The organism is Lujinxingia vulgaris (genome assembly GCF_007997005.1).
Classification (GTDB): Bacteria; Myxococcota_A; Bradymonadia; order Bradymonadales; family Bradymonadaceae; genus Lujinxingia.
Genome location: NZ_VOSL01000148.1, coordinates 57,672 through 114,436 on the forward strand (window position 1 = coordinate 57,672; position 56,765 = coordinate 114,436).

Annotated in this window: 52 protein-coding genes (2 of these 52 cut by a window edge); 20 read left to right on the top strand and 32 right to left on the bottom strand. The window is 64.8% G+C overall.

Features of this window, described 5'->3' with window-relative positions; genetic code table 11:
- Positions 1–821: the end of a hypothetical protein gene (locus FRC96_RS21300; RefSeq protein WP_146977572.1), read on the top strand. 1,765 nt of this gene lie to the left of the window's left edge; only the last 821 of its 2,586 coding nucleotides appear in the window; the start codon falls outside the window, past its left edge; the stop codon is at positions 819–821.
- 102 nt (positions 822–923) lie between these two features.
- Here FRC96_RS21300 and FRC96_RS21305 read toward each other — a convergent pair whose 3' ends face one another.
- Entirely contained in the window at positions 924–2,627 is a 1,704-nt protein-coding gene (locus tag FRC96_RS21305; RefSeq protein ID WP_146977573.1) for a nuclease-related domain-containing DEAD/DEAH box helicase, read from the bottom strand.
- Between the two features lie 346 nt (positions 2,628–2,973).
- Between FRC96_RS21305 and FRC96_RS21310 the strand changes: the two genes are divergently transcribed.
- From FRC96_RS21310 to FRC96_RS21330, 5 genes are all read left to right on the top strand, one after another.
- Positions 2,974–3,327, top strand: coding sequence for a rhodanese-like domain-containing protein (locus FRC96_RS21310; protein WP_146977574.1), 354 nt, complete (start codon positions 2,974–2,976; stop codon positions 3,325–3,327).
- Between the two features lie 156 nt (positions 3,328–3,483).
- Positions 3,484–4,158: an ArsR/SmtB family transcription factor gene (locus FRC96_RS21315; protein WP_146977575.1), complete on the top strand. Its 675-nt coding sequence runs from the start codon at positions 3,484–3,486 to the stop codon at positions 4,156–4,158.
- 177 nt (positions 4,159–4,335) lie between these two features.
- Positions 4,336–4,782 (top strand): DoxX family protein, encoded by a 447-nt coding sequence (locus FRC96_RS21320; RefSeq protein ID WP_230470552.1) that lies wholly within the window; start codon positions 4,336–4,338, stop codon positions 4,780–4,782.
- A 63-nt stretch (positions 4,783–4,845) separates the two neighbouring features.
- Positions 4,846–5,319 (top strand): DsrE family protein, encoded by a 474-nt coding sequence (locus tag FRC96_RS21325; protein WP_146977576.1) that lies wholly within the window; start codon positions 4,846–4,848, stop codon positions 5,317–5,319.
- 56 nt (positions 5,320–5,375) lie between these two features.
- Positions 5,376–7,007, top strand: a complete 1,632-nt coding sequence (locus tag FRC96_RS21330) for a bifunctional metallophosphatase/5'-nucleotidase (RefSeq protein ID WP_146977577.1) — start codon at positions 5,376–5,378, stop codon at positions 7,005–7,007.
- 16 nt (positions 7,008–7,023) lie between these two features.
- Here the strand turns inward: FRC96_RS21330 and FRC96_RS21335 are convergent, their stop codons facing one another.
- From FRC96_RS21335 to FRC96_RS21350, 4 genes are all read right to left on the bottom strand, one after another.
- Positions 7,024–7,656 carry a GNAT family N-acetyltransferase gene (locus FRC96_RS21335; protein ID WP_146977578.1) on the bottom strand — a complete coding sequence of 211 codons (633 nt, stop codon included), beginning with the start codon at positions 7,654–7,656 and terminating at the stop codon, positions 7,024–7,026.
- 126 nt (positions 7,657–7,782) lie between these two features.
- Positions 7,783–8,775: an NAD(P)H-dependent flavin oxidoreductase gene (locus FRC96_RS21340; RefSeq protein ID WP_146977579.1), complete on the bottom strand. Its 993-nt coding sequence runs from the start codon at positions 8,773–8,775 to the stop codon at positions 7,783–7,785.
- A gap of 138 nt (positions 8,776–8,913) precedes the next feature.
- Positions 8,914–10,524, bottom strand: coding sequence for a hypothetical protein (locus FRC96_RS22540; protein WP_230470553.1), 1,611 nt, complete (start codon positions 10,522–10,524; stop codon positions 8,914–8,916).
- Positions 10,525–10,534: 10 nt separating this feature from the next.
- The gene (locus tag FRC96_RS21350) at positions 10,535–11,125 is read right to left on the bottom strand and encodes a hypothetical protein (protein WP_146977580.1); all 591 of its coding nucleotides are present in this window, start codon (positions 11,123–11,125) and stop codon (positions 10,535–10,537) included.
- 304 nt (positions 11,126–11,429) lie between these two features.
- Here FRC96_RS21350 and tesB point away from each other — a divergent pair, with 304 nt between their 5' ends.
- Positions 11,430–12,299, top strand: coding sequence for an acyl-CoA thioesterase II (gene tesB / locus FRC96_RS21355; RefSeq protein ID WP_146977581.1), 870 nt, complete (start codon positions 11,430–11,432; stop codon positions 12,297–12,299).
- 28 nt (positions 12,300–12,327) lie between these two features.
- Here tesB and abc-f read toward each other — a convergent pair whose 3' ends face one another.
- The 4 genes from abc-f to FRC96_RS21375 all read right to left on the bottom strand — a co-directional run bounded on the left by abc-f (position 12,328) and on the right by FRC96_RS21375 (position 17,672).
- Positions 12,328–13,971: a ribosomal protection-like ABC-F family protein gene (abc-f, locus tag FRC96_RS21360; protein WP_230470554.1), complete on the bottom strand. Its 1,644-nt coding sequence runs from the start codon at positions 13,969–13,971 to the stop codon at positions 12,328–12,330.
- Between the two features lie 276 nt (positions 13,972–14,247).
- Positions 14,248–14,937 (bottom strand): zinc metallopeptidase, encoded by a 690-nt coding sequence (locus tag FRC96_RS21365; RefSeq protein ID WP_146977583.1) that lies wholly within the window; start codon positions 14,935–14,937, stop codon positions 14,248–14,250.
- 114 nt (positions 14,938–15,051) lie between these two features.
- Positions 15,052–16,137 carry a hypothetical protein gene (locus FRC96_RS21370; protein WP_146977584.1) on the bottom strand — a complete coding sequence of 362 codons (1,086 nt, stop codon included), beginning with the start codon at positions 16,135–16,137 and terminating at the stop codon, positions 15,052–15,054.
- A complete protein-coding gene (locus FRC96_RS21375) occupies positions 16,134–17,672 on the bottom strand; it encodes a PEGA domain-containing protein (protein ID WP_230470562.1) in 1,539 nt (512 codons plus the stop codon). Before FRC96_RS21375 ends, FRC96_RS21370 begins: the two co-directional genes overlap by 4 nt.
- Before the next feature lie 157 nt (positions 17,673–17,829).
- Here FRC96_RS21375 and FRC96_RS21380 point away from each other — a divergent pair, with 157 nt between their 5' ends.
- A complete protein-coding gene (locus tag FRC96_RS21380) occupies positions 17,830–18,420 on the top strand; it encodes a hypothetical protein (protein ID WP_146977586.1) in 591 nt (196 codons plus the stop codon).
- Positions 18,421–18,483: 63 nt separating this feature from the next.
- Here the strand turns inward: FRC96_RS21380 and rpoZ are convergent, their stop codons facing one another.
- A complete protein-coding gene (gene rpoZ / locus FRC96_RS21385) occupies positions 18,484–18,738 on the bottom strand; it encodes a DNA-directed RNA polymerase subunit omega (RefSeq protein WP_115605144.1) in 255 nt (84 codons plus the stop codon).
- 259 nt (positions 18,739–18,997) lie between these two features.
- Between rpoZ and prmC the strand changes: the two genes are divergently transcribed.
- From prmC to FRC96_RS21400, 3 genes are all read left to right on the top strand, one after another.
- On the top strand, positions 18,998–19,894 hold the full coding sequence (prmC, locus tag FRC96_RS21390; protein WP_146977587.1) for a peptide chain release factor N(5)-glutamine methyltransferase: 897 nt from the start codon (positions 18,998–19,000) through the stop codon (positions 19,892–19,894).
- Between the two features lie 20 nt (positions 19,895–19,914).
- Positions 19,915–20,241, top strand: a complete 327-nt coding sequence (locus FRC96_RS21395; protein WP_146977588.1) for a (2Fe-2S) ferredoxin domain-containing protein — start codon at positions 19,915–19,917, stop codon at positions 20,239–20,241.
- Positions 20,242–20,446: 205 nt separating this feature from the next.
- Positions 20,447–21,787, top strand: a complete 1,341-nt coding sequence (locus FRC96_RS21400) for a methyltransferase domain-containing protein (RefSeq protein ID WP_146977589.1) — start codon at positions 20,447–20,449, stop codon at positions 21,785–21,787.
- A gap of 98 nt (positions 21,788–21,885) precedes the next feature.
- Here the strand turns inward: FRC96_RS21400 and FRC96_RS21405 are convergent, their stop codons facing one another.
- The 5 genes from FRC96_RS21405 to pssA form a co-directional block, all read right to left on the bottom strand.
- Positions 21,886–22,443, bottom strand: coding sequence for a helix-turn-helix domain-containing protein (locus tag FRC96_RS21405; RefSeq protein WP_146977590.1), 558 nt, complete (start codon positions 22,441–22,443; stop codon positions 21,886–21,888).
- A gap of 389 nt (positions 22,444–22,832) precedes the next feature.
- Positions 22,833–23,786, bottom strand: a complete 954-nt coding sequence (locus FRC96_RS21410; protein WP_146977591.1) for an SDR family oxidoreductase — start codon at positions 23,784–23,786, stop codon at positions 22,833–22,835.
- Positions 23,783–24,646, bottom strand: a complete 864-nt coding sequence (locus FRC96_RS21415; protein ID WP_146977592.1) for a lysophospholipid acyltransferase family protein — start codon at positions 24,644–24,646, stop codon at positions 23,783–23,785. Before FRC96_RS21415 ends, FRC96_RS21410 begins: the two co-directional genes overlap by 4 nt.
- Positions 24,647–24,704: 58 nt before the next feature.
- Complete coding sequence (locus tag FRC96_RS21420; protein ID WP_146977593.1) at positions 24,705–27,398, bottom strand: CehA/McbA family metallohydrolase; 2,694 nt, start codon at positions 27,396–27,398, stop codon at positions 24,705–24,707.
- A gap of 178 nt (positions 27,399–27,576) precedes the next feature.
- Positions 27,577–28,374 (bottom strand): CDP-diacylglycerol--serine O-phosphatidyltransferase, encoded by a 798-nt coding sequence (gene pssA, locus FRC96_RS22545; protein WP_230470555.1) that lies wholly within the window; start codon positions 28,372–28,374, stop codon positions 27,577–27,579.
- 114 nt (positions 28,375–28,488) lie between these two features.
- Here pssA and FRC96_RS21430 point away from each other — a divergent pair, with 114 nt between their 5' ends.
- Positions 28,489–29,469, top strand: a complete 981-nt coding sequence (locus FRC96_RS21430) for a GNAT family N-acetyltransferase (protein WP_146977594.1) — start codon at positions 28,489–28,491, stop codon at positions 29,467–29,469.
- Between the two features lie 47 nt (positions 29,470–29,516).
- Here FRC96_RS21430 and FRC96_RS21435 read toward each other — a convergent pair whose 3' ends face one another.
- The 4 genes from FRC96_RS21435 to FRC96_RS21450 form a co-directional block, all read right to left on the bottom strand.
- Positions 29,517–29,813 (bottom strand): hypothetical protein, encoded by a 297-nt coding sequence (locus FRC96_RS21435; RefSeq protein WP_146977595.1) that lies wholly within the window; start codon positions 29,811–29,813, stop codon positions 29,517–29,519.
- Positions 29,813–31,093 carry a tetratricopeptide repeat protein gene (locus FRC96_RS21440; protein WP_146977596.1) on the bottom strand — a complete coding sequence of 427 codons (1,281 nt, stop codon included), beginning with the start codon at positions 31,091–31,093 and terminating at the stop codon, positions 29,813–29,815. The genes FRC96_RS21435 and FRC96_RS21440 overlap by 1 nt, the downstream gene beginning before the upstream one ends.
- Before the next feature lie 68 nt (positions 31,094–31,161).
- Positions 31,162–32,670, bottom strand: a complete 1,509-nt coding sequence (locus FRC96_RS21445) for an acyl-CoA carboxylase subunit beta (RefSeq protein ID WP_434006985.1) — start codon at positions 32,668–32,670, stop codon at positions 31,162–31,164.
- A gap of 141 nt (positions 32,671–32,811) precedes the next feature.
- A complete protein-coding gene (locus FRC96_RS21450) occupies positions 32,812–33,609 on the bottom strand; it encodes an enoyl-CoA hydratase-related protein (RefSeq protein ID WP_146977598.1) in 798 nt (265 codons plus the stop codon).
- A gap of 100 nt (positions 33,610–33,709) precedes the next feature.
- Here FRC96_RS21450 and FRC96_RS21455 point away from each other — a divergent pair, with 100 nt between their 5' ends.
- Complete coding sequence (locus FRC96_RS21455; RefSeq protein WP_146977599.1) at positions 33,710–33,907, top strand: hypothetical protein; 198 nt, start codon at positions 33,710–33,712, stop codon at positions 33,905–33,907.
- 122 nt (positions 33,908–34,029) lie between these two features.
- Here the strand turns inward: FRC96_RS21455 and FRC96_RS21460 are convergent, their stop codons facing one another.
- Positions 34,030–34,533: a hypothetical protein gene (locus tag FRC96_RS21460; RefSeq protein WP_146977600.1), complete on the bottom strand. Its 504-nt coding sequence runs from the start codon at positions 34,531–34,533 to the stop codon at positions 34,030–34,032.
- A 99-nt stretch (positions 34,534–34,632) separates the two neighbouring features.
- Positions 34,633–35,331: a hypothetical protein gene (locus FRC96_RS21465; protein WP_146977601.1), complete on the bottom strand. Its 699-nt coding sequence runs from the start codon at positions 35,329–35,331 to the stop codon at positions 34,633–34,635.
- Between the two features lie 304 nt (positions 35,332–35,635).
- Between FRC96_RS21465 and FRC96_RS21470 the strand changes: the two genes are divergently transcribed.
- The 4 genes from FRC96_RS21470 (at position 35,636) to FRC96_RS21485 (ending at position 41,187) form a co-directional block, all read left to right on the top strand.
- Complete coding sequence (locus FRC96_RS21470; protein ID WP_146977602.1) at positions 35,636–36,379, top strand: Fic family protein; 744 nt, start codon at positions 35,636–35,638, stop codon at positions 36,377–36,379.
- 459 nt (positions 36,380–36,838) lie between these two features.
- Entirely contained in the window at positions 36,839–37,495 is a 657-nt protein-coding gene (gene ribA / locus FRC96_RS21475) for a GTP cyclohydrolase II (protein WP_146977603.1), read from the top strand.
- Positions 37,496–37,640: 145 nt separating this feature from the next.
- Positions 37,641–39,800 (top strand): 3-hydroxyacyl-CoA dehydrogenase NAD-binding domain-containing protein, encoded by a 2,160-nt coding sequence (locus FRC96_RS21480; protein WP_146977604.1) that lies wholly within the window; start codon positions 37,641–37,643, stop codon positions 39,798–39,800.
- A gap of 70 nt (positions 39,801–39,870) precedes the next feature.
- Positions 39,871–41,187, top strand: coding sequence for an acetyl-CoA C-acyltransferase (locus FRC96_RS21485; RefSeq protein ID WP_146977605.1), 1,317 nt, complete (start codon positions 39,871–39,873; stop codon positions 41,185–41,187).
- A 35-nt stretch (positions 41,188–41,222) separates the two neighbouring features.
- Here FRC96_RS21485 and FRC96_RS21490 read toward each other — a convergent pair whose 3' ends face one another.
- From FRC96_RS21490 to tkt, 11 genes are all read right to left on the bottom strand, one after another.
- The gene (locus tag FRC96_RS21490) at positions 41,223–42,587 is read right to left on the bottom strand and encodes an FAD-dependent oxidoreductase (protein WP_146977606.1); all 1,365 of its coding nucleotides are present in this window, start codon (positions 42,585–42,587) and stop codon (positions 41,223–41,225) included.
- A complete protein-coding gene (kynU, locus tag FRC96_RS21495; RefSeq protein WP_146977607.1) occupies positions 42,588–43,850 on the bottom strand; it encodes a kynureninase in 1,263 nt (420 codons plus the stop codon). It lies immediately after the preceding gene.
- A gap of 36 nt (positions 43,851–43,886) precedes the next feature.
- Entirely contained in the window at positions 43,887–44,717 is an 831-nt protein-coding gene (locus FRC96_RS21500; RefSeq protein WP_146977608.1) for a cyclase family protein, read from the bottom strand.
- A gap of 3 nt (positions 44,718–44,720) precedes the next feature.
- Positions 44,721–45,734 carry an amidohydrolase family protein gene (locus tag FRC96_RS21505; RefSeq protein WP_146977609.1) on the bottom strand — a complete coding sequence of 338 codons (1,014 nt, stop codon included), beginning with the start codon at positions 45,732–45,734 and terminating at the stop codon, positions 44,721–44,723.
- Between the two features lie 62 nt (positions 45,735–45,796).
- Complete coding sequence (locus FRC96_RS21510) at positions 45,797–46,309, bottom strand: 3-hydroxyanthranilate 3,4-dioxygenase (RefSeq protein WP_146977610.1); 513 nt, start codon at positions 46,307–46,309, stop codon at positions 45,797–45,799.
- A gap of 181 nt (positions 46,310–46,490) precedes the next feature.
- Complete coding sequence (locus FRC96_RS21515; protein WP_146977611.1) at positions 46,491–47,072, bottom strand: 1-acyl-sn-glycerol-3-phosphate acyltransferase; 582 nt, start codon at positions 47,070–47,072, stop codon at positions 46,491–46,493.
- Positions 47,065–48,306: an FAD-dependent oxidoreductase gene (locus FRC96_RS21520; protein WP_146977612.1), complete on the bottom strand. Its 1,242-nt coding sequence runs from the start codon at positions 48,304–48,306 to the stop codon at positions 47,065–47,067. Before FRC96_RS21520 ends, FRC96_RS21515 begins: the two co-directional genes overlap by 8 nt.
- 90 nt (positions 48,307–48,396) lie before the next feature.
- Complete coding sequence (locus tag FRC96_RS21525) at positions 48,397–48,813, bottom strand: hypothetical protein (RefSeq protein ID WP_146977613.1); 417 nt, start codon at positions 48,811–48,813, stop codon at positions 48,397–48,399.
- The gene (locus FRC96_RS21530; RefSeq protein ID WP_146977614.1) at positions 48,810–49,856 is read right to left on the bottom strand and encodes a hypothetical protein; all 1,047 of its coding nucleotides are present in this window, start codon (positions 49,854–49,856) and stop codon (positions 48,810–48,812) included. Before FRC96_RS21530 ends, FRC96_RS21525 begins: the two co-directional genes overlap by 4 nt.
- On the bottom strand, positions 49,853–50,977 hold the full coding sequence (locus tag FRC96_RS21535) for a class I SAM-dependent methyltransferase (RefSeq protein WP_230470556.1): 1,125 nt from the start codon (positions 50,975–50,977) through the stop codon (positions 49,853–49,855). The genes FRC96_RS21530 and FRC96_RS21535 overlap by 4 nt, the downstream gene beginning before the upstream one ends.
- 86 nt (positions 50,978–51,063) lie before the next feature.
- Positions 51,064–53,058 carry a transketolase gene (gene tkt / locus FRC96_RS21540; protein ID WP_146977616.1) on the bottom strand — a complete coding sequence of 665 codons (1,995 nt, stop codon included), beginning with the start codon at positions 53,056–53,058 and terminating at the stop codon, positions 51,064–51,066.
- A gap of 344 nt (positions 53,059–53,402) precedes the next feature.
- Between tkt and FRC96_RS21545 the strand changes: the two genes are divergently transcribed.
- From FRC96_RS21545 to metK, 3 genes are all read left to right on the top strand, one after another.
- Positions 53,403–54,728 carry a vanadium-dependent haloperoxidase gene (locus tag FRC96_RS21545; RefSeq protein WP_146977617.1) on the top strand — a complete coding sequence of 442 codons (1,326 nt, stop codon included), beginning with the start codon at positions 53,403–53,405 and terminating at the stop codon, positions 54,726–54,728.
- A gap of 253 nt (positions 54,729–54,981) precedes the next feature.
- Positions 54,982–56,391, top strand: coding sequence for a tRNA (N6-isopentenyl adenosine(37)-C2)-methylthiotransferase MiaB (gene miaB, locus FRC96_RS21550; RefSeq protein WP_230470557.1), 1,410 nt, complete (start codon positions 54,982–54,984; stop codon positions 56,389–56,391).
- A gap of 142 nt (positions 56,392–56,533) precedes the next feature.
- Positions 56,534–56,765, top strand: the start of a protein-coding gene (gene metK, locus FRC96_RS21555) for a methionine adenosyltransferase (RefSeq protein ID WP_146977618.1). Its footprint extends 923 nt past the window's final position; the window shows 232 of its 1,155 coding nt (coding positions 1–232); its start codon is at positions 56,534–56,536; its stop codon lies beyond the right edge, outside the window.

Sequence of the window (56,765 nt, forward strand, 5' to 3'; positions counted from 1 at the left end):
TCAACGTCTACGACCGTTTCCTCACCCCCACCGAAGACGTCTTCATCGGGGACGCCTACGGCTCCAACGTCTCACTCACCGGCCTTGAGGGCGACTACATCTTCAGCTTCACGCTGGGCAACCAGTCCTCCTTCGGAAACCTGGCCTCCCTTCAAATCCTGCTGGTCGAAGCCCTGGCGCTCGCCCCTGGCGAGACGCTGGAGACCTCCTACGAAGCCCAGGCCAACGAGCTTGTGAACGTCACCTCCCAGAGCAGCATCGGCAGCTCCGCGCTCAACCTGACGGTCACCAACCCCGGCGGCGTCGAGATCTACAATGGCCCGATGAACTCCTCCTTGCGTCTTCTGCTCGAAGAAGCGGGCACCTACACCTTCTCCTATGCGCTGAGCGGTGAAGAGCGGGGCTGGTTCCTCTCCGAGCCCACAGTCCTCAGCCTGGGCACGGTGCCGATGGTCACGCTCAACGACATCGACCTCCCGGAGACCGTCGCACTGGAGCGCAGCGCCAACCTGTGGGCGGGACCCAACGCCGCCTTCGTCGCCGTGCGCGTTGATGAGGCGCTTCCGGCGTCCTCCTACCCGCTCATCTTTACCAGCGCGACCAGCGGCGACCCGGCACAGCCCGTCTTCAACGGTCTCAACGTCAACCGCGCCAACTCGGTCGATGATCCTTACGTCGGTTATATCAGCTTCTACGGCAGCGTACTGACAGGAAGCGTGTTGGCGCAGCCGGGTCTCTACATCGTCGAGGCCAACTTCAACGGTGCGTTCCCCGACACGACCAGTGGCGACCTCACGATCTCGCTGGGCACCAACCTCTGAGCCTCATGGAGGTGACGTGAAAAAAGCCGCGCCCCTCTCGGGCGCGGCTTTTTTCGTTTCGCCATCTCCCATGTTCAGGCGCCCGCGTGACGCGCCCGCCGCTCAGTTCGGCCAGCTCGACTTCGCAAACACATAAAGGCGCAGCATCGCCCGCGAGGCCGCCACATAACGAAGCTCCTGCGAATACCAGTCGTCGTCGACGTCGACATCGACCAGGATCACCACCTCGGCCTCCAGACCTTTAAAGGACTGAATCGTGGTGAAGAGCACACCCTGCCCGCGCTCGGCGATCTCATATACGAGCCTCACTCCGCCCAGCTCCTCCGGCGCCCCGGGGGTGGAACGCTCCGGGCTGTGCGGGCTCAAGATCACCACCTGATCGAGCGCGACGCCGTCCCGATCGGTCAGCTGCTCCAGGAGCTCCGCCAACTTCTTCTGCATCTTCGACGGACCCCACATCGGGTAAACCGTGGTGGGTTCGCCAGCCGGCGCCAGCGCGTGGGGGTGCATCGGGGTGTCGATGAGCTGGTTGAGATCTTCGCAAATCTCATGAGTGGTGCGGAAGTTCTCGCTCAGCATAAAAAGCATCCCATCATCGGGCACGCAGGAGGGCCGCCCGAAGATGGTCTGGCGCTCGTCGTAAAAGATCCAGCGATGCCCCTGCTGCGGATCGGCCAGCGACTCGTCGAGCACCGCCCACCAGTCCTCGCCAAAGTCCTGCCCCTCATCGACGATGATGGCATCCCAGCCCCGCACCTCTGGATGCCCCTCCACGATGGCGTCGAGCAGGATCGCGGCGCTCCTGTTCATCCAGAAGTCCGCGCTCTCCTCGCGCGCTGCCCCCCGCGGCGGCCCGAAGGGTCGGCCCAGCAGCGTCGCCGCCCGCTCACACAACCCGTGAAAATGCGTGACTTCAATGCTGCCCTTAAAACCCTCGCCGCGCTTCTCAATGCACTCGGCCAGATGCTCGGCGAGCCCGATGTTGAAACAGGTCAACAAGACCCGCTTGCCGCGTCGCGCCATCTCCCGCGCGGCGTGCAGCGCCAGCAAGGTCTTCCCCGTTCCCGCCCCACCCTGCACCCGCACCCGGGGGTTGGCCATCAACCCGCGCACCACCGACTGCTGATGTTCGGAGAGCTTAATGAGCGACTCGCGCTCCCGATCCAGGCTGGCCGCCCGCGTCTCAAAAGGCACCTCCACATCGGGGCTGATCACCGCACACGCCGCCTCGAAATCCGGCGGACTCAAGGGCGCAATCCGCACCGGGAGTTTCGCGCCATGAAAGGCCATGATGCGCGCGATGGCGTCCTCCAGGTCGCCGGTTAACTCCCGGGAGCACAGAAGCACCTCCGGCGGAAAATCCAGCGTCTCTTTGCTCGGCCCCGGCCCGAAGGGAAACGCCACCGCCCAGCCGTACAGCAAGGGAAACTGGCGGGTGCGCGTGGTGCCGATCGCCCGACGCATCGGATCGCCCAGACCTTTGACGATATGCTCGATCTGGCCGCGGGCCTGCTCCGCCGGGCTCTTCGTCAGGCGCTCGCGACGCCCGTCGTGTTTCTTGCGGTACCACTGACCACCGTCACGCTCGATGCCCGATCCCTTGCACTCCACCACCAGCATCCCCAGCTCGCGATGCACCACCAGAAAGTCCACCTCCCCCTGCCCCCCGTTTTGCCGGAGGTAGGGCAGGCTGTGGTACACCCGAAAATCATCGCTGAGCTTGTCGCGAAAACGCTCCCAGAGCTCGCGCTCGGCGCGCCGTTTGAGCTCAACCTTCGGCGGGTGCGCGGGAATCATGATGGCCATCTCGTCCTCCAATCCGAATCATCCACACCACGAGGAAAAGCGCATCAACGCGCCCCCCGCTCGGCTCATTCGATCGTTCACAGACGCCCGATCGGGCGCATCGTCGTAACATAACGTATCGATGCGTTTTCGACACCCCCCAGTGCCTCCTCGCACGTCTCACCCGCGGCGTTGCACCAACTAAACAATTTAGAAACAGTTGAAACGAATTTGAATCAAGACCGCTCCATTTTGAGACATCGCAGGCCTTCGACCACGTAGCTTCGCCGAATTTTCAGGTTGGCACGCCTCTCGCAAAGCTCATCTTCCGAGAAACGAACCATCCCCCAAACCATGGACGACGACGATGACATTCAACCTGACAACCCTGGCGCTGATCGCGCTGGTCATCCTCATCGCCCTGTCGATCGTGAGGAAGAAGATGAACTTTATCGATCCCCAGACCGCTCGCCAGCTCGTCGACGAAGGCGCCCTTCTGGTCGATGTGCGCACCCCTCAAGAGTACAACGAGCGCCATATCCCCGGCGCCCTGAACCTGCCGCTGCAGGAGCTGGAGGCTCGCACCGCCGAGCTGCCAAAAGACCGCACGCTGGTGCTCTACTGCCGCTCGGGAAACCGAAGCTCGATGGCCCGCCGCTTCCTGCTCTCCAAGGGTTATGAGGAGGTCCACGACCTGGGCGCCATCACCAGCTGGCGCTGATCTGAAGCCCCGCTGGCAAGGCACAGCGCTTGCCAGCGGGGCCATTCCGACCAGACGTCTGGAAATAGAATCCACCTCCTCACCGCTTAGCCCTTCGACGAGATTTAAACGATCATCGAATCGTTCGTTTGAAAGCCCCGCAGCATCGGAGTCGCCATGACCATCGAAGACTTACCCAACTCGCTCTACGAGGCCTTCGCCCGGGTCGGTCAGGCCCTGGCCAGCCCCCACCGGCTGCGCATCCTCAACATCCTGGCGCAGTCGGAGCGCTCGGTCGAAGAGCTGGCCAGTCGCCTCGACCAGAGCATGGCCAACACCAGCACCCACCTCAAGGTCCTCAAGCAGGCCCGCCTTGTGGTCGGGCGGCGAGAGGGCAAGCATGTCTTTTACGGGCTGGCCAATGAGGCCACCCGAAGGGTGTGGCTGGCGCTTCGCGATATGGGGCTCTCGGAGCTTCCCGAAGTCCGCGACCTGATGCACACCTACGCCGAAGATCCCCACAACCTCTCTCTGCTCAACACCCCGGAGCTGCTGGAGCGGGCGGAGCGCGGAGAGGTGATCGTGCTGGATCTGCGCGGCAAGCGCGAGTTTGAAGCCGGACACGTCCCCGGCGCCCGCTCCATCCCCGCCGACGAGCTCGACCAACGCCTCAAAGAGCTCCCCACCGACCGCACCATCGTGGCCTACTGCCGCGGCCCCTACTGCGTGGCGGCCATCCAGGGGGTCGAGAAGATGCGTGCCGCCGGCCTCGACGCCCACCGCGCCACCGACGGCATCCTGGAGTGGCGCGCCGCCGGCCTCCCCGTCGAGGAGTCTGACCACGCCGCGTAAGCTCCCACCCGCGGCCTGCCCCACATCCGCATCCCCCTCTCAACCTCGTCTGACCTGAACTCCGACTCGGATCCTCCCACGATCGTCGCGCGTGCCAGCGTGTCGAGGAGGTGTGTGGCGCGTACTTGCACACCACACACTTAAACAATCATCGAAATATTTAACCTAAGGACGTTTATGATCGCTTCGTTGCAACACCGCGCCCGACGACTGGAACCCCTCTCCCGGGCGCTCTTTCGCATGATGCTCAGTGGCATCTTCATCGTCGCCGGCCTCAACCACCTGATCGATCCCTCGCGCACCGCCGCGCGCCTGGAGAGCTCCCCGATGGGCTTTCTGGCCACCGCCATCGCCCCGGCCCAACCTCTGGTGGTGCTCAGCGGCGTCGCGCTTCTGATCGGCGGCCTCGCCCTCCTTCTGGGCCTCTATACCCGCGCGGCCGCCCTGGGCCTTCTGACACTCCTCATCCCCATCACCGTCACGGTGCAGGTCGGCAGCATGGCCTCGATGGGACCGCTCTTCAAAAACATCGGCCTGGCCGGCGGGCTGCTCTTTTTCATCGCCCACGGCGCCGACGTCTTCGCGCTCGACACCCTCAAAAAACGCGCCTTAGCCACACGCTGAGCGATCTTCGCCCGGATCGGCCTACTCGCCGACCTTTCTACTCCCCCTTGTTCTGGAGCCTGTATGCGACACCCCCGACACCTCACCCTCGCGCTGCTCACCGGCACTCTGCTCATGGTTGCCGGCTGCGCCACCACCGCCTCCTCGACCGCCGGCGCCAGCCCCACCTCGGCCTCGCCAGCTGAAGCGGCCCCCTCCCGCACCGTGCTCAGCGTGCGCACCGAGCGTCACCTTCAAGTCGCCCTGCTCACCGCCCACACGCTGCTCGAGGGTGACAACCCGCCCACCTCCCGCGCCGACGTCGTGGCCTGCGGCCCCGCCGTCGAAGCACTCGTCGAAGCGGACATAACACCCGAGCTCGCCACGCAGATCGAGCGCCTCACCGAGCGCGGCAGCCGCGTGGTCGCCTGCGGACTTTCGCTCGAGCAATTTGACGTGGATGTCGAGGCACTCCACCCCGAGGTCACCGTCGTCGATAACGCCTTCGTCGAGATCTTCAGACTTCAACGCGAGGGCTTCTTGAGCATCGAGCTCTGAGACCAACTTCTGGCCATTTACGGGCTTCACACTGTCATCGCCAAGGCTCAACACCCATGCGTAAACACCTGAACTTACTGACCATTTCCACCGCAGCAATCACCGCAGGCGCGCTCATCGCCGCCTGCGCCAACGCCCCTGCCACCCCGGACTCCGCCACGCGGCAGGCCGACTCGCCAGCCACCGAACACCCCGGCGAAGCGCTCACCGTGCTCTTTGTCGCCGACCTGCACGCCCAGCTCTACGAGCACCCCGAGCTCTTCTGGCACGAGGGCGAAGACGACCGCCTGGAGATGGCCGGGGGCTTCGCGCGCGTGGCCGCAGCGATCGACGCCATCAAAGCCGAGCGCCCCGGCCGTGTGCTTGTGCTCGACGGGGGGGACACCCTCCAGGGGGCCGGCGAAGCCGCACTCACCGAGGGTGCCGCCATCGTCCCGGCGCTCAACGCGCTGGGGATTGACGCGGCCATCCCCGGCAACTGGGAGGTGGCCTACGGCCCCGAGGTACTCAAGCAGCGCGCCACCGAGCTCAACTTCCCCCTCTTCGCCGCCAACCTGCGCGATGAGGCCACCGGTGAGCGCCTCTTTCCGCCCTACATCGTCCGAGAGTTCGGCGAGCTGAAGGTGGGCGTGCTGGGCTACACCGACCCGGACGTGCCCGAGCGCCAGCCCCCCGCCTACAGCCAGGGCCTGAGCTACCAGGGCCCCGAAGAGCTGCCCGCCCTCATCGACGATCTGCGCACCGAGCAGGGCGCCGATGTGGTGCTGCTCCTCTCCCACATCGGCCTGGCCAAAGCCGTGCAACTCACCGATGAGCTTGAGGGCGTCGACGTGCACCTCTCCAGCGACACCCACGAGCGCACCTACGCGCCCATCGTGCAAAACGGCACCTGGGTGGTCGAGCCCGGCGCCTTCGGATCCTTCATCGGTCGCCTCGACCTCACACTTGAAGATGGCAATCTCATCGACAAACGCTGGGAGCTTATTGAGCTCACGGCAAACGACTTCCCCGAAGACCCGGAGATGCTCGCCATCATCGACGAAGCCACCGCCGCCACCCGCGACGAGCTCTCAAAAGTGGTCGGCCATACCTCCGGGGGCCTCGCCAGGCACAACGTCATTGAGACCACGCTCGACAACCTCCTCTCCGACGCGCTGCGCGAGGCCACCGGCACCGAGATCGCCCTCTCCAACGGCTTTCGATTCGGAAACCCCGTCCTCCCCGGCCCCATCGTCGAGGGTGACCTCTGGAAGTTCTACCCGGTGGTCACCGAGCTCAAAACCGGGGAAGTCACCGGCGCGCAGATCCGCGCCTTCTGGGAGCGTGAGCTTGAGAACGTCTTCGCCCACAACCCCGCCGACCGCTTCGGGGGCTGGATCCCTCGGCCTTCCAACATGAGCGTGCGCTTTAAAGCCGACGCCCCCGCCGGAGCGCGCGTGGTGGAGATCCGCGTGGGCGGCGAACTTCTCGACGAGACGCGGGTCTACACGCTGACCGCCTGCGAGCGCGAGGGCGACCACCCCGACACGCTCTGCCGCATCCCCAACGCCAGAAATACGCGCACCCACACCCTGGATGCCCACGACGCGGTGCGCCGCTACCTGCAAAAGCACCCCGACGCCACACGCCACCTCGAAGGTCGGGTGGTGGCCGAAGATCGCCCGCAGATCCTCCGCAGTCAGCACTGAAGATGATGCGCTGCCCCTAGAGCAACTTCCTGCCCACCACATCAAAGGCGCACACCGCGGCCTGACGCGCAGGGCTCTGGGGGTAGCGCTCTTTAAAGAGCGTCCAGATCATCTCATCACACGTGTTGCCGGCCGCGTCGCGTTTGCGGCCGCGCAAGGTGGCCTCATGCTCAAAGCCCAGGCGCTCGGGGATGCGCGCGCTTGGTGTGTTGCGCGGATCACAGTGAATCTCCACCCGCGAGACGCCCTCGACCTCAAAGGCCACCTTCACCAGCGCCGCGGCCACCTCGGTGGCCAACCCCTGGCGGCAGTGATCGCGATGTACCCAGTAGGCGATCTCACGCGCGCCGGGGCCCGGCCGCGTCTGCAGCCCGCTGGCCCCCAGCATTCGGGTCTGGTCTGGCGTGAACAACCCGAACACAAAATCTCGCCCCGCATCAAAAGCGCTGCGCAGCTGACGCAACCGCTCGATCTTCTCGTTGAGGTCGCGCGGCTCATGCCGTGTCCAGGAGAGCCAGGGGCGAAGATGCTCCAGGTTATCGTCGACCGTCTCCTGAAAGAGACGCGCATCCGCCGGGTTGAGGCAGCGCACGATCAATCGTTCGGTATGAATCCGATAGGCCGGCCCGCGGTAGGTCTGAGAGCTCATAGGCACACCACACTGCAAGGTGAGTCGCGCTGCGAATGCCTCTGAATCTAAGAGTATTTTAAACTTCACAAAGCGGACGTCCTCCCCCCTCTCGTTTCAACGCACCTCATCAACTCTGAAGCAGCCTTAGCCCGCAGCCTTGCGATAGCCCTCAAACGCGGCCTCAAACTCCGCTACCACCTCGGCCGCCGGGCGCACGCCCTCAATGACGTCGACGCTCTTTCCGGCCTGCCAGTAATCGTTGTAGCCCCCATCACGCGTGGCGCCCCGGCCAAGCGACCACACCGAACGCGCCGCATAATAACTGCGCACCCAGTGCTTAAAGCGCGGGCTCTGCAGAAGTCGCCGCGCGATCGGCCCCACCTCCGTGCCCACCCGCTCCACAAAGGGGGTGCGAATCACCGAGACGGGCACCCCGGAGATGCGACGAGTCAGTACGATGTCTTCTTTGCCCGCGTTGACGATGGCCTGCTTGTAGTCGACGTGCGCGCTGCATTCCTCGGTCGCAATAAAGCGCGTGCCCAGCTGCACCGCCTCATAGCCCTGCTCCAGCGCCTGCACAAAACCCTCGGGCCCGCCCACCCCGCCGGCCATCACCAGCGGCACGCCCAGATCGCTGAGCTCCTCATAGAGCTCGCCGGCGTCCTTACTGCCGGCGTGCCCGCCGGCCCGACCGTTGACGCAGATCAACCCGTCGACACCGGCCTCCAGCGCCTTAAGCGCCCACTTGCGCTCAGTCACATCGTGGTAGACCACCCCGCCGACCGCGTGCACCTTCTCGACCACCCAGTCCGGGTTGCCCAGCGCCGTCACAAAGAAACGCACGCCTTCTTCCAGCGCGATGTCGATCCACTTGCGCATGCGCTCCTCGTAGATCTTCGAGGACTTCTCCACCAGCGCGTTAAACCCCACCGCCCCGCCCTGGTTCTTCGCCTGAATCTCCCGCAAGGACTGGCGGAGATCGAGCCGGTGCGCAAACGCAATCGAGAGGGGCTGCACCACCGCCACCGCCCCGGCGGCCACCACCGCCCCCACAAGCTCCGGGTTGGAGCAGGGGTACATCGCCCCGCAGATCACCGGGACACGCGCCCCGGTATGCGCCAGAAACCGCTCACTCATCGCTCTCTCCTCATCCCACAGCGTTGCCGCTCTATCAGGCCACCTCATCAAAAAAACCGCGCCCGCTTCAGCGGGCGCGGCTTTGCAACTTAAGCCAGCTGGGCGTTTTCGACCAGCGCCCGGCCATTCTCGTCAAACTCAGGGCAGCGTCGGCACGCCCATCTGCACCGAGTCGACCGGCGCCACACCAAAGGAGGGGCCGTAGTCAAAGGGTCGCCAGAAGTTGTTGTTCACCAGCGAACGGCTCTGCGAGTGCGCCTCAACGCCGCGCTGATAGAGTGTCACGGTCGCCGTCGAGTTCCCGTAGGCCTGATCATTGTAATAATGCACGCCCACCCGATACGAGAAGCCCGGCAGCGCGGTCTCCTGGCTGATCATCTCTCCGGTCTCTCCGTAGAGATCATCGATGACCAGCGCAACGCGGCCGTCATGCCAGACCTGCTCCAGCTCTCTCCAGAACACACACCAGGGGGCGGCGCTCCCGACCCCGTCGAGCTGCCCGTCCTCATGGCAGAGGTAGATGTCCATATCGGTGCCCACACCATTGCCAGGCACAGGCACGTTAGGGTTCTCCCAGGTCAGCGTGATCACCGCGTCGTTCGCCCCGAAGGGGCTCTCAATGACGTCCACCGGCAACATCTCAGGAGCACAGGCCAGGTCGAGCTGCTCATCATGAAGTTTCAGCCCGATGACGTAGCTTCCCAGCTCCGCGAGCTGCACCCGGGTCGGCGCCTCATCGCTGCGGTCATAAAACACCGGGGTTGTCGCCCCGCTCGGTGTCTCCACCACGAACCACTGCACGCTGAAACGCGCCTCGGCGTAGGGTCCGTCCACATTCAAATCGAAGAGCCCACCGGTGGCCTCGGTCGGGTTTGCGGACTCCACGGCCGTAAAGCTCGGCGCCCCCACAGGCGTCACCACCGGGCAATCCGGCGAGAGCGCTTGAAGCGCACCGCTGAGCCCGAAACGGAACTCACCGGGAGCGTCGATCACACCGACCACGAGCTCGCCACTTAAGTCCGCTTCATACGGGTCAAAGGTCACCGAGAAGCTCAGCGTACGCCCCTCTTCGATGCGTGCCGGCCAGCCGCTGACGCTGCCGATCGTCAGAGTGTAGGCGTCGCCTTCCACCTCCAGCGAATCCACGCGCGTGGGCTCGGCTCCGTCACACAGGCGAACTTCAAAGTCCACCGTCGTCGCACTCGCCAGCTCTCCAAAGTCGATATCGCCGCCTGCCGGCGCGCCATCCGTCCAGATCTCGACGCAGGTCTCGGGCTCATCCGCATCGGGTTCATCGGCGTCGGGCTCATCCGCGTCAGGCTCATCCGCGTCAGGTTCATCCGCATCAGGTTCATCCGCGTCAGGCTCATCCGCGTCAGGCTCATCCGCGTCAGGCTCATCCGCGTCGGGCTCATCGGCGTCGGGCTCATCAGCATCGGGCTCATCGGCGTCAGGCTCATCCGCGTCAGGCTCATCCGCATCGGGCTCATCGGCGTCAGGCTCATCGGAGTCAGGCTCATCGGCGTCAGGCTCATCCGCATCGGGCTCATCGGCGTCAGGCTCATCGGCGTCAGGCTCATCCGCGTCGAGGTCATCACCCGCGTCGCCCGTATCGCCAGTATCATCTTCCACCGACACATCGTCATTGAGATCCCAGGCGTCCGGGCTGCGACGATTCTCAGAATCATCGCTACAGGCCGCTGCCATCAGCGAGACCATCATCACCATCACAAATCGTTTGCTCATCATGGTCTCCTCCTCAGAGCTGCAGGCAGATGCCGCCAAAGCAGAAACTTCCATTGGGGCACCGCGGATCTACGCCGTCGGTGCATCCCTCGCACAGCCCCAATGAGCCGCAGGTTAGCTCGGGGTGACAGGCGGTCTCGGTACAGAGGGAGCCGGCAACCTCACAGGTCAGCGTGTCCGGATTGCACACCTCGCCAGGCTCGCAGGTCGCGGCATCATTCGGATCGCAGGTCTCCGGCTCAGGCTCGCCAGCGTAAAGTACGCCGTCGGTGTCATTGCCCTCACGGCAGGCCCCGGCCTCACAGACCTCGCCATCGCCGCAATCTGCCGGAGATTCACACTCCAGCGTCGCCACGCACTGACCGGCCGCGTCGCAGGTCGCGCTTCCCGGGCAATGTGCGTTGGTCTCACAGGGCGCGCATGCGCAGAGATCTTGATTAAAATAAGGCGTCGGTGCCTGGCAGCTCTCCACCACGCAGGCGCTGGACGCCTGCGTGACTTGCCCGGCGGCGTCTTCCTCAGCCGCCTCGGAGCAGCCGCTGAGCGCAACCAGCGCCAGCGCTGCAGCCAGTACACCCTGGCCCATCCACATTCGCATCGACATGGTATCTTCTCCATAAAACAGGCGCGCGGGCCGGCCCTGCCGGCCTCGCTCGCGCTGCGGTCCTTACCGCTCATTGACGTGTCTTCTAACCTATCGCCCCCACCTTACACCCGCCCCCCGCGCCGCAGCGAGGATGCCTTGCTCATCGCTTCATCGCACCGCACTTGAACCACCTGTGGGGGCGTGGAAGGATGCCAGCGCTTCGGCACACACCTGGTGTGCACGCGAGACGTACGCGGGCGCTTAGTATTCACGATATGCCTGTCTTTTTTCAAACTCGCCCCCCCATCCTCCCGAGAAACGTATGACCGAAGTCCTTCAACAACTCGTCGATCTGCTCGCCTTAGAGCGCATCGAAGTCAACCTCTTCCGCGGCCACTCCCAGGATCTGGGCTGGGGCCAGGTTTTTGGCGGGCAGGTGCTGGGCCAGGCCCTGTCTGCGGCCACGCAGACCGTGCCCGAAGATCGCTACGTGCACTCGCTGCACGGCTACTTTCTGCTGCTGGGCGACGTCAACACCCCCATCGTCTACGACGTCGATCGCATCCGCGATGGCGGAAGTTTCACCACCCGGCGCGTCGTCGCGATTCAGCACGGTCGCCCCATCTTCAGCATGTCCGCATCCTTTCAGAAAGCGCAGCCGGGCTACGACCACCAGGATGAGATGCCCGACGTCAAGGGCCCCGAAGGGCTCCTCTCCCAGGTCGAGCTCAGCCGCCGCATCGCCGATGAGATCCCCTCACCGCTGCGCGAGCGCTTTACCGCCGACTCCCCCATTGAGATTCGGCCGGTGCGCCCGATGAACTACCTCAAGCCCACCATCCGCGAGCCCCAGAGCGCGGCCTGGTACAAATCCGCAGGCACCCTCCCCGACACCCCGGGCATCCACCAGTCGATGGCCGCCTACGCCTCCGACTTCAACTTCCTGGCCACCGCGATGTACCCCCACGGCGTCTCCTGGCTGATGCCCTCGATGCAGGTCGCAAGCCTCGACCACGCGATGTGGTTCCACCGCCCCTTCCGCTTCGACGACTGGCTTTTGCACCACGTGGAGAGCCCTTCCGCCAGCGGGGGCCGGGGGCTTGTGCGCGGACGCATGTTCAACCAGAAAGGCGAACTCGTCGCCTCCACCGCGCAGGAAGGCCTGATGCGCCCGCGACGCAAGAAGAAGTGACCTCCCCCCGGGTGTCGCGGCAGCGCACTCAGCGCCCGGCGCCGGCCACTTCGCTCCGATCGAGGTGGTCGGCGCCCTCTCGCCACCTTAAAAACTCCGCGTAGCCCCCCTGGAAGTCATTGACCCCCTCCGGCGTGATCTCGATCACGCGCGTGGCCAGCCGCTGCACAAACCAGCGATCGTGGGACACAAAAAGAACCGTGTTCGGGTAGGCCTCCAGCCCCCTGGCCAGCGAGTCGATGCCCTCAAGATCGAGATGGTTGGTCGGCTCATCGAGCACCAGCACCGTGGGCTCGGCAACCCCCAGACGCGCAAAGGCCAGGCGCGCTTTCTCTCCGCCGGAGAGCGCGCCGACGCGCTTCTCAATATCGTCTTTGCCAAAGAGAACTTCAGCGAGTTTGCCGCGAATAAAGCCGTTGGGCTTGTCGGGGAAGTGGCTCCAAAGCCAGTCGTGAAGCGTGCTCTCCGCGGAGCCTTTGAGCTCGGCCAGGTCCTGCGAAAAATACCCCGGCTCCACCGCATGCCCCCATTCGATCTCGCCACAGTCGGGCTTAAGCTCGCCCATCGCCAGCTTTAAGAGCGTGGACTTACCGATGCCGTTCGGCCCCACAATCGCCACCCGATCGCCGCGGTTGATGCTGAAACTCACATCGTTGAGCACCCGGCGCTCCTCAAAAGAGCGCGTCACGCCCTCCACCCTCAACACCTCTTTGCCGGTGTCGCGCGCGGCCTTGAAGTTAAACGTGGGGTACATGCGCGAGCTCTGCGGAAGCTCCTCGACCTCCATCTTTTCCTTTTCAACCTGCTTGACGCGGCTCTGAGCCTGACGCGCCTTGGAAGCCTTGGCCTTAAAGCGCTTAATAAACGCCTCCTGCTCGGCGATGAAGGCCTGCTGCTTGGCAATCTTGGCCTCCTGGCGATCCCGGTCTTCGACCTTGGCCTTCTCAAAGCGCTCGTAATTGCCCTTGTAGACCAGCACCCGCTCGTAATCGACGTCGATGATGTGGGTGCAGATCGTGTTGAGGAACTGATGGTCGTGCGAGACCACCACCACACACCCGGTATAGTCGCTTAAAAAGCGCTCCAGCCAGGCGATCGAGACGATGTCGAGGTGGTTGGTCGGCTCGTCGAGCAGCAGAATGTCGGGGTTGCCCGCCAGCGTCTGCGCCAGCAGCACCCGCAGCTTGTAGCCCCCGCTCAACGACGAGAGCGGCTCACGATGCTTCTCGGTGGGGATGTTAAGCCCCTCCAGAATATCGGAGGCCTTCGACTCCATGGCATAGCCATCAAAGGCCATCACCACGTCTTCCAGATCGCCAAAGCGCTCCACATCGAAGGCTTCGGGATCTTCGGCGGCTTTTGCGAGCATCGCCTCCTTCTCCACCATCGCCGCCCAGAGCTCGGGCACACCCATCATCACCACATCGAGGATGGGCACGTCGTCGAACTCAAAGTGATTCTGGCGCAAGACGCCCACGCGTTTGTCTTTGGGGATGGCGACATCGCCCGAGGTCGGCTCCTCCTGGCCGGAGATCACCCGCAGAAGCGTGGATTTTCCGGCCCCGTTGGCGCCGACGATGCCGTAGCGCGAGCCCCCATCAAAGGCCACCGTCGCACCTTTAAAGAGGGTGCGGGCGCCGTACATCACCCCGAGATCATGAATCGAAAACACGTGTTGCTCCTGCGCAAAAGACCGATGGCTTCGCTCTCCTAACACCAACCCCCGGCAAAGACCACCATCGCCGCGCTCCGGTTGTTCCCACCGACTCTTCTTATCGCCCCCGGACCTCGCACAAAAAATCCGAAGCTCGGGAGCATCTCCTGAACTTCGGATCATGGGTTTCGACAGGCTGATCGCCAATCTTCTCCGAGAAGACGCATGACAGAGCGCCTTAAAAAACGTTCGCCGCATCCGCCTTCCCCGAGCCTTTTCTAAGGTTCATATGCCTCAGCGCCGCCCGCCGAGAAGTCCGGCCCGCCAGGCCCAGTAGAGCAGCTGCAGCACCGCCGCCACAGCCGCGGCCACATAGGTCGCCGCCGCGGCATTAAGCACCTTGGCCACCCCGCGCGCCTCCTCCCCGGTGACAAAGCCCTGCTCATTGAGCACCCGCTTTGCGCGCGCCGACGCATCAAACTCCACCGGCAGGGTCACCAGCGTAAACGCCACCGCCCCGCCAAAGAGCACAATACCCACGGTCGCCAGGCCGCTGATGCCGATGACGATCCCGGCGATGGTGATCCACAGCCCCAGGTTGGTGCCGATGTTGGCCACCGGCACCATCTTCTGGCGCAACTTCATCATCGCGTAGCCCTCCTGATGCTGGATGGCGTGGCCCACCTCATGGGCGGCGATGCCAGCCGCCGCCACCGAGCGCCCGTTGTAGATATCCGGGCTCAAGCGAAGCATCTTCGCGCTCGGGTCGTAATGGTCGGACAACATCCCCTGCACCGGCTCAATGCCCACATCGCGAATGCCCCGCGCATCGAGGATCGCCTGGGCGATCTGCTGGCCGGTCAGCCCCCGGCTGGTGGGCACTTGGCTCCACGTGCTGAACGCCGACTTCACCCAGGCCTGCGCCCCCATGCTCAGCACAAAACCCACACCGAGAATCACGAGATAAACAGGATCGAAAAACATGGTCTGACCTCCTACACAAGGGGCCGGCACGAAAGCGCCGGCCCTTTCTGGGTCCATTTCGTCGGGCTGAACGTATACACAGCCCCCGGGGGGTCAATCCGATTTTCACCGGCCTCAACGCAGCGCCGCCTCCAGCTCGCGGGCGGCCTCCTCATAGCGCCCCAGCGCCTGCAAAAGCTGAGCGCGAAGCACGCCGGCGCGCGCGTCGGTGGCCTCATCCCAGCCGGCCTGCGCGCGAAAGCGATCCAGCGCGGTGAGCGCCTCGGCAGGCTGAGCGCCGGCGGCCAGCGCTGCCACCCGATACCAGCCCACAAATCGCAGGTCGGGGTTGGCCTCGGCGGCCTCACCCGCACGCCTTGCTGCCCGCTCATAGCGCCCGTCCACCAGCGCTTCGGCCGCCTCCACCACCATCAGCCGCCGCTCCACCATATCGGCCACGAGCGCATCGCCCGTCAGCTCCGAGGCCAGCTGCAGCCGCTCTCGCTGCACCGCCCAGTCCGTCTGGGTCAGCGTAGGAACAAGCCCGGAGGCCTCTCCCAGAAGTCGCGCGTCATGCTCATCGAGCAGACGCTGCGCCAGGCGAGCCTGCACGCTGCCAAGCTCCGGGGCCGCATACCCCATGCGTAACACCGTGCGGTAGAGCCCGTAGGCCCCGCCCCCCGACGCCGTCAACGCCTGCCCGCGATTGAGCTCCCGCTCCAGCGCCTCCAACGCCTGACGCTGCGAACCGGGCACCACATAGCCCTCGCCGCCGGCCTGGGTCGCGGCCATGCGGCGCTCCGAGCGCACCTGCTCGGCGTCGGCGGCCTGCGGCGCCAGCCTCAGATAGTGATCATAGTGATGGGTCGCCTCGGCGTAGCGCTCCATCCAGAAGTTCGCGCGCGCCAGATTGCGATAGGCCTGCGCCCGCTCCGGGAGCACCTGCGCCGCCTCGATAAAGCGCTGGCGAGCCGTCTCATAGTCGCCCCCATTATAGGCATCGGTCCCCTGAGCAAGGATCGCGTCATAGGCCGCCGAGCGCTCACCACCCTCGACAGATTCCCCTTTAAGATCAGGAACTTGCGCATCATCAACCACCTCGGAGACGCGCCCCTCCTCCGCCTCACTCCCCGGCTCCTGAGCCAGCGCCGGGCTCGTCGCCACAAGGCACACGCCCACCCACGACGCGCTCGCCAGTGACATCCATCGTCTGATGCTCATAGCTGCTCCGGGGGTTGGGGGCTCAGGCCCGGGATCTGCGGAATGCCCACCCCGACCATCACGCCAAAGAGGTGCTGCGCGCCCTGCTCACGTCCCAGGTAGATCTCGGTGCGGTAGCTGACACCGACCGACCAGCGCGGGTCGAAGTGGTAACGAACCCCGGCTCCCAGCGACCAGAACGCGCGCGCCTGAGAGAGGATCACAGACGCCTCGCTGCCGGCTGGCCACGCCCGCAGCCGCTCCCAGTTCACGCCCAGGCCCGCCTCCACGTGCGGGACGAGGTTTTGCCAGATGAAGCGGAAGCGAAGCTGCAGAGGTCGAAGCGAGATAAGCTCCCGTCGCTCCACCTGGGCCACCACGCTCCCACCGCCCGGCCGCGTCCACAGCTCAGCCTCCTCGTTCACGCCCCCACCGGCATAACTCAGCGAGAGCAGCGTCAACCCCAGCTGCTCCCCCTCCCAGATCGCGTCGAGGCGAAGCCCTCCCGCCCCCAGCGTGCGCCGAGATCGCGCCTCCAGCTGACCCTCCTCACGCCACCCTTCAAAACTGTACTCCAACCCCTCAAGATCCCCGCGGGTCTGCCGCGGCGCGCTGCGATGAAAACCCAGCTCCACCCCGGCGCTGACCTGCAGGCGGTTGGCCACCAGCGCCGCCACATCGATCTCGCGCAGCAGGCTGCTCGGGTTGGTCATCGTCACCGTCGTCTCGGTCAGCCGCGCCGGCGCCACATCGACCACCTGGGTCAGCGGCTCATACCCCTCGGCGCGTACCTCCACGGCGTAGCGCCCGGCAGGCAGCTCTAACAGCTCGGCGGCGCGCCCCATCGGGGCGTCCTGAATCCAGATCTCCGCGTTATCCGGCGCCCCCAGTACCCGCAACCTCCCGGGGAGCTCCTCCAGCGACTCGCTCAGACGAACCGCCTCGCCACTGCCAACCTCCACCTCACCATCGACGCGCTCGTACCCCTCCAGCGCCAGACGATACGCGTAGCGGCCCACCGCCCGCTGACCGCTCCAGGGCGTCTGACCGACCACCTCGCCATCAAGCCACACCTGCGCTCCGTCTGGCTCGCTCTCCACCGAGATCACCCCGGAGGCATCAAAAAGTTCGCGCACAAGCTCAAAGCCCGCCGCTCGCCCCTCTCGCTCCGCCAGGCTGCCGCTTGAGACCTGCGCCCCTCGCCAGTCCACAATCTCGTAGTTAACTTCCAACTGACGCGCCTGACGCACGACCTCCACCCGCACCAGGAGCTCCACCCCCAGCGCGTCCATCGCCAGCGCCGTGGCCGATCCGCAGGGCTCCACCCCCAGCGCACAGCTCGGCCAGGGTCGAACCTGCGCACGAACCCGCGCCTCCACGTCCTCCGGGGTTAAAAGATGCCGCGAACGCTCCGTCGAAAGCGCCTGCGCCACCCCCTCGATCACCGCCTCGGTGGCCTCGCCATCAAAGCGCCAGGCCACGCTGCGGGCCGGCTCCGAGGGCTGCGCCGCCGCCGGCGAGGCCATTACCATCGCCACAACGCTCAGCACCACCATGCTCAAAAAAGTCGCAACGACGCGACCTTGCGACCTTTTTCGTGCCACCGCCTCCACCTCGCGCTATGCTTGTCTATCCGCCGGGGGACCGACGATCACGCCGGGCGGCGTCGTATCGCGCTGCCCCGGCACCACTTTTGAGTCCGGGAGGTATCGCATGACGGATTCGCCGAACATCCAACAGGTCGCTAACCTGCTCCATTACTTCCGCGCCGAGCTCGCTCAAGCCTTCGACGCCCTCGAGCTCACCACCGCCGACGAGACCCAGACCTACCTGGTCCACCTCCTCGAAGGCTACGCACGCAGCACCGCCGAGAGCGCCCAGGCCATCGGCTTCGACAAACCCGCCGCCTTCATCCTCGGCGAGGCCATGAGCGCCGCTGGCGAGCGCCGCATCGACGCCTACCGGCGCCTGGGCGATGCGAGCCTCTTCTCCTGCGGCTTCTTCGAAGAGCGCCTGGATCGCACGCCCGTCAAGTCCGGCTACTACCGCGACATGGGTCGCGTCGCCTACAGCCGCTTAGGCGAGCTGATGGCCTACAAACAACCGGGCGGCGCCTTTCACATCATCTTCGACGAGCTCACCCGCTGCTTTGACAGCGTGGTCGACGCCTTTCGCCTGCTCTCTCAGCGTCGCCAGCCCGACCATGAGCGCCTCCTGCTTCGTTTCATGCGCGGAAGCGAGCTCGACGTCGACGACTGGCGCCTGCTCGGCGGGCTCCCCGGCAAAGACACCGGCAAAGCCTGAACGCCCGCGGCCTCATCCCATCGCGGCGAGCGCTAAATCAATGGCGCTCGCCGCGACGCAAACTCAGCCTTTCTCGGCCTGCTCGGCGGCCAGCTCGTCGTGGCCCAGCGCCTTGGAGAGCTTGCGCTTGCTCTTCTCATCAAAACGCACAAAGCCGGCGCCGATCTCCCGCAGCGAGTGCACCGCCTCTTTGTTCGACGAGGGGAAGATGCGGTCGTTGCTGCGGCGCAACTCGCGCGCGCGCTGCGTCGCGAGCATCACGAGCGCGAAGCGGTTTTCAATATGCTCAAGGCAGTCTTCAACGGTAACGCGAGCCATACGTACTCCTTCAAAAGATCGTAAGACGATCGTAACTTAAAAAATTCGGGGAATCGCAACACATCCGGCCGCGTCGCAGGGGCCGCGTGCGCTCCAGGTTGGGCGCACCTCAGGCGCACCGATCCGGGCGAACCTTAAGCCCGGGGCATCATCGCGTCAAGCTCTCGGCCTTTTCAGCCGCGCCGATCTCGACTATCAGGAGGGCCTCATTCGACTCGCCCTTTCGGGTTTCACCCCCTCCTCTGCGCGATAGCATCCTATGAGCACCTCCGAGAAGCTCGGCCCTCCCTGGACCATCCTCAAGATCTTACGCTGGACCACCGACTTCCTTGGCGAGCGCGGCGTCGACTCACCGCGGGTCGACGCCGAGGTGCTGCTCTCCTACGCGCTGGATCTGCCGCGCATTCAGCTCTACGCCCAGTTTGATCGCCCGCTCATCGAGAGCGAGCTGGCCACCTACCGCGCCATGATCAAACGCCGCGCCACCGGCGAGCCCGTCGCGTATATCATTGGTGAGCGCGACTTCTGGAGCATCACGCTCAAGACCGACGCCCGCGCGCTCATCCCCCGCCCCGACACCGAGACGCTGGTGGAGGCCGCGCTCAAAGTGCTCCCCACAGCCGACGAGAGTACACGCCTGCGCGTCGCCGACATTGGAACCGGCACCGGCGCCATCGCGCTCGCGCTGGCCACTGAGCGCCCCGATCTGGACCTCGCCGCCACCGACCAGGCCGCCCCCACCCTTGAGCTCGCAAAAGAAAACGCCGACGCCCTGGACCTTTCCGATCGCGTGTCGTTCTTCCAGGGCGATCTGCTCGATGCGCTGCCGGCCGAGTGGCGCTCTCTGGATATGCTGGTGAGCAACCCGCCTTATATCGGCACCACCGAGCGCGAGCAGCTCATGCGCGATGTGCGCGACTTTGAGCCTGAGGGCGCCCTCTTCTCCGGGGAGGACGGCCTCGACATTCTACGGCGCCTGATCCCGGCGAGTTTCAATGCGCTTAAGCCGGGCGCCTTCCTCCTCCTCGAGATCGGATACCGCCAGGGGTCGGCGGTCACCGCGCTCTTAGAAGACGCCGGTTTTGAGGAGATTGCGATTCTACCCGATCTGGCCGGCCATGACCGCGTCGCTCGCGCGCGCCGCCCCGATGCCTGATCTCGACCTCGTTGTTCGCCATGAAGCCTGTCGACACCTCATTCTGCCTCGCCCACCTGCTGGTCTGCGTCAACCAACGCCACAACTCGGCGCTGCCCTGCTGCGCCAGCGGTGACGCCGAGGCCATCTACCAGAAGTTGCGCGCCTGGATCGAAGCGCACGACATGCTCTCCCGCATCTGGATCACGCGAACCGAGTGCCTGGGCTGGTGCCACGTCAACGGCGGCACCGTCGCGATCTACCCCCAGAACATCTGGGTGCGCGCCATGACCCTGGAAGACTGCGACGCCCTGATTGAAGAGCACCTCCAACCTCTTTTGAGCCGCACCTCGCCCCGCGAACGTTAAACACTCCCCATGCTCGGGTCGGCTGCACTTGACGCAACGCGTCACTACCTTGTCTTATAGCGACCGGGAGTTATGCTTCTGCGCCGTATGCCGACGTATAAGGGTGATGCCCCTCCCCGGCCGGCCGCGTGCTGGCTGAGCCCGGCGCGACCACATCGCCCGATTGACTTGCTGATGAGCTGGATCGACGCAAAGGTTTTGACCCATGGCCAAGAAAAAAGAAGACGTCCTCAATGAGCTGACCCGCGTGCGCTTCGTAGGTCCTGCGCTGGCAGAAGAGCTCTACTCCGACCACGGCGTGCGCGATCTTTCGGCGCTCCTCAACCTGGCCCGCGAGGGCGGGCTGACCGAGCTCAACGGCGTCGGCGCCAAAAAAGCCGCGACGATCCTGAGCAGCGTCCAGCGCCTGGTCGACCGCGAGGTTGCGCCCTCGCCATCACGCGCCAACGTCAACGCCAGCGCCACCAGAAAGTCCGCGACGAAGAAAAGCCCAGCCGAGAAAAAGCCGACAAAGAGCGAGAAGCCCAAAAAAGCGAAGACCAAAACACCGGCCCCCGCCAAAGCCCCTGTCTCCGAGAGCACACCGCCCGCTGAGGCCGCCAAAGAGAGCTCCGCAGCGAAGTCCTCCAGTGAAAGCGTCAAAACCAGCCCCGCCGACACAGGTGCCATCGGCAAAGCTGGCGCTCCTAAAAAAGCAGCCAGCACCAAAGCGATGCCCTCGCTTCGCGAGCGCTTCATCAGCACGCTCCGCTGCCCGGCCTGCGGCCATGACACCTTCGAAGTCAGCCTGACCACCATCACCTGTGAGGCCTGCCAGCGTCAGTTCAACCTCCAGGACGACGTGGCCGACCTGGCGCCGCCGCACGCCCCGGATCGCTCGGTCACCCAGAAGTTGATGGAGACCAAATTCTACGCCCAGTTCTACGAAGAGATCATGCGCCCGCGTCTCACCGGCGTGGTCAGCGAGCGCACCATGCGTGAAGAATACCGCCTGGCCGCCGACTACCTCGACTTCGGCGCCGAGACGCGCCTGATCGATGTGGGATGCGGCACGGGCAACTTCACCCGCTACTTCGCCCAGCGCATCGGCCTGGCCGAGACCCGCGAGACCGGCGGCGATCTTCCCCTGGTCGTCGGCATGGACCTCTCCTGGCCCATGCTCGAGACCGCCCGACGCAACATCCGCCGCGAAAACCTCGACGGCCGCGTCTTCTTGATCCGCGGCGACGCCACCCGCATCCCGGTGAGCCGCGCCTCATTCAACCGCCTGCACTGCGCTGGCACGTTGCACCTGCTCAACGACATCGACGAGGCCCTGCGCAACTTCGCGCGCATCCTGGAGCCCGGCGGCATCTGCGTGATCGGCACCTTTATCCTGGGCGAAGGCATGCTGCGCCGCTTTGCCAAGCGCGTCGCCGAGATCCCCACGCGCTTCCACTGGTTCTCCCGCGACGAGCTGCACAAACGCCTGGAGCGCGCCGGATTTGAGATCGTCAGCGACGACGTCGCCGGCGACGCCATCACCATCAAGGCCCGCCGCATCTGACCACGTCGCCACTTCGGGGCAGACGTAGCTGACGTAAAAAAGCCCGCGACCTGAGACGAGGTCGCGGGCTTTTTCCATTCTCAACGAGCCTTTCGCGGCTAGAGCAGCGCGCGTCGCAGCGCCTCCATCACCGCGTCTTCCCCCTCACTACGCGCGACCACCCAGCGTGCCCCGGCCCCGCGAAGGTTCATCGCCTCGACGGCGTCATCGCCACAGATCACAACCATCATCATCCCCTGCAGCTCGTCGTGCTCGCTCACCCTTTTGCATAACGCGTGCACATCAAGCCCCTGAAGGTCGCTGTCGAGCACGGCCACATCGGGCTGCCACTGCCCGATCTTCAGCAGCGCGTCGACCGCGTCCCCGCTGGCGTCGTAGTCCAGCTCGTCGCCAAAACGCGCCCGAACCCGCGCCTCCAATCCCGCGTCGGAGTGCACGACCAACACGCGCCGCTGACGTTGCCGCGCAAAGGGGTTGGGCATGCGGTGGCGGGAGAGAAAGTCATCAAGCACCTGTCGCTCAATGCGAAAGTGCCCCCCGGGGGTGCGAAACGCGCGAAGCTCGCCCTGCTCGATCCAGTTCTTGATCGAGGTGATGTTGGCGTTGCAGATCTTGGCCGCCTCAAACGTCGTATAAACGTCTTTCTCGAGATTCATCGCTACTCGCCTCGCCACATTGCAGCCCCCATCCACGTCTATCTGCGAACCTGCACCGCACTCGCCATGATGATCTGCGCTCTGTGTGTTGCCTGAACGTCAGGCCCCTCGCGCAAAAAACAAGAAGATGACATCTCCTGGCGCGCTACGACACACATCACTGCTCGTCGCGTCATTACGTCCCCCGTTCGGGTCGTGTCTTGAAGACCGACGAAACCGGCATCATTGCGAAAGACTATAGAGAGGCGAATTCGCCATGTCCCGTAAAGAAATGTAGGCCTATGTACGACATCAGGCGACTCGCAACGAAACGATGACCACGGGCCTACCACTCCCCGGCGCCGCTCCCCCCGCTAGTGGGATCAGACGCAGCCCAACGCGCCGCGAACTCAGGGCCTCTGCCCCGGCCGAAGCTCGTGCAGAATGGACTCCAGGTCATGCGAGGGCGCAAAGCCCAGCTGGTTGCGCGCCAGGCTATCATCGACCATGCAGACGTACTTGATATGGTCGAGCTCGGGCACCGGCCAGTCGCTGATTTTCAGCGACCACGCCGTGCTCAACATCATCTTTAACAACGGCTCGGGCATCGGGCGCGGCTCACGCCCCAGCCTCTCCAGAATAAACGAGAGGGGCACCGGCGAGGGCCCCGCAAGGTTAAAGACCCCGCGGATGCCCGGCGTGAGCGCCTTTTCAATGGCGCTGACCACATCCTCCACGTGGATCAGCTGCACCATCGGATCGAACCCCATGATCGTCGGCGGCCGCTCCAGGCGTAGATAGCGGCTGGGCGCATTATTCACACGTCCCACAATATGAACCGGACGCAAAATCACCGTCTCAATCTCGGGATGCCGCCAGAAGAAGGTGTTGCAGAACATATCGAGCGCGATCAGGTCGCGAATCGCCTCGAACTTCTGCCCGCCCATCAACGCGGCGTCTTCTTTCAAGAACTGGTCGTTGCGCGGATCCGGGCCGTAGACATCCGCGCTGGAGAGCACCACCACCTTGGGCACGCGATGCTCCGCGCAGAGCTCGAAGATCTTCTGGGTGCCCACGATGTTAAACTGGTGATGTTCGTCCTGACGACTGCGCGGATCATGCATGATGTTGAGGTGCACCACCGCGTCGAGGCGCTGGCGCCGAAACACATCTTCCACCCGCCGTCGGCGAATATCGACCTGCTCAATATCGACATCCTTGGGCATATGGCGAACCGACCGACGGTCGATGCCCACCACCTCAAAGCGGCGATGCAGCCGTCGCGCGACCGCTCGGCCCAGGTTGCCACCGATCCCCGTAATAAGGACCCGCTCCTTGCGCGGGCGTCGGCTGCGCTGCTTCAAAAGAACACCCCCCGACGCTCCTCAAGCCCGCGCTCGATCATCTGGCTGATGGCCTCGCGAACGCGCTCAACATGGCCGCCCACCACCCGATCTTCCTCATCCGGATCGCCCTCAAAACGAAGCGGCTCCCCAAAGTAGATGCGATACTTCACCGGCAGCGGCAACGCCCCCAGCGGCCCCAGCAGCGGCCAGGTCGGGGTGATCGGGAACGCCGGCATGCCGAGCAGCTTCGCCAGCGACTTCACATCGTAAATCGTCGGCATCTGCTCCTCGGCCCCCACCACGCTCACCGGCACAATGGGCGTGCCCGTGGCCAGCGCCAGGCGCATAAAGCCCAGCCCGAACTCCTGAAGCTGGTAAGCCTTGTCGTAGGTCTTGTTAATGCCGCGCTGCCCCTCCGGAAAGACGAGGATGCAGCCCCCGCGCCGCAGCAAAATGCGCGCGTTCTCGCGGGTGCCCACCACCTGCCCGGCGCGCGCAAAGATCTTGGAGATAAAGGGAAGCGAAGGCACCCAACGCTCCACCATGCTGCGCACCATCCGGGGCGGCGTACGGTCGATGAGCGCGGCGGTGGCGATCATCATCCCGTCGAGCGGGATCTGCCCGGTGTGGTTGGCCACCAGCAGCACCGGACCGGACTCCGGGATGTTCTCAATCCCGAACGTCTCCACCCGAAAGTAGTGGCGGTAAAGCGCGATGGCCGGCGGCGCCACATACTTGAGAAACTCCGGCTCAAACCCGAAGGGGTCATAGCCGTAGCCATTCTGCCCGGCATCCATCGTGCGGATGCGCTCCCAGACGTCCTGTCGGATCGTCTCGATGAGCGCACCGTCGACCTGTTCTTTGACCTTCTGCAACATCCACAACTCGCGCAGCGAGACACCATCAAACCATCACCCGGGCGACACGCGCCCGCCTTCACTCTTCGCAGTAGCCGGTGTTGATCGCCGCTAGGTCCAGCGCGCGCGGACCCGGCGCCTGCCAGGCGTCTTCACCGCTGACCTTCACATAGACCGGGTTGATAAAGCCCAGCGTACGCTCCCCGTAACGCACCGCCCCGGAGGGCGAGGGGCCATCAATCCAGAAGACCACCCAGGAGTCTTCCTCAAAGCTCAGCTCGATCGTCTCCTCGAAGTCGACGCGCGCGCCGGCTTCCGCGCTGCGCTCAAGGGTCTCCACGACCGAACCGTTGACGATCACAAACATGCGCTCAACCTGCGACCAGTCCGGGGTCTGCACGCGCACGCCAAAGCTGACCGTCTCACCGCTTGCGGCCGCAATCTCATCGCCGGGCATCTTCCCGTCGGTGAAGTCGATAAAGGCGTGCGAGCCCACCGTCACACGCTGCGCCAGCACGGCCGCGCGGGCCTCATCGGCCTCGATCTCACCGGGGGCGGCGTCGATGCGCAGGAAGTTGCGCGGCACGCCCGCCTCCCCGTTGGCGCTGTGGCTGTCCGAGTTCCCCAGCCCGGTGACCCGCCGCCCGCTGTTGAGCAACCCGCTCCAGTCGGCGAGCACCTGGCAGACATCGTCAAAGCGGTTGATCACCTCTACCGCGTCCACGTCGGCCACAAAATCTTCATGGGTCACCGCGTCGGGCCCAAGCTCCGGATCGTAGCGCACGTGGTTGAACATCCCCGAGCCATTGCGCGGGTGATTCATCTGCACCAGGGGCGGGTTCTCGAGCTGACGCGCGATCTCCACGATCTCGGGCATCCGGCGGAAGTAGACCTGCCCGTCGGTCTCATCCTCATAGGCGAGCTCAATGGAGCCGCGACCGCGGCGATCCGGGTTGTAGGGGAAGGGGTAGAGGTTGAAGTGCGAGTAGATCGGGGAGATCTCCAGCCCGGGGAAGGTCGAGACGTAGTCGCCCAGGCCCATCTCGGCGATGACACCGCTCAGGTCCGTCACCACCTCATGGTCGGTAGGCACAACAAGCTCCAGCCCCTGGGTGACGTTCTCCAGGACGCGGTCGCGCACATGCACGACGCTGTCGATGCTCGGCTCCATATGCTGGTGGAAGTCCGCGCTGATCCAGCCTTCGGTGTCCACGCCGTGCAACAGCGTGGCGTTGTACTCGGCGGTCTCTCCGGCCACGATCTCCACATCGAGCACCGTGGCGTCGTACTCCGAGCCCCGGGTGAGCACGAGCTGGTAGGTGCCCGCCGGCACCGCTGAGTTCAAGGTGCCGTCTTCGACATAGAGGGTGAAGTCGGCGCCATCGCCCACAAAACGCGCTCTCGCCGGCAGCAGCCCGCCGGTCGTCTCATCGCGAACTTCGAGCGCGATCGCGCCGACCTCGCTGACCTCAAACACAACGTCTTCGCCATCGACCTCAAAGGTGCGCGAGAGGGTGAGCGGCCCGGCAAAGTCGCGCAGCTCGGCGCTAAAACTTGCGCCCTCATCAAGAAGTGCGATGGCCTGACCGGCGGTGTCGGTCGTCACCATCGTCACGGCGTCTTCGCCGGAGGTGATGTAAATCTCGACGCCTTTAACCGGTGCGCCGCCGGCGTCGACCACGCTTAAGGAAACCTCCTGCCAGCCCGGCTCTTCTCCGCGAAGTTCGGCGGCCTGTTGGCGCACTGAATCCAACGTGCCGTCGCCGACCACAAAGAAGTGCCGCACCACGGTGGGCTCGTCCCGCGGGACCTGACCGCTGAAGATGCGCATCTCCGCCCAGGGGATGTCCTGGCTGGAGGCCACCCCCAGTGGCGAGGCGCTCTCTTCAAAGACCAGCCCGAAGCTTCGACCGGCCCCCACCCCGGCGATCCAGGGCATCGCGCCGCGTCCCACGCCAAAGCCCTTGTCGGGCGTCCAGGGGCGTGCGCGGTCGCCGTAGGCCAACCAACTCCCGAGCTGCTGCGAGACGACGCGTTCCCCGGCGGAGCGCGCAAAGGTCACGATCTCCACGTGGGTGGCGTCCGGCGCCAACCGATACTCGGTGATCACCTCCAGCCCCACCCGCGCGCCGAAGCGCTGACCGAGCACACCCGCCAGATGCGCAAGCTCCACATCGGCGCCGGTGACGCGTAGCACGGCCACCCCACCGTCACTTCCGTCGCGCACCACCTCGACCTTATCGGCGGTGGCGGTGCCAAACTCGACCAGAGTCATGACCATGTCGAGCACGTCTTCGCCGCTCTGGTCGACGCGCTGCGCATCGACGAGCTTGCCGCCGGTGAAGGTCTCATAGCGGTTGGTGCTGACCCCCTGGATGCAGACGCGGACCTCGGCGTTACCAAGAATATAATCGCCCTGGCGGCAGTGGCTCCAGATGCCCGAGAAGCCGGTGCCCTCCTCACCCACACGCCAGAGCCGAGCCTCCCCCGCTCCGGGTGCGTCTTCAGGAGCGGCGCTCCCCTGCGGATCGACGCCTTCTTGCTGCGGCACCGGCAGGTACGGATCCTCAATCACACAGGGCTCGCCCGAACACGCCCAGCTCCCCGGATCGCCCACGTCGCCCGCATCCCCGCCATCGCTGGCGTCGTCGCCGGCATCCTCCTCAACATCGGGCGTATCGCTCGGCTCCGGGTCATCGCTGCACCCCACCGCACACATCCCCACCACCATCGCCGCCGCGCAGACGCGCCACATCCCATCGATCGTCATCATCTTCATCGCCTTCCTATCAGGTCATCGGCTCGCAGGTTTGGCCGCTACGATAGCGCATGTGCAGGGGGGCAGAGCAACCATCTTCACGCGTTACCCGTCACGAAAAACGGCGCGTCCCGATTCCGGGACACGCCGCCTTATTCAACCTTGCTGCCAATCCTTGCAAAACCGCCGCGCCTCAGCGCTCGCTGTCGCGCAGATCCTGCAACATCACCTCATCTTCATCGTCCTCGCCAGTTCCGCCGAGCACATTGCGCCCCAGGTCCAGAAGACCGCCGCAGAGCCCCACCACGATGTAGACCGCAGTCACCGCCACCAGCGCCACTCCGGCCTCATAGACCACCGCCAGCGCGGTGACCGCGGCAAGCGTCAGCACGAGCACCAGCGCCGCCGGGCCGCGGAACTTCACGTCTTTGAACGTGCGGTAGCGCACGTTGCTCACCATCAGGCCGCCCAGCAAAAGCGCCACCGCCGCCACACTCTCAGAGGCCCCGGTGGCGATCTGACCGCTGAACGAGACGTGCGCCAGCACCAGAGACGCCACCATCCCGGCAGCCAGCGGCGAAGGAAGCCCCAGAAAATAGCGCGCCGGCCCCTCGCTCTGATTGGCCATCACATTAAAACGCGCCAGGCGCAGCACCGTGCCCGCCGTATACGCGCTCGCCAGCAGAAGCCCGGTAAGCCCCAGCTCGCTCAACCCCCAGTTATACAGCAGGAACGCCGGCGCCACCCCGAAGCTGATCGCGTCGGCCAGGCTGTCGAGCTGCACCCCGAACTCACTCTCGGTGCGCGTCAGCCGCGCCACGCGCCCATCGCAGGTGTCGCACACCATCGAGACCATCACCAGCCAGGCGGCCAGCGTCATCTCCTGGACCCCGGTGGCCGTCGTCGAGAGCTGGATGCTATACATCCCGGCGACGATGCTCGAGAGGGTGAACATATTTGGCAAAATATACTTCGCCCGGCTCAAATCCATGGAACTTCCCCGTTCTTTGGAGGAGACTTGCACCGATCGCAATCGGTGAGCTTTGGCTCGGTGCACAACCGGCTTAGCTTTAGAGAGGGGCTCACTGAAAGTCAAGAGGTCGAGATGCGTGAGATCACCGCCGAAGAGCTGGAGCAGCGCGCCGATGAGTTCGACGCTGCTATCGCCGCGACACCGCAGATTGACCACTTCTGCTCGTCGTCGTTCTGGATTCTGCCGGCCTGGCGAGCGTTTTTGCCGGCCCACACCCTCTGGGCACGCGAATGTGAGAAGGGCTTTGTGGCCCTGGGCGTGGGAAGTGACCACAGCCTGGGCACCTACCTCCACCCGCTGGAGGCGAGCTGGGCGCTGGCCTGCCCTTTCGCCGGAGCCGATGTCGAGGGTCTTGTCGCCGACTTCATCGAGCAGGCGCGCGGCCAGATGCCCGCCTGGAACATCCTCTTTCTCTCCGGAATTGTTCCCGACTCCCTGCATTTTGATCATCTGATCCTGGGCTTTCGCCGCCACTACTCGCTGGGGCTCGGCCCCTCCTCGGTGCGGCGAGTGGCCAGCCTGGAGGAGGGCATCGAGGGCTTTATGCGCCGGCGCACCTCGAAGTTTCGCGCCAACCTGCGTCGCATCCAGCGTCGCGCCGACGAGCGCGGCCTCACCCTGGAGTACCACCACAGCATTGAGCCCGACGCCCAGGCCCATGCCCTGCTCGACCGCGCCCTGGAGCTGGAGCGCCTCAGCTGGAAGGGAGAGGCCGACACCGGCATCATCGACGGCCCCATGAAGGTCTTTTACCGCGACATGCTCCCCAGGCTCGCTCGCCGCGACGCCCTGCGCTTTCTCTTTGTGACCCTCGACGGCGTCGACATCGCCTACTGCTTCGGCGGAGTCTTCAACAACACCTTCCGCGGCCTGCAGATGAGCTACCACGACGACTTCCGCGACGTCTCACCGGGAAGTCTCGCGCAGTTGGCGATGATTGAGCGTCTCTGCGATGAGGGCGTCGCCCACTACGACCTGGGCACCGACATGGAGTACAAAGAGCGCTGGGCCGAAGAAAAACGCGAGACCGTCGCGGTGGTGGTGCGCCGCTGACAGGCCTCGCGTTCGAGAACCTACATCGCTTTTCAGACCAACGTCGCTCAGCCCTCGCCGAACTCCCAGCCTTCAAAAAACTCATGCACCCGCACCATAAGCGCGTAGGTGCCCGTGGCGAGCTGGTCTTCCGATCCCAGCTCGGCCACGGCGCGCTGCGGGCTCTGCACCTCAAGGGGGCAGCCCTGGCCGTTGCCGACCACGATGACCTCATCTTCGACCGAGAGGTCCGGACCGCCGGGCGCGCTCTCCAGCAGCACGCTGGCCTGACCCTCGGCGTCGACCCGCAGCGTCACTTTGAGCGCGTCGCCCTCAAAGAGCACATCTTCCATCACGTCGCTCATCAGGCCTCCGACTTCGGCGCCTGCCCCTGCTGGGGCTGATTGACCTGCACAATCAGGCTGCGCGGCGGACCGCTCATGCCCTCAACCTGCGGAAGTTCAATCTGAATGCGCCCCACCCCGGGGTTCTGCGCCACGATCTCGGGGAGGCGGTCCACCACATCGCGGATCGCCTTCTCGTAACCGGCCGGCGCTTTGCTCGGGTGCCCGAAGAGCTCCGAGAGCAACCCGCGCACGTCAATGGGCTTATTGGGGTTGATCGGGATGTTGCGCACCGGGTTGAGCACCTCGCCATAAACCACACTCGGAAGGCGCGGGCTGCCCTCGGCCTCCTCGCGCAGCGCGAGGGCCTTCTCGGGCTTCTCCAGCATGTCGTAAGCCGAAGCCCGCAGCGCGTAGATGTCCGGCACGTCGCGAATATCGCCGGCGAGGTCCTCGGCGGTCTTCAGCGCGACGATGGCGTCCTCGCCCTGTGCAGCGGTCAGGTGGCAGGCCGCAAGCTGCAGGTAGCCCCAGGGCTTATCGGGCCAGAGCTCAATGGCGCGCTGCGCATCTTCGCTGGCCGCCGCGGTGCTTCCCAGGGTCAGCGAGAGCTGGCTGCGCAGGAGCGCGGCAGGCGCGATCAGATCGGGATCTTCGCCCGCATCGACCAGGGGCTCCAGCACCTCAATGGCCTCCGAAGACTTCTTGGCCAGCGAGAGAATGCGCGCCAGCGTCAGGCGCGACTCCTCATCGCCCGGCTCCAGCTCCACGGCCTTGCGGAAGTCCGGCTCGGCCTGCGCCACATTGCCGCTGGAAAGCATGATGTTGCCGCGGATCGCGTAGGGCTGCGCCTCCTCACCATCGAGTTCAATGGCGCGCGCCACATCAAGCAGAGACGCCCGGAAGAAGCCCAGCGACTCGTGCACCATCGCCCGGCCCACCACCGCCGTCCACAGCTCCCCGTCGGCACGCACCGCCGCGTTAAACGCCGCGCGCGCCTCTTCAAACGCGTCCGCCTCATAGTGGGCATAACCCTCAAACGCCAAGAGCTGCGCGCGCGCCTCGTCGCTCTCCACGCGCTTGAGCGCGTCCTGAACGGCAAACACACACTCCTGGGCGTCACCGCCCTCCAGCGCCAGTTCCGCGCGCAACACCAGCAAGGTGTCGTCGCTTCCGTAGGTCTCCAGCGCCTGCTCAATGGCCTCTTCGGCCTCCTGAAGCTGGCCCTCAGCGATCAACTCATCAATAGCGGCGATTGCCTCTTCCTGCGTCGGCCTGTCGGCCTGGTCGCTCTGCGACATCGAACCCTCGTCTTGCACTGTTATGCCACGTTAAAGAGGGGGCCAGGCCCCCAAAAACGGACCCGCCATCACACCGGAATTACACCGTGCTTCTTATCGGGCCAGTCCTTCTTCTTGGTCTGGTACACCGCCAGGCGGCGCTTGAGCTCATCGCGAAGCTGATGCTTGGTGATGATCTCGTCGACCACAAGCTCACTGGCCAGGCGGTAGATGTCGATATCTTCTTTGTACTCCTGGCGAAGCTGCTCAACATACGCCGGGCGATCCTCTTCGGCCATCGCCTCGATCTTGCGGGCGTAGACGGCGTTGACGGCCGCCTCCGGCCCCATCACCGCGATCATCGACTCGGGCAGCGCCAGGCAGGCGTCCGGCTCAAAGCCCGGCCCGCACATCGCGTAGAGCCCGGCACCGTACGCCTTGCGCACCACCACCGAGATCTTGGGCACCGTCGCCGCACTCATCGCCGAGATCAACTTCGCGCCGTGACGAATGATGCCCTCCCGTTCGACCTTCGTGCCGATCATAAAGCCGGGCACGTCCGCCAGAAACACCAGCGGGATGTTGAACGCGTCGCACAATGAGATAAAGCGCGCGCCCTTATCGGCCGAGTCCACAAAGAGCACGCCGCCCTTCCACTTGGGCTGGCTGGCGATAATCCCCACCGGGCGCCCGCCGATGCGCGCAAAGCCGGTGAGCAGCTCCTGGGCGAACTTCTTCTTGATCTCCAGAAACTCCGAGTCGTCGACAAGGTGCTTGATGACCTTGCGCATATCGAAGGGCTTGTTCTGGTTGACCGGGATCAGCTCATCGAGCGTCTTCTTCTGCGGCTGTGGCTCTACCGCCTCGTTGAGCGGCGCGGGTTCGTGGCAGTTTGAGGGGAAGTAGGCCAGGTAATCTTTGCAGAACGCGATGGCCTCATCTTCGTCTTTGGCCAGCACGTCGCCGCAGCCCGAGACCGAGCAGTGCATCTTCGCGCCGCCCATCTCCTCCAGGGTCACCTTCTCACCAATGACCATCTCGGCCATGCGCGGCGAGCCCAGGTACATCGAGGCGTTGCCATCGACCATCACCACCACGTCACAGAACGCCGGGATGTACGCACCGCCGGCGGCCGAAGGACCAAAGAGCAGGCAGACCTGGGGGATAAAGCCCGAGAGGCGCACCTGGTTATAAAAGATCTTCCCGGCGCCGCGGCGCCCGGGGAACATCTCCAGCTGGTCGGTGATGCGCGCGCCGGCCGAGTCGATCAGGTAAATCAGCGGGATGCGCAGGTTCTCGGCGGTCTCCTGCATACGAATGATCTTCTCGACGGTGCGCCAGCCCCAGGAGCCAGCCTTAACCGTGGAGTCGTTGGCGATCAGCGCCACGCGCCGCCCGCCGATCTTCCCGATGCCCGTGACCACGCCGTCGGCCGGAAGATCGCCGGCAAGCACGTTGGCAAAGGCGCCGTCCTCAACTTCAAGGCCGGCGTCGAGCAGACGCTTGATGCGCTCGCGCACAAAGAGCTTCCCGACCTGCGCGGCCCGCTCGTGGTATTTGGGCGCGCCGCCCTCCTCGATCGTCTCGCGGCGCTCCATCACCTGCTGGTCCAGCTCGCTGAAGTCGGGGGTTTTGGTCTCGGGCACATCACTCATAAAGACTCCCTGGTACGCGTTGCGGCGCCGCAACGCGGCGCGCTTCATCCAATGATTGTTGCGGGTCGCACAGAGCGGCTCGCCTTACTTTCCTTTGAAGTTCGGGGCGCGCTTCTCTTTAAACGCGGCCAAACCTTCCAACCGATCTTCGGTTGGCAAGGTCACCGCGTAGGCCGCGCTCTCCAGGGCCAGCCCGGAGTGCAGATCGACCTGAGCGCCGGTGTCGATCGCCAGCTTCGCCTGCTTCAGCGCGATCGGCGCCGAGAGCAGCATCTCGCCGGCGAGCTCACGAGCGCGCTCCAGGAGCTGGTCTCCGGGCACCGCGTCGTTGACCAGCCCGTACGACTTCGCCTCGGTGCCGCTCAGACGGCGCGCCGTAAAGATCAGCTCTTTGGCCCGCGCCGCCCCCACCAGGCGCGTCAGGCGCTGGGTGCCGCCTGCGCCCGGGATGATGCCTAAACGAAGTTCCGTCAGCCCGATCTTGGTCGCCTCATCCACAAGACGAAGGTCGCAGGCCAGCGCCAGCTCCAACCCACCGCCGAAGGCATAGCCGTTGATGGCGCAGATCGTCGGTTTGGGAACTTCGGCCACCGCGTTAAAACACTGATGGTAGTCGTCGATGCGCTTTCGCACCTGCGCCTCACTCATGGTGCGGCGCTCGGCCAGATCCGCCCCGGCACAAAACGCACGCCCGGTAGCGGTGAGGATCACCACCCGCACCGAGTCGTCGTGGCGGAGCGCATAAAAGGTCTCCCACAACGCGTCGACCAGCTCACCGTTGAGCGCGTTCATCGAATCGGGTCGATCGATGGTCAGGGTGCAGATCCCCTGCGCGTCCTGCTCGCGCCTGAGCACATCGTAGGCTAGGTTGGTCGAACCCATAGGTCTTGCTCCCGGTCGTCGAAGTTGCGGCCGACCATCCGACATTCCAGGTTGAAGGTCGACCTTTTTCTGGCTCTCAGCCTGCGCTAAACTTTCAGCTATGACGACAAATCGCAAGGAAAAACGCCGCCCTCGTCCTACCCCCTCGCCACGCCTGGCCGACCACCTGCCGGTGCGTCACAGGCCCACCGAGCTGGTCGATCCCGATGACGTCGGAGCCCGCGCGGTGGTGGAGCAGGCCGCCCGCGTCTATTACGGCGCCTGCCGCCGCCTGGCCCGCTGGCTCAACGGCGGCTGAGCAAAGACGTCACACCCATCAAAAAGAGCCCGCCCCGCGAATCTCGCAGGGCGGGCTCTTTTTTATCCTCGAGAAGATGCCGACTCGCCACAGCGATGACACCTTCCTCGTCTCAAGGCGCCTTAGAGGTAGAAACGAATATGCGCCCCGCCGGTGATGAAGAAGTACGCACCGCGGTAGATCTCAATGCCCGGGCGCAGCTCCAGAACGATGTCGATCGGCACCGAGGGGAAGATAAACTCCAGACCCGCCACGCCGTGCGCAAAGGCACTCAAGCGGCCGGAGCCCCACGTGGCCACCGCGCCACCGAAACCCAGGTTCCAGGCCAAAACCAGCGGGTCTGCCTGCACCAGCGCGTCCTGGTTGAAGAGCAGGTCGACGCTCGCCCCGAACCCGCCGTAACGATCATATCGGCTGTAGCCGTAACCCCAGCGCGAACCGATGACGCCCTGAATCGCCGTATTGCCCTGGAAGGCTTTGAGCGAGATACCCGATACGGCCGTGCCATTACCCAGACCAATACCAAATCCACCCGGGATGCGACCGCCGCCTTCCTGCGCCATCGCCGGCGTCGAGAGCAGCGCCAGGGCGAACATCAACACACCGATCAACGTCAACTTCTTCATTCAGCAACCTCCATGGTCATTCGAAACATACGTCTTCGGAGCGCTCGTCATCCTCCTGAGCACTCTCCGAAGAGATATCACCCCCTGAATTTAGTCAACTCAATCCTTTGTAACGTCGCGTGCGCCCTCGCCCTGCACGCGCGCGCCTGAGCCCTGCTGCATCTCTACAGGCTCCAGCCCCTCATAGCGCCTGGCCGCATAGATCAGCGCCTCCTCGAGCCCGCGCTCGCTGGTGGCATCATCGGCCCGAGGGATGCGCCAGCTGGCGCGCAATCCCCAGAACTTAAAGGGCTCCACATCCACCGTCGATGACGTCACCCCTGGCCACTCCACCGCCGAGGTAAAGGGCTCACAGGGCTGGCCAGCCTCGCGCAGCCTGCGCGCCTGCCAAGTGTGCGACATGATAATCGGCCCGCTACGCCCCACCGCCACAATGTAGGTCTGCGTCCACTCTCGCCGCTGATCCACAAGCCCGGCGACGCGCCCCGACGCCTCCTTATACACATCGAACACAAGCGGCGAGTCCAACCCCAAAAGCTCGCCATCAAGGCGCAGCGTCTCCCCGAGTCCGTCCAGGGCTTCAAGCGCGTAATCCCCGGTCGACATCGCCCGGTCCAGCTTGCGCGCTGCGCTGCGCGCGTAGCTCTCCATGAAAAGATCGCAGCTGCTGCGCTCCTCGACCGCAGGCTCGGCCTGCGCGCGGGCCTCGTCGCCTGCCCACACCATGACCAGCACAAGCGCCACCACGCATGAAGCAGCCCCCACCCGAGCGCTCTTTTGTTTCGTGCCACCTGCCATCTTGACCTTCCTGCCTTCGACCACCGGGCCCAACGCCCCCGTCAGGGGTAAACCTAGCACACCCTCAGACGTCATCCCATCAACGCCCCTCCCCTCGTCGTTCAAGACGTTGACCTCTCCCCTTATATTCGCTCCGGCGGGCCGTGCCGAAAAAAACATCCGAAAACTTTTGATCTGCGACGACCGCCCCGCTAGGCTTGTGTGCAGGTTGGTTGGTCCCTCGTGGGCCAGACCGATGTTCATCCCGGGAGCGCTCTGGAGTGTTGGGGAACACCCGCCGCCGCGATGAACACCGGAGGCACGCATGAACCTGACCTACCTGGAAGTCGACCACCAACGGTCGATCTATAACGCCATGCCCGACGAGCTGCGCGCGACGTTTATGGAGCGCCTCAAGCTGTGCTGGCTTTATCACGATCACGCCCTCGAAGGCGTCGTGCTCTCGTCCGAGGAGATCTCCCGGGCGCTGGAGCGCATGCCCTGCCGCACCCACTGCGAGAGCGTCACGCAGCACGGCCTGCGCGCCCTCTACGACGCCATCGATTTTATTCACGCCAGCGCCGAGCGCGGCGATGAGCTCAGCGTCGACTGGCTGCGCGAGCTTCACCAGATGCTCTGCATGCCCGGCGACGACGCCGGCGGCCGCTACCGCAAACGCGACACCTCGCCGGGCGTCTATCACCTGACCGTGGCACCGGCGAGTAGCATCTCGTACCACTTCCATAAGTTTATGGATGTGTATGAGGAGGAGCTGCGCGCGCTGCACCCCATCCGCCAGGCCGCCCTGGCCCACTGGGAGTTCATGCGCGTCTTTCCCTTCGATGAGCGCACCGGCATCGTCGGCCGCCTGATGCTCAACTTCCTGCTGATCAAACACCGCTTTCCGCCGGCGATTGTGCACGGCTGCGATCGTCACACCTACTTCGCCGCGCTCAACGGCCATCGCAACGACATGGTCCCGGTGACCATCGACGCGATCCGCGCCACGCTTCAGGCCGCAAAGACCTTTCAGCGCCAGGCCCAGCCCGCCCACCAGATGGCCCTCTGAGCCCGAGCGGCCTCCGCTCCCGCCATAGCCTCACCCGCACGGTGAACACCCTCTGAACACCCCATGAACACCCCCCGGACACCCGGGGGGTTCTTTATTTGCCAAACCCTGCGGCTTGACCTTCCCTCAAGGGTGCTCAAAACCTATTCAGCACCGGTTGAGCAGCGACCTTTTTCGTCACACGGGGAAGAAGGCTGACTCACCATCCGTTGACAAGGGCGGAGTTGACAGAGTTGAAGCGCACGTTAAGGTTGCGCGGCGCTCTGCCCGGCCGCACGCGCCGGGATGTTCAACGCCTCCGGCTACGCTGCCGCACGTCAGGCAGTTCAGCGGAGTCGATTGTCGCCTAAAGAAGATGTGGCCTTGCGCTCGGACGCCGGGCCCATCGTCGACAATCGGTGTGTATTACGGGTGGTCTCATGGAGAGGCCGCGACGATCACGCGCGATGGGAGTAATCGATGTCTATCAAGTTAAAAAGCGCCGCCAACTTTGTTCAGCCCCCCAATCCTTCGGCCAATGACACCTTGAACGTGCACGTCGAACATTTCGCCACCGCCGAGCTCCCCACCCGCTACGGGAAGTTCCGCATCGTGGCCTTCAAAAACGACGTCGACGGCAAGGACCACATCGCGGTCGTTCAGGGCGAGGTGGCCGGCAAGCGTGGTGTGCTCACCCGCATCCACAGCGAGTGCCTCACCGGGGACGTCTTCGGCAGCCTCAAGTGTGACTGCGGCCCGCAGCTCAACGCCGCGCTCGAAGAGATCGCCGAGCAAGATGCCGGCATCATCCTCTACATGCGCCAGGAGGGCCGCGGCATCGGGCTGGCCAACAAGATCAAGGCCTACAGCCTCCAGGATCAGGGCATGGACACCGTTGAGGCCAACGAGCATTTGGGCTTCGACGACGATCTTCGCGATTACAGCATCTCGGCCAAAATGCTCGAGATCCTGGGCGTGGAGAGCATCGTCCTGATGACCAACAACCCCTCCAAGGTCGATGGTCTCGAAGACGCGGGCATCGTCATCGACGAGCGCCGCCCCATCAAGACCATCCCCAACCCGCACAACTACAACTACCTGGAGACCAAGCGCATTAAGAGCGGCCACCTGCTCTAAGCTGCTCGCTTGAGCTCCCACAGACTTGCCGCAGGCGCGGCGGTGTCTAAAGATTGCCCCACTCGCACTCACTGCGGTCGGGGCTTTTCTTTTGTCTGCGGCCTGCGCTTATGGCTTCACTGTTTGCATGGAAGGATCTCTGCTTATGGCTTCCTCCTCCACCTCTTATGTGCGCCATCACATCGAAGACGGCCTGGCGCACGTCGAGATCGACGTCGACGGACAGTCGGTTAATACCCTCTCCACCCCGATGATCGAGCGTTTTGAAGCGCTCCTCGACGAGCTCGAGACAAGCTCGGACGTCGAGGGGGTGATCATCACCAGCGCCAAGACCGACAACTTCGTGGCCGGCTTCGACATCGAGGAGCTGCAGGGCTACGAGCACGACCCGGACGCGCTGCGCGCCCTGGTCAAACGCGGCCAGGCGCTGATGGCCCGGCTTGAAGCGCTGCGTGTGCCGGTGGTGGCTGCCATCGACGGCAGCTGCCTGGGCGGAGGGCTGGAGCTTGCGCTGGCCTGCGATGCGCGCATCACCACCGAGAACCCCCGCAGCGTCTTCGGGCTGCCGGAGGTCATGCTGGGGCTTATCCCGGGCGGTGGGGGCACCCAGCGCTTGCCCCGCCTCATCGATCTCTCCCAGGCCCTCGATCTGATCCTCACCGGTCGCCAGATCAACGCCCGCAAAGCCCTGAAAATCGGGCTGGTCGACGATGTGGTCCACCCGGGCATCCTGCTCGAGGTGGCCCGCGAAAAGGTCCGCAAGCTCGCAACTGAACCCGGGGCTGGCCCGAGCCTCGGCGACAACCTTGAGGAAGCCTTCAACGACCCGGTCAAGCTGGCCGCACGCACCCCGGCCCGACGGCTCATCTTCAGCCGCGCCCGGGAGCAGGTCCTCAAGGAGAGCGGCGGCAACTACCCCGCGCCTCTCAAAGCCCTCGATGTCATTGAGACCGGCTTCTCCGAGGGCTTTGAGGCCGGCCTGCGCGCCGAGGGCGAAGCCTTCACCGAGCTTGTGCGATCGCCCGAAGCAAGAAACCTCATGAACATCTTTTTCATGCGCCAGGAGGTCAACAAAGACCGCGTGGTCGACGGACGCGTCAAACCTCGCGAGATCACGCGTCTGGGCGTGATCGGCGCTGGCCTGATGGGCGCGGGCATCGCCCAGGTGGCCGCCTACAACGGCACCAACGTGCGTCTCAAAGACGCCAGCGCCCCGGGGCTGGGCTGGGGCATGAACTACATCGATGACCTGCTCAAAAAAGCCGCGCGCCGCAAAAAGATCAGCGAGGCCCAGGCCGACATCGCCCTGGGGCGCGTCGCCCCCACCCTCACCTACGAAGGACTTGAGCGCTGCGAGATCGTGATCGAGGCGGTCTTTGAAAACAAAGAGCTCAAGCAGTCGATCCTCGCGGAGCTCGAAGCCCTGGGAAACGCCGACCAGATCGTTGCCAGCAACACCTCGACCATCCCGATCAAAACGATCGCAAAGAAGAGCAAACGTCCCGAAAACGTGCTGGGCATGCACTTCTTTAGCCCCGTGCACAAGATGCCCCTGCTCGAGATCATTCGCACCGAGAAGACCTCGCCAAAAGCCCTGGCCACCGCCCTGGCGTACGGCCGCGAGCTGGGGAAGACCTGCATCGTGGTCGACGACGGCCCGGGCTTCTTCACCAGCCGCGTCATCGGCGCCTACATCAATGAGGCCGGCTGGATCTTGCAGGAGGGCGGTAGGATCGACGAGATCGACGCCGCCATGCGCAGCTTCGGTTTCCCCGTGGGCCCGCTCAAGCTCGTCGATGAGGTGGGCATGGACGTGGCATTAAAGGCGGCCGGCGTGCTTCAGGAGGCGTTTCAAGAGCGCTGGGACGCCCCCGAAGGCCTGCGCATCCTGGCCGAGCAGGGGCGCAAGGGTCGCAAAAACAAACGCGGCTTCTACGACTACGCCTCCGGCGACTCCCGAGCCCCCGACACCACCGTCTACGAGGCGCTGCCCGGCGGCGCGACGCGCCGCCACATCGACGCCGAGACGATCACACGACGTTGCTGGCTGGCGATGCTCAACGAATGCGCCTACGCCCTGGACGAGGGCATCATCCGCTCACCGCGTGACGGCGACATCGGCGTGATCTTCGGGCTGGGCTTCCCTCCCTTCCGCGGTGGCATCTTCCGCCACGCCGATGAGGTGGGCCTGGGGTGGGTCGTCGACACCCTGCACACCCTGGCCGGCCAGCATGGCGAGCGACTTCGCCCGGCCCCGATTCTTGAGCGCATGGCCGAGAAGGGGGAGCGCTTCTACAACGCCTGAAGACGCGCATGATCCCACCCCATCCGGCAACGCCAACAACGCTGACTCTGAAGATCAACGAGCCCTCATTATGGCAAAACGTAACTCCAACTCCTCGGCCGCGCTCGGCGGCAACGATCGCGTCGCGATCGTCGCCGGCGTACGCACCCCCTTCGCCCGCGCCTGGACGGCCTTCAAACACTGGAACGAGGCCGACCTGGGTCGCGCGGTGGCCAACGAGCTCCTCAACCGCGTCGACATCGACCCCGAGCTCATCGACGAGCTGATCTTTGGCTGCGTCTCCGCGCCGATGGACGGCCCCAACGTCGGTCGGGAGGTCGTGCTGCGCAGCCAGCTCCCCAAACACATCCCCGCGTCGACCGTGCAGATGTACTGCGCGTCGAGCGCCTACGCCGCCGTTCAGGGCATCAACGCGCTTCTGTTGGGAACCTCCGAGGTCGTGATCGCCGGCGGGGTCGAGTCGATGAGTTCGGCTCGCGCGCGCTTCAGCCTGGGTTTGAGCCACGCACTGCAGGATGTCTCCAAGGCACGCAACATCCAGGATCGCCTCAAAGCGCTCTCGCAAATCAAAGCCGGCGACCTGCTCCCCGAGCAGCCCGCCATCGAAGAGCCCACCACCGGCAAGTCGATGGGCGAGTCGGCCGAAGACATGGCGAAGCAATACGGCATCGGTCGCCAGGAGCAGGATGAATACGCCGAGCTCACCCACCACCGCGCCGCTGCGGCCTATGAGGCGGGCCACTTCCCCGAGGTCATGCAGGTCTTGCATGGCGAGGACTTCGACCAGGTCATTGAGCGCGACAACAACGTGCGCGCCGACACCACCGTCGAGCGCATGGCGCGCCTCAAGCCGGTCTTCGATCGACGCCACGGCACCGTCACCGCCGCCAACGCCTCACCGCTCACCGATGGTGCCTCAGCGGTGCTCCTGATGCGTGAGAGCCGCGCCAAAAAGCTCGGCCTCACGCCGATGGCCTTCGTGCGCTCCTACGCTCAGGTGGGCATCGATATCCAGCGCCACAACCTCTTGCTTGGCCCCACCCTGGCCACCCCCATCGCCTTTGAGCGCGCGGGCGTCTCGCTCAACGACATGGATCTGGTGGAGATGCACGAGGCCTTCGCCGCGCAGGTTTTGGCCAACATCAAGATCTGGAAAGATAAAGCGCTCTGCGAGCGTCTGGGCCTCGACGAGGCCATTGGCGAGGTCGATATGGACACCTTCAACGTCCACGGCGGCTCGGTCGCGCTCGGCCACCCCTTCGGTGCTACCGGCACTCGCATCATCACCCAGCTCGCCGGCGAGCTGCAGCGCCGCGACAAAAACCTGGGGCTTCTGACGATGTGCGCCGCCGGCGGACTGGGGCTGAGCATGGTCCTGGAGCGCTGAAGCTCGACCAGGCGCTGAGCCGCGCCCCACCTGCCTCAGCGGCTCAGCGCCACGAGCATCGCCAGCATCACTAGCCCCAGAAGCACCACCGCTGCGATAAGCCCCATCGTCAACATGCGATCCTGGCGCGCGGCCCGAGCGCGGGCCTCGGCGTAAGGGATCGTGCTGAAGGTGACCATCGAGTAGAGCGGGATCCACCAGGTCGGAAAGAGCCGGTGGAGCACCCGTTCGATCTTCTTGCGAAACACGAAGTAGGGGGAGGCCACCGCCGAGCGCATCTCATAGTAGTTGTAGAGGGCCAGGTGCCCGATGGCGTCGGCGTCGGCTTTACGCTCCTCGCTAAACGCGGCGATGGCGCGGCCAAAATCGTCGCCCTCGCGATCGAGCAGCGCGTTGAGCACCGTGCAGTCCTCGAAGGCCGCGTTCATCCCCTGCCCGTAAAAAGGCACCACCGCGTGCGCGGCATCCCCCAGGATCATCACCCGTTCGCCATGGTGGTATGGCGAGCAACGGATGGTCACAAGGCTACCGGTGGGGTTCTCAAAGAAGTCGTCGGTGAGGGTGGGCATCAACGCGTGGGCGTCGGGGAACTCGCGCCGAAAAAACGCATCCACGTCCGCCGGGGTCTTCAGCGCCTCAAAACTCGCCGCGCCTCCCTCAAAGGCCATAAAGAGCGTGACGGTGAAGGTCGCGTCGAGGTTCGGGAGCGCGATGAGCATAAAGTCATGGCGCGGCCAGATATGCAGCGCGTTCTTCTCCATTAAAAACTCGCCACCAGGACCGGCCGGGATGGAGAGCTCTTTATAACCGTGGGTCAGGTAGGCCTGCTCGTAGTTGTAGCGTCCGGAACGTTGCAGCCGCTGGCGCACCGCCGAGTAAGCGCCGTCGGCACCGATGAGCAAAGAGGCTTCGCGCGCGACGCGCTCCCCGCTCTTGCGATCTTCGAAGTGGGCCACGCCCTCATCGAGCTCCACATCGACGCAGGGCTTTTCAAAATGAAAGCGCACCCGCTCGTGGGCCTCGGCGGTGTTCATCAAAAGCTCATTGAGCCCCTGGCGGCTGATGGAGTTAATGAACTGATCGGCGCGCCCGTATGGCTGCAGATGCGGCTCGCCCTCCACCGGGTGAATCATCCGCCCGCGCATCGGGATGCACATCTCGCGGACCTGCTCCTCCAACCCGACTCCGGCCAGAGCGGTGAGCCCGCGGGTGGAGAGCGCCAGGTTGATCGAGCGCCCCCCGTCGACCTGACGCACCCGCATGTCGGGACGCCCCTCAAAGACCTCGACGCTGTGCCCGCGCTGCGCCATATAAATGGCCATCAACGAGCCGGCCAGCCCGGCGCCGACCACCACGCAGGGAGGCTCACCGGAGGAGGGGTACGCCTGAACTTCACTCATTTAGCTCACGCTCTCTTCGAGGATCTTCCAGAAACGCCACACATCTTCATAGGTGTTGTAGAGGGGCGTGGGCGCCACGCGAATCACATTGGGGCGACGGTAATCACAGATCACATCGGCGGCCATCAGGCGTTTGTGCAAGAGCTCACCATCGCCGGCAGCCAGAATCGAGAGCTGGCATCCGCGCCGCTCGGGCTCGGCGGGCGTGATCACCTCAAACGCGTCGGCGCCGATCGCGGTCACAAGCTCAAAGAGGTAGCCGGTGAGTTTTTCGCTCTTATCCCGCAGCGCTTCCATCGTGGCTTCGGTGAAGAGCGCCAGCGAGGCGCGAAGCGAGGCCATCGGCAACACCGGCGCGTTGCTCAGCTGCCAGGCCCCCGCGCCGTACTGAGGCTCAAAGCTCGGCCCCATCTCGAACCGGGTGGAGGGATCGGTGCCCCACCAGCCCTCAAAGCGCGGGATGTCCTTTCGGCCCAGGTGACGCTCGTGCACAAAGACGCCGGCCACCCCTCCGGGCCCGGAGTTGAGGTATTTGTAGGAGCACCAGGCCGCAAAGTCCGGCCCCCACTCATGCAACTTCAGGGGCGCGTTGCCCGCGGCATGCGCCAGATCAAAGCCCACCATCGCCCCGGCGCGGTGGCCAGCCTCGGTGATGGCCCCCATGTCGAAGAGCTGACCGGTGTAGTAGTTAACGCCGCCGAAGAGCACGAGCGCAAGCTGATCGCCCTCGCGCTCAATCGCCGCGATGATGTCCTCATCGCGCAACGTCTTCTCGCCATCGCGGGGGTAGAGCTCCACGATGGCTTCGGCCGGATCAAAGCCATGAAAACGCGCCTGGCTCTGCACCGCATAGAGATCAGAGGGGAACGCGCCGCCCTCAATGAGGATCTTAAAACGCTCCGCGCTCGGGCGGTAAAAGGACACCATCAAAAGATGCAGGTTGGTGGTCAGTGAGTTCATCACCACCACCTCGTCGGGCTGCGCGCCGACGACGGCGGCCATCGGCTCGTTGAAGATCTCGTGGTAGCTGTACCAGGGGTTGGGCTCGGCAAAATGCCCGTCGACGCCCAGATTGGCCCACTTCTCCAGCTCCTCACCCAGCGCCTTCTCCACCCCCTTCGGCTGCAGCCCCAGGGAGTTGCCGCAGAGGTAGAGCACGGGCTCGCCAGAGCTGCCGGTGGGGATATGAAAACGCTCGCGGAAGCCGCCGAGCGGGTCGTCTCGATCGAGCTGTCGAGCGTAGTCGAGGTCGGTGATCTTCATAGGGGTCTCACTGAAAGGAAAGCGGCGTGCCCTGCGTCAGGGCGTCTCGGTATCCGGACGGGCCCGGTAGAGGATGGGGCGAGAGGGGGAGGCGTCGAGCATGAATCGGGCGAAGCGCAACGAGAGGAGGTAGGGGCCCTCGACGGCCGCCTCGGGCACATCGATAAGCTCGGTGATGGTGCGCCGGCGACCGGCATCGCTCGGGCCGACCTCGGCATCGAGCTCGAAGTAGGCGCGGTGGGCCGGGGTGGTGCCACCGTCATCTTCGCGGTCGATGGAGGGAAGATCGATGAGCAGATGTTCGCAGCCCTGCTCCAGAAGCCAGGCGAGGGCCTCGGCGGTGAGAAAGGCGGGGTTTTTGCCGGAGTAGTCTCGGAGCGGGGCGGCGGCGCCCTCGCCAGAGGTGGCGATGACGATGGCGCGGCGAAACGCCGGCGCCACCTCCGCCCGGGCAAGGGACGCCCGGAGCTCGGAGGTGCAGATGACCCGGTCGTCCGGCGAACTCTTCCCCTCGGAGCTATCGCCGGACTCCGCAAGCGAACGGGTCGCAACGCGCAGCACCACCGCGGGAATCAACGCCTCGGAAGCCAGCTCGCCAACGGGCACGCGTTCTGCGCTGATATGGCCAACGCCCTCGGTGTGGGTGCCGTGACCGTGGGGGATGAGCTCAATGGCCTCGCAGTTGACGCTCCCGCCCCGGCGCACGTCTCCCACAAAGTCGCCACCCTCGACCGCCCGCGCCTGGGCGCGCCCCAGGCCAAAGGCCTGCGGCTGATCGCCATAGAAGTTCAAGGGCTGCGCGAGCTCCAGCGGGCTCAGTGCGTCTACCTCATACCGCATACCATCGAGCTCTACCCACAGGTGCATCGTTTAGCTCCGCTCAAATCGGGCCCGCTCCAGCCCCAGCCACTCCAGGGCGGTGCCCGAGAGCATGCGCTCCTGAGCCTCAGCGCTCAGCTCCAGGGACTCAATGAGCTTGCCCGGCTCCAGTTCGCCAAGGGGAAAGGGGTAGTCGGTACCCAGCGCCAGGCGCTTCACGCCGAGCTGTGCGATGAGAAAGCGCAACATCGCCGGGTCGTGCACCAGGGTGTCCAGATAGATGCGGTCAAGAAGATCGCTCGGGCGGGTCTTCGTGCGCACCTGGCAAAGATCGGGGCGCACCTCAAAGCCCCAGTCGATGCGCCCCAACGTCGCCGGGAACGACCCGCCGCCATGCGCAAAGGCAAAGCGCAACTTCGGGTAGCGCTCCAGCACCCCGCCCATCATCAGCGAGCAGATCGCGCGGGAGGTCTCCGCCGGCATGCTCACAAGCCAGGGCAGCCAGTACTCCTTGAGCTGATCCATGCCCATCATATCCCAGGGGTGCACAAAGATCGCCGCGTCGAGCTCCTGGGCGGCCTCCCACAACGGGTCAAAGCGCGGGTCGTCGAGGTTGGTGCCGTTGACATGCGTGCCGATCTCCACACCGGCCAGCCCCAGCTTGCCCACTGCGCGCTCCAGCTCCTGCACCGAGCGGTCGATGTCCTGGAGCGGGAGCGTTCCCAGCCCCACGAAGCGCTTCGGATGTTCAGCGACCACCGAGGCGATATGGTCATTTAAGAGCTTCGAGAGATCATGGGCGTCGGCGGCCTCGGCCCAGTAGCTGAACATCACCGGCACCGTCGAGAGCACCTGCACGTCCACCCCGTGGGCATCGCACTCGGCGATGCGCGTGGCCGGATCCCAGAGGTTGGGGTCGACCTCCCGAAAGAAGGTCTCATCGCGCATCATCCGCGCGCACCCCGAACATTGATGCTCCAGGCGAATGAACCCGCCGTAGCCATAGCGCTCGCGCAGGTCGGGCCACTCTCGGGGCAGAATATGCGCGTGGATATCGATCTTCATCGCTTCCCTGATCTCAAGATTCGTCGGTGGTCGTGCCGCTGCGTCTGTGGGGCGCTTCGCGCTCAGCGCTCCATCTTCGCGCCGCAGTTGTCGCAGGTCCGCAGCTCGTCGCTGGCCCAGAACGCCTCGATCGCCGCTTTGAGCTGGCCGACGATGTCCGTCAGGTAAAAGAACTGCTCGTGGAGCACCTCTCCGCAGCTCTCGCAGTACCAGCGCAGCCCGTCGTTCTCCCCCTCCGGGCGCTTATGCTCGATGACCAGCCCGACCGTATTCGCCCCGCGCTGCGGCGAGTGCGGGACCATGGAAGGCAGCAAAAAGATCTCACCCTCGCGTACCGTCACGTCTTTGAACTCCCCGTCGACCACCAGCTTGAGCGTGAGGTCGCCCTCGAGCTGGTAGAAAAACTCCTCGCTGGGATCGATGTGGTAGTCCTTGCGCTGGTTGGGACCGCCGACCACAAAGGCCATAAAGTCGGTGTCCTCCCAGATCTTCTTGTTGCCGACCGGGGGTTTGAGGGCGTCGCGGTTCTCTTCGATCCACTTCTGAAAGTTGATCGGCGGCATCAGCTTGCTCATCGGTTCCTCCGGTGGGGTGTGACCTTCAGTCTGCCCGGGTCGCGGGCGAGCGAGGACGTCAGCGTGGCGGCGAACACAATCACTTCGGGTACGAGGGGCGCTCTCAGGCGGCCTCATAGAAGCCGCTGGCCGGTGAGCTTGTCAAGGACGCCCCGGCCGTGGTTCGACCGACATCAAGCCGTCAGGAGAAGCGCGCGTCCAGCGCGAACTTCTCCGGGCTGTGCGCCTCAATCTGGCTGTAGAAGGCCATGATCTCCCGCATATCGGCCTCGAAGTCATCGCCGGGCACGATGACCTTTCCGATGCCCGCCTCTTTTTTGCCGTAGTCGAGGTAGCCCAGCAGGATGGGCACGTTGGCCTCCCGTGCGACATGGTAGAAGCCGCTACGCCAGCGCTCGCGCCTGGAGCGCGTCCCCTCCGGCGTCACCGCGATCGCCAGCTCGCCGGGGTGTTCATCGAAGAGCCCGGCCATCGCCTCGACCATGCTGGGGCGCTCACCGGTCTCGGCGCGCGGGCGACGATCGATGGCCAGTCCTCCGACCGGCCCCAACACCAGGTTGAAGGGAAAGCGCATCCACTCGCGCTTGATCGTAAAGCGCACCGGCAGCCCCATCAGATCGAAGCTGGCAATGGTGAAGATCAAATCCCAGTTGGAGGTGTGCGGCGCGGCCACGACCACGCAGCGGCGATGGGTGGTGAGGTCTTCGCCCACAAAGCGCCAACCCCGAAGCTTAAAGAGCCAGCGGCAGAATGCCTTAAACATCGTCGTCCTTTTGGGTGAGCAGCGTCATGACGTCGTCAATCTGCTCCAGGCCGATCTTGAGCAAGAAGTTGGGGTTACGCCCGTAGCTCTTGTTGCCCAGCACAAAGAAGTCGGGCTCGGGGTTTTTGAGCACCTCGGGGCCGGCCGAGCTCTGCGCCAGGCAGTCGGCGTTGCCGGCGCTGGCGAGCAGGGACGCGGCGAGCTTCATGGGGCCGTCGCTGGCGTAGCAGAGGTGCACCTGGAGCTCGCTGGTGAGGGAGGTGTCCGGGTGGTAGCCAACGTTGGCGATGATGCGGTCGACCTCGACTTCGCGCTTCTGACCGTGGTCATCGGCGAGCTCGACGTGCAGGCCGTCGTCAGCACGGGTGATGCGTTCGACGAAGACGCCGCCGACGGGCTCAACGCCGCTGACTTCGCCGCGGGCGATGGCGTTACCCAGGCGGCTCAGCCGAAGGCGCTGGGGGAGCGTGTCGCCCTCGATCTCCACAAAGGGCTCGCCGTCGGCGCGGTAGGCCCAGGTGATATGGGTCTGTGGGGCGTGCTCTCGGAGCTCGGTGAGCGCCCCAAGCGTGGTCGCCGCCGAGTGCCCATGCCCCACCACCAGCACGCGCTTTCCGGCCAGCACATCGTGCTGCGCCTCGACGTCGGGGATGCGACGCATCACCTCGCCATTGAGCGCATCTTCTCCAATGGCCGAAAGCCCCCCGGGCCCCAGCCGGTTGGGGTTGGCCAGCACGCCGGAGGCGTCGATAAGCACATCAACCTCGTCAAAGCGCTCCCCCTCGGGCCCCGACACTCGCAGCAAGAAGGGCCGTCGCGCGCGCTTCGGGTCTGCCAGAAGATCGCCCTTAAGCGCCCGCACCCGCGAGACACCCAGCACGCGGGTCCGATCGCGAAGTTGGAAGTTGGCGTCTCGCTTGAGCTCTTCCACCAGCGGCTCAAGGTATGCGTCGAGGTACTCTGCTCCGGTGGGAAAGTCTTCGTCAGGCGCGATCTCCACGCCGGCGGCCTTGAGCGCCGCGACCCCTCGGGCGCTGCGGTTGAGCGACCATGGCGAGAAGAAGGTCACATGCGACCAGGTGCGCACATGCGCGCCGGGCGATGTCGCTTCATAAAGCGTCACCGCAAACCCCTCGTCGAGCGCGCGCAGCGCGCACTCCACGCCGATGGGGCCTGCCCCGATGATCGCCAGACGGCGACCCGTGCCCTGCGCTTCTGAAGACTTCTGATTCATCGTACTTCCTTTATGCGATTCATGTGTGCAAAGCCGCTCCGCGTCACCCCGCACCGGGGTGTGATGCGGGCGCGCACTACTTCAACATCGTCAGTAGCGGGGCCAATCCCGCCGGGCACGGGCGCTGCCTTCTTCGACGACCTCCCAGCCCTCTTGATCTCTGGCGAGGACGAGCCATGTGGCCTCGGTGGCCGGCGGCTCGTTAAAGGAACTGATGATGACTTCGAGGCGATCCTCATCAAGAGCGAGCATCCTCACCACCTCATAGTGGGCTGGAAGTTCGCCGGCGGCCTGCTTCGCCTCAAGCCAGCGTTGCGCCGTGTAGAGCGGGTCGTCGGGAGCCTGTGTGACCTCGCCATTTTCAGTGGGAGTTAAGCCATCATCGGTGGGCGTCGGCGTGCTCGTACATGCTGCCACGATCAGTAGGAACCCGATGGCGACGACGAACCCGCCAGAGCGAGCGCGCACCGGTTTCACCATCAAAAGGCTGGTCAGAAATGAGCTCATTCGATGTACCCGATGAAGGTCGATTGCGGAGCGATGTTCAGTGTCGTGTACGTCCACACCAGCGCGCGCACGCCCTGACCGACATTGAACTCAGAACTTCCCGCGAGCAGCCAGTGGGTGATGCGCGCGGCGTCGACGCCAGCGTTGGCAATGACCGTAGCGAGCGCCTCGTCAAACTCCTCGCCATCCCGCGCACAGAAGGTCAGCCCCTCCCGGCAGCCTTCGGTGCCGGTGGCCTCGATCGTCTGCTCATCGAGGCGCACCCCCACGCCGATGCCATCCTCGTTGTGCGGGTAAACGCCGAGCACACCGAGCACCATCGCGTCGGGGAGCCCGCCCTCCGGGAAGATCGGCAGGTTGGTGGCGATCGCGCCCAGCTGCGTCTCATCGCGTGTGATGATGTGCACGCGAAAAAGCCCTACGGCTGCGGCATTCATCATCAGCTCGCCAACCTGTGCCCACTCCATGCGGCGGTCGAGCAGAAGATCGATGCCCGCTGGCCCACCGGCCTCGGTGAGCGCGTCGTTGAGCCAACGCATGATATGGCGCGAGAGCTCCGGGCTCTGCCAGGCCGCTTCTCCGTAAGGGGTGATGATGCGCGCGCGAGTCGCAATGATCGGCAAGGCCGGCAGACGCCGCTCCTCCACCCACGCCGTCGGAGCGACCTCCGGGGGTAACCCGTCGCCGCTCGCCAGGGTCAAAAGCGCGCTGACGTACTCCGGCGCCGGCGCCCAGCTCACCTCCAGCGCCTGCTCGGGGGTCGGGCGCGTCACGATCATCGGCATCCGCAAACGCCGCTCCCCATGCCGCACCTCAACCTCCAGCAGATAGCGCCCGGTGACCACGCGCTCGGCCACCAGCACGCGCCCGAGTTCCGCCCCGCGCTCCGAGAGCACATCGAGGCCCTCCGAGGCCTGCGCGCTCCAGCTGACCCCCTCCAGCGTCCAGGGCTGAGCCTGGGCCGGCTGTGGGGCCGCCACCATCAGGAGCAGCGTCGCCACCATCCCCGCCACACACCCAACGATCTGCGAGCCGATGTTCACGCGCTCGCCCCTTGCTTTCTCCGCGGCGTGGCGACCACATAGTGGAAACGATCGCGGCGCGCGAACTCGCTGTAGCCCCAGTGCTCATGCCACTCGTGCATCAAGATCTCGAAGCCGTGCTCATCGAGCATCTTCGCCAGAGCCTGACGCGAGGGGAACCACCGCGTCTGACCGTCGAGGTTCACCCACACGTCGGGGCGATAAAGCGGCACGCCCTGCCCGTCCCAGATGCTGTCTTTGCCCTTAATGGCAAAACAAAAGAGCCCGCTCTGCGCCGGCAAAAGATCGGCCGCCAGCGAGAAGATCCGCGAGAGCTCCCCGGAGCTAAAATAGTGCAGACTGGAGTAGGAGTAGATCAGGTTGACGCCTTCTACCCGCGGATCGTTGCGCTCCAGCGTCGAGACGAAATCACCGGCCAGCAGGTTATGCTCAAGCTCGGTGCGCTCTTCGAGCACCGGGGCCACGCGCTTACGATGCTCTTCCAGGGCGACCGGGCTGATGTCGATGCCCAGGTACGAGCTCACCCGGGGGCTGGAGACGATGCCCAGCGCGTCGTTGCCAATCCCGCAGCCCAGCTCGGCGACCTTGATGGTGTCCTGCTCACCGCGGTTGCGCGCGCGTTCTTCCACAAAATCCAACAACTTCCAGACGAAGGGGTTGGGTTCGCGCGACTGAAAGAAGCCGTAGGCGATGCCCGACTCCCGGTAGAGCTTGCCGTAGTCGAAGTCCAGATCGACCAGAAATCGCACCATCGCGGCGGCTTCGGCTTCTTTTCCCGCCTGCCACAGCCGGCTGGCCACGCCGAAGGCCAACGCCCCCAGGTGCAGCGACGACTCATCGCTGCTCAACTTTCGCGCCAACCAGAAGAGCGTGGCCAGATCGCCGCCTCGCTCAAAGAGCCACTCCACCACATTGTCGAGCAGCCTGCCCACGGGCTCATCGAGGAGCTCGGCGGCCTGCTGATCCGCCCCGCGCAGGGCATCCTCCAGCGGGGTTCCCGGCTCGACCCCGCCGATACCGAGCGCCTCGGCGTCCGTAGTGAGAAGATCGACGGCGGCCTTTGGGTCGACAAACCCCGCATCTTTGAAGAGGTCGAGTCGTCGCGTGAAGTTGGCTGGCATCACTTCCTCCTTGGGGTTTTGCGGGGTGTACGCCGGGTGCCCACGGGTACCCGGCATGCTTCGATTCAGACACGCCGGCGCGCAGCTTAGAGGCTGTTGACCGCCTCCACCACGCGCGCTGCCGTCAGCCCGAACTTCTCATAGAGCTCTTCATAGGGGGCTGAGGCGCCGAAATGATCCAGGCCCAGCACCTTTCCCTGGCTGCCGGTGTAGCGCCCCCACCCCAGGGTGACGCCGGCCTCAATGGCCACGCGGCGAGTGACCTCGGCGGGGAGTACCGACGCTTTGTAGTCGTCGCTCTGCTGCTCAAAGACCTCCCAGCAGGGCATCGAGACCACGCGCACGGCCTTGCCCTGTGCCTTAAGCGTCTCGAACGCCTCGACCGCGATCGCAACCTCGCTCCCCGTCGACAAAATCAACGCCTCCGGAACCTCGCCGGGGTTGCTGTCGGCAAGGATGTAAGCGCCCTTCGTCGCATCGCCCACGCTGTGGAGCGCGTCGCGATCGAAGGTGGGCACGTTCTGCCGCGTGAGCACAAGCCCCGAGGGCCCGGTTTTATGCTCCAGGGCCAGCTCCCAGCACTGGCGCACCTCTTCGGCGTCGGCCGGGCGCAGCACGTGGTAGTTGGGCATCGCCCGCAGCGACATCAGGTGTTCGATGGGCTGGTGGGTGGGGCCATCTTCACCAAGACCGATGGAGTCGTGGGTGAAGACCATGATCTGCGGCATATGCATCAGCGCCGCCAGCCGAAGCGCCGGGCGCATGTAGTCGGCAAAGACCAGAAAGGTCGCGCCGAACCCGCGCACACCGCCATGCAGGCACATCCCGTTGACGGCCGCCGCCATCGCATGCTCGCGGATGCCAAAGTGCACGTTCTGCCCTGCGTGACTCTCGCGCGTCATCTCACCGAACTTCGGAAAGAGCGTCTTGTTGGAGCCCGCAAGGTCCGCAGAGCCTCCGACGAGTTCGGGCAGCACTTCAAAGATCGTTTCGATGACCTTGCCGCTGGAGGCACGGGTGGCCATGCCTTTCTCGGAGGGCTCAAAACGGGGGAGCGCATCGCCCCAGCCTTCGGGAAGTTCGCCGCTGATGCGGCGAGTGAGCTCTTCAAACTTCTCTGGAGCTTCTGCTTTGAGGGCGTCGAGGCGCTCCTCCCAGGCCTTGCGCGCTTCCCGCGCCCGCGCGGCGGCCTCACCTGCCATATGCTCACGAACCTCCGAAGGCACCACAAAAGGATCGGGGTAGGGCCAGCCCAGGGCCTCTTTGGTCAGCTTAATTTCATCGTCACCCAGCGGAGAGCCGTGCACCGAGGAGGTGTCGGCTTTATTGGGCGAACCAAACCCGATGATCGTCTTAACGCGAATCAGCGTGGGGCGCCGCGTCTCGGCTTTGGCCTTCTCGATGGCCCGATCGACGGCGTCGACGTCGTTGCCGTCGTCCACGTTCAAGACCTGCCACCCGTAGGCTTCAAAGCGTCCGGTAGTATCTTCGGTGAACGCGATGTCGGTGCGCCCGTCGATGGTGATCTCATTGTCATCGTAGAGGAAGATCAGCTTGCCCAGGCCCAGGTGCCCGGCCAGCGACGCGGCCTCATGCGAGACGCCTTCCATCAGGTCGCCGTCGGAGCAGATGCCGAAGGTGTAGTGGTCGACCACGCCTGTGAATCGCTCGCGCAGGTGCGCCTCGGCCATCGCCATGCCCACCGCCGTGGCAAAACCCTGGCCCAGGGGCCCGGTGGTCGTCTCCACGCCCGGGGTCAGCTCGGCCTCGGGGTGACCCGGGGTCAGGCTTCCCCACTGGCGGAAGTTCTTGATCTGCTCAAGCGTCATCGCCTCATAGCCCGTCAGGTGCAGCAGGCTGTAGAGCAGCATGGAGGCGTGACCGTTGGAGAGCACAAAACGATCGCGGTTAAACCAGGTAGGGTCGGCCGGATCATGACGCAGATGCTTTTGCCAGATGGCGTAGGCCACCGGCGCAAGCCCCATCGGCGCGCCGGGATGACCGCTGTTGGCAGCCTGCACCGCGTCCATCGACAGCGTGCGGATCGTATTTATGCTCAGTGTGGTGATCGAGTCGGTCATCATCCCCTCGTTATTCAAAAACGCCAGAACATCTCAGTCGTCTGTGAGTCGCCAGATTGCGCCCCCACGTTGTGCCGCGCCGCCCGAAGCGTGTCAACGACAAGGCCCCGGCCCGGCTCGCCAGATGAGGCTGAACCCGGGCAATCCTGATCACAGGTTCAGACCGGTCAACTACATCACGTCGAAATTTAAGACATCGCAAATCGGACTTCACGCCGGCTCGCCAGCGCTTAGATTTGCTCTGGCAACGCTTGGAAAATCCCGGATCACCGGTGCGTCATGCCGGTCCGCACGTCGCTCCGGGTCGCCGACCAACCACTGCACATCACCTCTGGGGGGAGATCATGCAGCTTCACCGCATCACCATCGCCGTGTTTCTCAGTGTCATGTTCATGCTCACCTCCGGGTGCAACGAGGCGCTTGATGCACCTCCTCGCAACCCCACACCCATTGGCGAAGATCGCGGCGACGTGGTGGTGAGCTGGATGAATCTGACCCTCGATCGCGTGCAGGCCGACAGGCTCACCCCGCCGCAGACCTCGCGCATTCTGGCCTACTCCGGTGTGGCCCTCTATGAGGCGTTGCTCGGCGGCATGCCGCGCCAGCAATCCTTCGGGGGCCAGCTCCCCGGCCTCGACGCGTTGCCGGCGCTGGAGCCGGGGGTCGACTACGACTTCTATACCGTCGCGCACGCGACGATGGGGCACCTGATGCCGCTGCTCTTTGTCAGCGACGAGAGCCGGCAGGCCTTTGAGAACTTTGCCGAAGACGGCATTGAGCAACGGGCCGAGGCCGGCGTCGACGCGCAGGTGCGAGAGCGCTCGCGCGCCTACGGCGTGCTGGTCGCCGAGGTGATCGACGCCTGGGCCTACGGCGACGGCTACGACGACGCGATGGCCGTCACCTACGAGTTCTCCGATGAGCCCCACGCCTGGCGACCCACCGCCGAGGGCATGCAGGCGCTCCTACCGGGCTGGGGACGGCTGCGCCCCTTCGCGCTGCCCACGGCCGATGCCTGCGCCCCGCCGCCCCCTCCCGCCTTCGAGACCCTGCCCCACTCCGCGCTCTACCGTCAGGCACTCGCCGTGTGGAACGCCTCACGCACTCTGACGCCTGATCAAGAGCATATCGCCAACTTCTGGGCCGATAATGTGGGCGTCAGCCCCACCCCGCCCGGCCACTGGATGCGCATCGCCACGCAGATCCTCGCCGATCGCCACGAACGCCTCGACCGCAGCGCCGAGACCGTCGCGCTTTTGGGTCTGGTTCAGGCCGACGCCTTCATCTCCTGCTGGGACGAAAAATACCGCTCCAACCTCCTGCGCCCGGTCACCTACATCCGCGACCACATCGACGAGGACTGGAGCTCCCTGGTCACCACGCCCCCCTTCCCCGAATACACCTCCGGCCACTCCAACGCTTCGGCCGCCGCCGCCCGCGTGCTCACCGAGCAGCTTGGCGCCTTCCCCTTCGCCGACCGCACCCACCAGTCCCAGGGCCTGGGACTGCGCCACTTCGAGGACTTCAACCACGCCGCTCAAGAAGCCGCCATCTCCCGGCTCTACGGGGGCATCCACTACCCGATGGGCATTGACTACGGCATGCCCCAGGGCGAGTGCGTGGCGGGGCATCTGTTGGAGCGAGTGGAGACGCGCAGAAGCTCGGAGTAAGCGCGGCCCACCGCTCTGAACGATGCAAAAAGCGCCGCGCTCCGGTCGGAGCGCGGCGTTGGTCCGCACTCGCCCGAAAATCACCTCCCCCGCCCCCGCGGTTGACGCGCACGGGCTCTTCTTCTAGGGTTCGCCCTCTTAAGCGCGGGGCGCGCGTGCGCGCGCCACCAAAGACCGCCAACCCCTTGATAACGCTCCCCTTTTCACCGCGAGACGCCGACGCATTAAGACGCCGCGGGATGTGGAAGTAGATATGACGAGCACGCTCAATCCGACGCAGGCCGACCCGAACGCGCATAATGGCGAGGTCAATACGATGCCCAACGTGGGGCAACGACCTGGCAAGCGGGTATTTATTGAGACCTACGGCTGCCAGATGAACCTGGCCGACAGCGAGCTGATGGGCGGGGTGCTCAGCACCCGGGGGTATACCGCGGCGCCGAACCACGATGAGGCCGACGTGATCCTCATCAACACCTGCGCGGTGCGGGAGCGGGCGGAGGAGCGCGTGTTCGGGCGACTTTCGCACCTTCTGCGCTACAAGAATGAGCGCCCCGAGGTGATCCTGGGGGTCACCGGGTGCATGGCCGAGCGCCTGCGCGAGGTTATCACCGAGCGCGCACCTTATGTGGATCTGGTCATCGGCCCCGACGCCTACCGGCGCCTTCCGGAGCTTCTGGAGCAATGCCAGGAGGTCGACGCCGACCCGGTGATCGACGTCAAACTCGACCGCGCCGAGACCTACACCGGGCTGACCCCGGAGCGTCGCCCGGGCATCAGCGGCTGGGTCACCGTGCAGCGCGGCTGCGATAAGTTCTGCACCTTTTGCATCGTGCCCTTTGTGCGTGGTCGCGAGCGCGGCGTCTCTCCCGAGGAGATTCTGACGCAATGCCGTGACATGGCCGCCCGCGGCTACAAAGAGGTCACGCTGCTGGGGCAGACGGTCAACTCCTACAAGCACGAAGACACCGATTTTGCCGACCTGCTCGAAGAGGTCGTCAAGGTTGAGGGGATCGAGCGCGTGCGCTTCACCTCGCCATACCCCACCGACTTTACGCCCAAGCTCATCGCGACGATGGCGAAGCACGATAAGATCTGCAACTACCTGCACCTGCCGCTGCAGTCGGGCTCCGACCGCACGCTCGAAGAGATGAAGCGCCTCTACACCAGCGGGGAGTTTTTCAAGCTCGTCGACGATATCCGCGCGGCGATTCCCGACATCGCCATGTCCACCGACATCATCGTGGGCTTCCCGGGTGAGACCGAGGAAGATTACGAAGAGACGGTGGCCGCGCTCGAGCGCATCCGCTTCGACTTTGCCTACCTCTTCAAGTACTCCGAGCGCGACGGGACCTACGCCTCACGCAAGCTCCCGGACACGCTCGATGAGAAGACCAAAGGTCGCCGCCTGGCCGCGCTCATTGCGCGTCAGGAGGCCATCAGCGCCGAGATCTTCCAGAATCGCATCGGCACCACGGTGCGCGTGATGGTCGAGGGCGAGAGCCGCCGGGATGCGGCGGACCTCTGCGGGCGAAGCGATGATTTCAAGATGACGGTCTTCCCCAAACCCGAAGGTCGCGAGCTGATGCCCGGCGACTTTGTGAACGTGCGCATCACCGATGCCACCAGCCACACGCTGCTCGGCGAGATCGTCGAGGGATAATTCGGGTCGACGCGAATAAACCTTTTTTTCGGGTGTTTCTTGCACCCGCTTACCCCGGCCCACCTCCACGCACGAGGTGGGTCTTTCACCCAGCGGCCTTTTGAGGCCGCCTCGCTGCGAGAAGAAACGGAGAACCTTTACGATGTCCCAGAATTTCATCTTCACCTCGGAGTCGGTCTCCGAGGGACACCCCGACAAAATCGCCGATCAGATCTCCGACAGCGTCCTCGACGCCATCCTGGCGCAGGATCCGAAGAGCCGCGTGGCCTGTGAGACCGTGGTCAACACCGGTCTTGTGCTGCTTGTTGGCGAGATCTCGACGCGGGCGACGGTCGACTATACGAAGATCGCCCGCAACACGATCGAGCGCATCG

Bases quoted from the DNA above. Each gene is read 5' to 3' on its own strand.
- FRC96_RS21470 (WP_146977602.1), top strand. From the start codon at position 35,636: ATGAACCTGACCTACCTGGAAGTCGACCACCAACGGTCGATCTATAAC.
- FRC96_RS21395 (WP_146977588.1), top strand. From the start codon at position 19,915: ATGAAGCCTGTCGACACCTCATTCTGCCTCGCCCACCTGCTGGTCTGC.
- FRC96_RS21440 (WP_146977596.1), bottom strand. From the start codon at position 31,093: ATGTCGCAGAGCGACCAGGCCGACAGGCCGACGCAGGAAGAGGCAATC.
- FRC96_RS21400 (WP_146977589.1), top strand. From the start codon at position 20,447: ATGGCCAAGAAAAAAGAAGACGTCCTCAATGAGCTGACCCGCGTGCGC.
- FRC96_RS21525 (WP_146977613.1), bottom strand. From the start codon at position 48,813: ATGAGCTCATTTCTGACCAGCCTTTTGATGGTGAAACCGGTGCGCGCT.
- FRC96_RS21500 (WP_146977608.1), bottom strand. From the start codon at position 44,717: ATGCACCTGTGGGTAGAGCTCGATGGTATGCGGTATGAGGTAGACGCA.
- FRC96_RS21305 (WP_146977573.1), bottom strand. From the start codon at position 2,627: ATGGCCATCATGATTCCCGCGCACCCGCCGAAGGTTGAGCTCAAACGG.
- miaB (WP_230470557.1), top strand. From the start codon at position 54,982: ATGACGAGCACGCTCAATCCGACGCAGGCCGACCCGAACGCGCATAAT.
- FRC96_RS21450 (WP_146977598.1), bottom strand. From the start codon at position 33,609: ATGGGTTCGACCAACCTAGCCTACGATGTGCTCAGGCGCGAGCAGGAC.
- prmC (WP_146977587.1), top strand. From the start codon at position 18,998: ATGAGCACCTCCGAGAAGCTCGGCCCTCCCTGGACCATCCTCAAGATC.
- FRC96_RS21405 (WP_146977590.1), bottom strand. From the start codon at position 22,443: ATGAATCTCGAGAAAGACGTTTATACGACGTTTGAGGCGGCCAAGATC.
- FRC96_RS21545 (WP_146977617.1), top strand. From the start codon at position 53,403: ATGCAGCTTCACCGCATCACCATCGCCGTGTTTCTCAGTGTCATGTTC.
- FRC96_RS22540 (WP_230470553.1), bottom strand. From the start codon at position 10,524: ATGATGAGCAAACGATTTGTGATGGTGATGATGGTCTCGCTGATGGCA.
- FRC96_RS21445 (WP_434006985.1), bottom strand. From the start codon at position 32,670: ATGGAGCGCCGCGAGACGATCGAGGAGGGCGGCGCGCCCAAATACCAC.
- FRC96_RS21515 (WP_146977611.1), bottom strand. From the start codon at position 47,072: ATGTTTAAGGCATTCTGCCGCTGGCTCTTTAAGCTTCGGGGTTGGCGC.
- ribA (WP_146977603.1), top strand. From the start codon at position 36,839: ATGTCTATCAAGTTAAAAAGCGCCGCCAACTTTGTTCAGCCCCCCAAT.
- FRC96_RS21340 (WP_146977579.1), bottom strand. From the start codon at position 8,775: ATGAGTGAGCGGTTTCTGGCGCATACCGGGGCGCGTGTCCCGGTGATC.
- FRC96_RS21520 (WP_146977612.1), bottom strand. From the start codon at position 48,306: ATGAATCAGAAGTCTTCAGAAGCGCAGGGCACGGGTCGCCGTCTGGCG.
- FRC96_RS21375 (WP_230470562.1), bottom strand. From the start codon at position 17,672: ATGGTGGTGCTGAGCGTTGTGGCGATGGTAATGGCCTCGCCGGCGGCG.
- pssA (WP_230470555.1), bottom strand. From the start codon at position 28,374: ATGGATTTGAGCCGGGCGAAGTATATTTTGCCAAATATGTTCACCCTC.
- FRC96_RS21415 (WP_146977592.1), bottom strand. From the start codon at position 24,646: ATGTTGCAGAAGGTCAAAGAACAGGTCGACGGTGCGCTCATCGAGACG.
- FRC96_RS21350 (WP_146977580.1), bottom strand. From the start codon at position 11,125: ATGTCGATGCGAATGTGGATGGGCCAGGGTGTACTGGCTGCAGCGCTG.
- FRC96_RS21505 (WP_146977609.1), bottom strand. From the start codon at position 45,734: ATGAAGATCGATATCCACGCGCATATTCTGCCCCGAGAGTGGCCCGAC.
- FRC96_RS21455 (WP_146977599.1), top strand. From the start codon at position 33,710: ATGACGACAAATCGCAAGGAAAAACGCCGCCCTCGTCCTACCCCCTCG.
- FRC96_RS21330 (WP_146977577.1), top strand. From the start codon at position 5,376: ATGCGTAAACACCTGAACTTACTGACCATTTCCACCGCAGCAATCACC.
- kynU (WP_146977607.1), bottom strand. From the start codon at position 43,850: ATGAAGATCACCGACCTCGACTACGCTCGACAGCTCGATCGAGACGAC.
- FRC96_RS21325 (WP_146977576.1), top strand. From the start codon at position 4,846: ATGCGACACCCCCGACACCTCACCCTCGCGCTGCTCACCGGCACTCTG.
- FRC96_RS21460 (WP_146977600.1), bottom strand. From the start codon at position 34,533: ATGAAGAAGTTGACGTTGATCGGTGTGTTGATGTTCGCCCTGGCGCTG.
- FRC96_RS21485 (WP_146977605.1), top strand. From the start codon at position 39,871: ATGGCAAAACGTAACTCCAACTCCTCGGCCGCGCTCGGCGGCAACGAT.
- FRC96_RS21420 (WP_146977593.1), bottom strand. From the start codon at position 27,398: ATGATGACGATCGATGGGATGTGGCGCGTCTGCGCGGCGGCGATGGTG.
- FRC96_RS21480 (WP_146977604.1), top strand. From the start codon at position 37,641: ATGGCTTCCTCCTCCACCTCTTATGTGCGCCATCACATCGAAGACGGC.
- FRC96_RS21465 (WP_146977601.1), bottom strand. From the start codon at position 35,331: ATGGCAGGTGGCACGAAACAAAAGAGCGCTCGGGTGGGGGCTGCTTCA.
- FRC96_RS21490 (WP_146977606.1), bottom strand. From the start codon at position 42,587: ATGAGTGAAGTTCAGGCGTACCCCTCCTCCGGTGAGCCTCCCTGCGTG.
- FRC96_RS21435 (WP_146977595.1), bottom strand. From the start codon at position 29,813: ATGAGCGACGTGATGGAAGATGTGCTCTTTGAGGGCGACGCGCTCAAA.
- FRC96_RS21380 (WP_146977586.1), top strand. From the start codon at position 17,830: ATGACGGATTCGCCGAACATCCAACAGGTCGCTAACCTGCTCCATTAC.
- tesB (WP_146977581.1), top strand. From the start codon at position 11,430: ATGACCGAAGTCCTTCAACAACTCGTCGATCTGCTCGCCTTAGAGCGC.
- FRC96_RS21535 (WP_230470556.1), bottom strand. From the start codon at position 50,977: ATGCCAGCCAACTTCACGCGACGACTCGACCTCTTCAAAGATGCGGGG.
- FRC96_RS21315 (WP_146977575.1), top strand. From the start codon at position 3,484: ATGACCATCGAAGACTTACCCAACTCGCTCTACGAGGCCTTCGCCCGG.
- FRC96_RS21365 (WP_146977583.1), bottom strand. From the start codon at position 14,937: ATGTTTTTCGATCCTGTTTATCTCGTGATTCTCGGTGTGGGTTTTGTG.
- FRC96_RS21335 (WP_146977578.1), bottom strand. From the start codon at position 7,656: ATGAGCTCTCAGACCTACCGCGGGCCGGCCTATCGGATTCATACCGAA.
- rpoZ (WP_115605144.1), bottom strand. From the start codon at position 18,738: ATGGCTCGCGTTACCGTTGAAGACTGCCTTGAGCATATTGAAAACCGC.
- FRC96_RS21320 (WP_230470552.1), top strand. From the start codon at position 4,336: ATGATCGCTTCGTTGCAACACCGCGCCCGACGACTGGAACCCCTCTCC.
- FRC96_RS21370 (WP_146977584.1), bottom strand. From the start codon at position 16,137: ATGAGCATCAGACGATGGATGTCACTGGCGAGCGCGTCGTGGGTGGGC.
- FRC96_RS21430 (WP_146977594.1), top strand. From the start codon at position 28,489: ATGCGTGAGATCACCGCCGAAGAGCTGGAGCAGCGCGCCGATGAGTTC.
- FRC96_RS21310 (WP_146977574.1), top strand. From the start codon at position 2,974: ATGACATTCAACCTGACAACCCTGGCGCTGATCGCGCTGGTCATCCTC.
- FRC96_RS21510 (WP_146977610.1), bottom strand. From the start codon at position 46,309: ATGAGCAAGCTGATGCCGCCGATCAACTTTCAGAAGTGGATCGAAGAG.
- tkt (WP_146977616.1), bottom strand. From the start codon at position 53,058: ATGACCGACTCGATCACCACACTGAGCATAAATACGATCCGCACGCTG.